Annotated in this window: 51 protein-coding genes and 2 tRNA genes; 30 read left to right on the plus strand and 23 right to left on the minus strand. The window is 44.1% G+C overall.

What is annotated here, in order from left to right:
• The first annotated feature begins 105 nt into the window (after positions 1-105).
• Positions 106-576 carry a TetR family transcriptional regulator gene (locus CAG58_RS01350; RefSeq protein WP_161425098.1) on the plus strand — a complete coding sequence of 157 codons (471 nt, stop codon included), beginning with the start codon at positions 106-108 and terminating at the stop codon, positions 574-576.
• On the opposite strand, the gene CAG58_RS01355 is transcribed toward CAG58_RS01350, so the two are convergent.
• Genes CAG58_RS01355 through CAG58_RS01365 form a run of 3 tightly spaced genes read right to left on the minus strand, consistent with a single transcriptional unit; the run spans position 573 to position 3,243 of the window.
• The gene (locus tag CAG58_RS01355; RefSeq protein WP_158137224.1) at positions 573-1,352 is read right to left on the minus strand and encodes a heme ABC transporter ATP-binding protein; all 780 of its coding nucleotides are present in this window, start codon (positions 1,350-1,352) and stop codon (positions 573-575) included. The two genes, CAG58_RS01350 and CAG58_RS01355, sit on opposite strands and share 4 nt — an antisense overlap.
• Positions 1,352-2,383, minus strand: a complete 1,032-nt coding sequence (locus CAG58_RS01360; protein ID WP_161425099.1) for an iron ABC transporter permease — start codon at positions 2,381-2,383, stop codon at positions 1,352-1,354. Before CAG58_RS01360 ends, CAG58_RS01355 begins: the two co-directional genes overlap by 1 nt.
• Before the next feature lie 5 nt (positions 2,384-2,388).
• A complete protein-coding gene (locus CAG58_RS01365) occupies positions 2,389-3,243 on the minus strand; it encodes a heme/hemin ABC transporter substrate-binding protein (RefSeq protein ID WP_237665954.1) in 855 nt (284 codons plus the stop codon).
• A gap of 196 nt (positions 3,244-3,439) precedes the next feature.
• Between CAG58_RS01365 and hutX the strand changes: the two genes are divergently transcribed.
• The gene (gene hutX / locus CAG58_RS01370) at positions 3,440-3,943 is read left to right on the plus strand and encodes a heme utilization cystosolic carrier protein HutX (RefSeq protein ID WP_161425100.1); all 504 of its coding nucleotides are present in this window, start codon (positions 3,440-3,442) and stop codon (positions 3,941-3,943) included.
• A 22-nt stretch (positions 3,944-3,965) separates the two neighbouring features.
• A complete protein-coding gene (hutZ, locus tag CAG58_RS01375; RefSeq protein WP_154170750.1) occupies positions 3,966-4,496 on the plus strand; it encodes a heme utilization protein HutZ in 531 nt (176 codons plus the stop codon).
• A gap of 70 nt (positions 4,497-4,566) precedes the next feature.
• Here hutZ and CAG58_RS01380 read toward each other — a convergent pair whose 3' ends face one another.
• The gene (locus CAG58_RS01380; RefSeq protein WP_161425101.1) at positions 4,567-5,142 is read right to left on the minus strand and encodes a mechanosensitive ion channel domain-containing protein; all 576 of its coding nucleotides are present in this window, start codon (positions 5,140-5,142) and stop codon (positions 4,567-4,569) included.
• Between the two features lie 580 nt (positions 5,143-5,722).
• Here CAG58_RS01380 and CAG58_RS01385 point away from each other — a divergent pair.
• The 7 genes from CAG58_RS01385 to CAG58_RS01415 all read left to right on the plus strand — a co-directional run bounded on the left by CAG58_RS01385 (position 5,723) and on the right by CAG58_RS01415 (position 12,258).
• Positions 5,723-6,547 carry a tetratricopeptide repeat protein gene (locus CAG58_RS01385; protein WP_202598167.1) on the plus strand — a complete coding sequence of 275 codons (825 nt, stop codon included), beginning with the start codon at positions 5,723-5,725 and terminating at the stop codon, positions 6,545-6,547.
• A 308-nt stretch (positions 6,548-6,855) separates the two neighbouring features.
• Positions 6,856-8,766 (plus strand): arginine decarboxylase, encoded by a 1,911-nt coding sequence (gene speA / locus CAG58_RS01390; RefSeq protein WP_161429603.1) that lies wholly within the window; start codon positions 6,856-6,858, stop codon positions 8,764-8,766.
• Positions 8,767-9,693 (plus strand): agmatinase, encoded by a 927-nt coding sequence (speB, locus tag CAG58_RS01395; protein WP_154170747.1) that lies wholly within the window; start codon positions 8,767-8,769, stop codon positions 9,691-9,693.
• A 233-nt stretch (positions 9,694-9,926) separates the two neighbouring features.
• Positions 9,927-11,093 carry a D-alanyl-D-alanine carboxypeptidase family protein gene (locus CAG58_RS01400; RefSeq protein WP_161429602.1) on the plus strand — a complete coding sequence of 389 codons (1,167 nt, stop codon included), beginning with the start codon at positions 9,927-9,929 and terminating at the stop codon, positions 11,091-11,093.
• A 283-nt stretch (positions 11,094-11,376) separates the two neighbouring features.
• Entirely contained in the window at positions 11,377-11,721 is a 345-nt protein-coding gene (locus CAG58_RS01405) for a helix-turn-helix domain-containing protein (protein WP_161429601.1), read from the plus strand.
• 350 nt (positions 11,722-12,071) lie between these two features.
• Positions 12,072-12,158, plus strand: a tRNA-Leu gene (locus tag CAG58_RS01410).
• Positions 12,159-12,184: 26 nt separating this feature from the next.
• A tRNA-Cys gene (locus tag CAG58_RS01415) sits at positions 12,185-12,258 on the plus strand.
• Positions 12,259-12,437: 179 nt separating this feature from the next.
• Here the strand turns inward: CAG58_RS01415 and CAG58_RS01420 are convergent.
• On the minus strand, positions 12,438-14,018 hold the full coding sequence (locus tag CAG58_RS01420) for a BCCT family transporter (RefSeq protein ID WP_161426119.1): 1,581 nt from the start codon (positions 14,016-14,018) through the stop codon (positions 12,438-12,440).
• 328 nt (positions 14,019-14,346) lie between these two features.
• Between CAG58_RS01420 and CAG58_RS01425 the strand changes: the two genes are divergently transcribed.
• Positions 14,347-14,820, plus strand: a complete 474-nt coding sequence (locus tag CAG58_RS01425) for a LabA-like NYN domain-containing protein (protein ID WP_004396689.1) — start codon at positions 14,347-14,349, stop codon at positions 14,818-14,820.
• Here CAG58_RS01425 and CAG58_RS01430 read toward each other — a convergent pair.
• The 3 genes from CAG58_RS01430 to trxC form a co-directional block, all read right to left on the minus strand.
• Positions 14,809-15,000 (minus strand): DUF2986 domain-containing protein, encoded by a 192-nt coding sequence (locus CAG58_RS01430; protein ID WP_004396688.1) that lies wholly within the window; start codon positions 14,998-15,000, stop codon positions 14,809-14,811. The genes CAG58_RS01425 and CAG58_RS01430 overlap by 12 nt on opposite strands.
• Positions 15,001-15,102: 102 nt before the next feature.
• The gene (locus CAG58_RS01435) at positions 15,103-16,257 is read right to left on the minus strand and encodes an MFS transporter (protein WP_115152604.1); all 1,155 of its coding nucleotides are present in this window, start codon (positions 16,255-16,257) and stop codon (positions 15,103-15,105) included.
• Between the two features lie 193 nt (positions 16,258-16,450).
• The gene (trxC, locus tag CAG58_RS01440) at positions 16,451-16,885 is read right to left on the minus strand and encodes a thioredoxin TrxC (RefSeq protein ID WP_154171210.1); all 435 of its coding nucleotides are present in this window, start codon (positions 16,883-16,885) and stop codon (positions 16,451-16,453) included.
• Between the two features lie 186 nt (positions 16,886-17,071).
• On the opposite strand from trxC, the gene CAG58_RS01445 reads away from it, so the two are divergent.
• Positions 17,072-18,163 (plus strand): ketoacyl-ACP synthase III, encoded by a 1,092-nt coding sequence (locus CAG58_RS01445; RefSeq protein WP_161426289.1) that lies wholly within the window; start codon positions 17,072-17,074, stop codon positions 18,161-18,163.
• Positions 18,164-18,254: 91 nt separating this feature from the next.
• Here the strand turns inward: CAG58_RS01445 and glpC are convergent, their stop codons facing one another.
• Genes glpC through glpA form a run of 3 tightly spaced genes read right to left on the minus strand, consistent with a single transcriptional unit; the run spans position 18,255 to position 22,437 of the window.
• On the minus strand, positions 18,255-19,481 hold the full coding sequence (gene glpC / locus CAG58_RS01450) for an anaerobic glycerol-3-phosphate dehydrogenase subunit GlpC (RefSeq protein ID WP_161426288.1): 1,227 nt from the start codon (positions 19,479-19,481) through the stop codon (positions 18,255-18,257).
• On the minus strand, positions 19,478-20,791 hold the full coding sequence (glpB, locus tag CAG58_RS01455; RefSeq protein WP_158137231.1) for a glycerol-3-phosphate dehydrogenase subunit GlpB: 1,314 nt from the start codon (positions 20,789-20,791) through the stop codon (positions 19,478-19,480). The genes glpC and glpB overlap by 4 nt, the downstream gene beginning before the upstream one ends.
• A complete protein-coding gene (glpA, locus tag CAG58_RS01460) occupies positions 20,788-22,437 on the minus strand; it encodes an anaerobic glycerol-3-phosphate dehydrogenase subunit A (protein WP_161426291.1) in 1,650 nt (549 codons plus the stop codon). The genes glpB and glpA overlap by 4 nt, the downstream gene beginning before the upstream one ends.
• A gap of 659 nt (positions 22,438-23,096) precedes the next feature.
• Between glpA and CAG58_RS01465 the strand changes: the two genes are divergently transcribed.
• Together CAG58_RS01465 and glpK are read left to right on the plus strand one after the other, a co-directional pair.
• Positions 23,097-23,951, plus strand: a complete 855-nt coding sequence (locus CAG58_RS01465) for an MIP/aquaporin family protein (RefSeq protein ID WP_158137232.1) — start codon at positions 23,097-23,099, stop codon at positions 23,949-23,951.
• A gap of 50 nt (positions 23,952-24,001) precedes the next feature.
• Positions 24,002-25,522, plus strand: coding sequence for a glycerol kinase GlpK (gene glpK / locus CAG58_RS01470; RefSeq protein ID WP_004396681.1), 1,521 nt, complete (start codon positions 24,002-24,004; stop codon positions 25,520-25,522).
• A 103-nt stretch (positions 25,523-25,625) separates the two neighbouring features.
• On the opposite strand, the gene CAG58_RS01475 is transcribed toward glpK, so the two are convergent.
• Both CAG58_RS01475 and CAG58_RS01480 read right to left on the minus strand, forming a co-directional pair.
• Positions 25,626-25,877, minus strand: coding sequence for a YgjV family protein (locus CAG58_RS01475; RefSeq protein WP_072670703.1), 252 nt, complete (start codon positions 25,875-25,877; stop codon positions 25,626-25,628).
• Between the two features lie 323 nt (positions 25,878-26,200).
• Positions 26,201-26,530 carry a DUF496 family protein gene (locus CAG58_RS01480; protein ID WP_004396679.1) on the minus strand — a complete coding sequence of 110 codons (330 nt, stop codon included), beginning with the start codon at positions 26,528-26,530 and terminating at the stop codon, positions 26,201-26,203.
• A gap of 390 nt (positions 26,531-26,920) precedes the next feature.
• Here CAG58_RS01480 and CAG58_RS01485 point away from each other — a divergent pair, with 390 nt between their 5' ends.
• From CAG58_RS01485 to CAG58_RS01505, 5 genes are read left to right on the plus strand one after another with little or no spacing between them, the layout of a single operon-like run.
• Positions 26,921-27,124, plus strand: coding sequence for a hypothetical protein (locus CAG58_RS01485; RefSeq protein ID WP_040905109.1), 204 nt, complete (start codon positions 26,921-26,923; stop codon positions 27,122-27,124).
• A gap of 42 nt (positions 27,125-27,166) precedes the next feature.
• On the plus strand, positions 27,167-27,799 hold the full coding sequence (locus CAG58_RS01490) for a YceH family protein (RefSeq protein ID WP_004396678.1): 633 nt from the start codon (positions 27,167-27,169) through the stop codon (positions 27,797-27,799).
• 2 nt (positions 27,800-27,801) lie between these two features.
• The gene (locus tag CAG58_RS01495; protein ID WP_158137233.1) at positions 27,802-28,083 is read left to right on the plus strand and encodes a GIY-YIG nuclease family protein; all 282 of its coding nucleotides are present in this window, start codon (positions 27,802-27,804) and stop codon (positions 28,081-28,083) included.
• A gap of 50 nt (positions 28,084-28,133) precedes the next feature.
• On the plus strand, positions 28,134-29,225 hold the full coding sequence (locus tag CAG58_RS01500) for a substrate-binding domain-containing protein (RefSeq protein ID WP_161425049.1): 1,092 nt from the start codon (positions 28,134-28,136) through the stop codon (positions 29,223-29,225).
• Positions 29,226-29,282: 57 nt separating this feature from the next.
• Entirely contained in the window at positions 29,283-31,814 is a 2,532-nt protein-coding gene (locus CAG58_RS01505; protein WP_161425050.1) for a LuxQ periplasmic sensor domain-containing protein, read from the plus strand.
• A gap of 63 nt (positions 31,815-31,877) precedes the next feature.
• Here the strand turns inward: CAG58_RS01505 and CAG58_RS01510 are convergent, their stop codons facing one another.
• On the minus strand, positions 31,878-32,402 hold the full coding sequence (locus tag CAG58_RS01510; protein ID WP_161425048.1) for a hypothetical protein: 525 nt from the start codon (positions 32,400-32,402) through the stop codon (positions 31,878-31,880).
• A 189-nt stretch (positions 32,403-32,591) separates the two neighbouring features.
• Between CAG58_RS01510 and modA the strand changes: the two genes are divergently transcribed.
• The 3 genes from modA to modC are packed head-to-tail and all read left to right on the plus strand — an operon-like array spanning position 32,592 to position 35,165.
• Complete coding sequence (gene modA, locus CAG58_RS01515) at positions 32,592-33,374, plus strand: molybdate ABC transporter substrate-binding protein (protein WP_161425047.1); 783 nt, start codon at positions 32,592-32,594, stop codon at positions 33,372-33,374.
• Positions 33,355-34,053 (plus strand): molybdate ABC transporter permease subunit, encoded by a 699-nt coding sequence (modB, locus tag CAG58_RS01520; protein WP_050782752.1) that lies wholly within the window; start codon positions 33,355-33,357, stop codon positions 34,051-34,053. The genes modA and modB overlap by 20 nt, the downstream gene beginning before the upstream one ends.
• A complete protein-coding gene (modC, locus tag CAG58_RS01525; protein ID WP_161425046.1) occupies positions 34,053-35,165 on the plus strand; it encodes a molybdenum ABC transporter ATP-binding protein ModC in 1,113 nt (370 codons plus the stop codon). Before modB ends, modC begins: the two co-directional genes overlap by 1 nt.
• A gap of 60 nt (positions 35,166-35,225) precedes the next feature.
• Here modC and CAG58_RS01530 read toward each other — a convergent pair whose 3' ends face one another.
• The 3 genes from CAG58_RS01530 to yccS form a co-directional block, all read right to left on the minus strand.
• Complete coding sequence (locus CAG58_RS01530) at positions 35,226-36,485, minus strand: hydroxymethylglutaryl-CoA reductase (RefSeq protein WP_161425045.1); 1,260 nt, start codon at positions 36,483-36,485, stop codon at positions 35,226-35,228.
• A 133-nt stretch (positions 36,486-36,618) separates the two neighbouring features.
• A complete protein-coding gene (locus CAG58_RS01535) occupies positions 36,619-36,912 on the minus strand; it encodes a hypothetical protein (RefSeq protein ID WP_004396670.1) in 294 nt (97 codons plus the stop codon).
• A 92-nt stretch (positions 36,913-37,004) separates the two neighbouring features.
• Positions 37,005-39,158, minus strand: a complete 2,154-nt coding sequence (gene yccS, locus CAG58_RS01540) for a YccS family putative transporter (protein WP_004396669.1) — start codon at positions 39,156-39,158, stop codon at positions 37,005-37,007.
• A 184-nt stretch (positions 39,159-39,342) separates the two neighbouring features.
• Between yccS and helD the strand changes: the two genes are divergently transcribed.
• Together helD and pncA are read left to right on the plus strand one after the other, a co-directional pair.
• Positions 39,343-41,406 (plus strand): DNA helicase IV, encoded by a 2,064-nt coding sequence (gene helD, locus CAG58_RS01545; protein WP_161425044.1) that lies wholly within the window; start codon positions 39,343-39,345, stop codon positions 41,404-41,406.
• 13 nt (positions 41,407-41,419) lie between these two features.
• Positions 41,420-42,037: a bifunctional nicotinamidase/pyrazinamidase gene (gene pncA, locus CAG58_RS01550; RefSeq protein WP_004396667.1), complete on the plus strand. Its 618-nt coding sequence runs from the start codon at positions 41,420-41,422 to the stop codon at positions 42,035-42,037.
• 109 nt (positions 42,038-42,146) lie between these two features.
• On the opposite strand, the gene CAG58_RS01555 is transcribed toward pncA, so the two are convergent.
• The 4 genes from CAG58_RS01555 to CAG58_RS01570 all read right to left on the minus strand — a co-directional run bounded on the left by CAG58_RS01555 (position 42,147) and on the right by CAG58_RS01570 (position 45,956).
• On the minus strand, positions 42,147-42,602 hold the full coding sequence (locus CAG58_RS01555) for a methylglyoxal synthase (RefSeq protein WP_004396666.1): 456 nt from the start codon (positions 42,600-42,602) through the stop codon (positions 42,147-42,149).
• Positions 42,603-42,812: 210 nt separating this feature from the next.
• On the minus strand, positions 42,813-43,901 hold the full coding sequence (locus tag CAG58_RS01560) for a calcium:proton antiporter (protein WP_161429600.1): 1,089 nt from the start codon (positions 43,899-43,901) through the stop codon (positions 42,813-42,815).
• Positions 43,902-44,201: 300 nt separating this feature from the next.
• Positions 44,202-44,609: a hypothetical protein gene (locus tag CAG58_RS01565; protein ID WP_158145358.1), complete on the minus strand. Its 408-nt coding sequence runs from the start codon at positions 44,607-44,609 to the stop codon at positions 44,202-44,204.
• Between the two features lie 198 nt (positions 44,610-44,807).
• A complete protein-coding gene (locus CAG58_RS01570; RefSeq protein WP_004396664.1) occupies positions 44,808-45,956 on the minus strand; it encodes an iron-containing alcohol dehydrogenase in 1,149 nt (382 codons plus the stop codon).
• A 205-nt stretch (positions 45,957-46,161) separates the two neighbouring features.
• On the opposite strand from CAG58_RS01570, the gene CAG58_RS01575 reads away from it, so the two are divergent.
• Together CAG58_RS01575 and CAG58_RS01580 are read left to right on the plus strand one after the other, a co-directional pair.
• A complete protein-coding gene (locus tag CAG58_RS01575; protein ID WP_158137242.1) occupies positions 46,162-47,070 on the plus strand; it encodes an AraC family transcriptional regulator in 909 nt (302 codons plus the stop codon).
• Positions 47,071-47,370: 300 nt separating this feature from the next.
• On the plus strand, positions 47,371-50,247 hold the full coding sequence (locus CAG58_RS01580) for a chitinase C-terminal domain-containing protein (protein WP_161425636.1): 2,877 nt from the start codon (positions 47,371-47,373) through the stop codon (positions 50,245-50,247).
• A gap of 82 nt (positions 50,248-50,329) precedes the next feature.
• On the opposite strand, the gene glgC is transcribed toward CAG58_RS01580, so the two are convergent.
• Together glgC and CAG58_RS01590 are read right to left on the minus strand one after the other, a co-directional pair.
• Positions 50,330-51,544, minus strand: a complete 1,215-nt coding sequence (gene glgC, locus CAG58_RS01585; RefSeq protein WP_161425635.1) for a glucose-1-phosphate adenylyltransferase — start codon at positions 51,542-51,544, stop codon at positions 50,330-50,332.
• A gap of 389 nt (positions 51,545-51,933) precedes the next feature.
• Positions 51,934-53,334, minus strand: coding sequence for a sensor domain-containing diguanylate cyclase (locus CAG58_RS01590; RefSeq protein ID WP_161425634.1), 1,401 nt, complete (start codon positions 53,332-53,334; stop codon positions 51,934-51,936).
• A gap of 196 nt (positions 53,335-53,530) precedes the next feature.
• On the opposite strand from CAG58_RS01590, the gene CAG58_RS01595 reads away from it, so the two are divergent.
• The 4 genes from CAG58_RS01595 to secF all read left to right on the plus strand — a co-directional run bounded on the left by CAG58_RS01595 (position 53,531) and on the right by secF (position 57,606).
• On the plus strand, positions 53,531-54,199 hold the full coding sequence (locus CAG58_RS01595; protein ID WP_161429866.1) for a hypothetical protein: 669 nt from the start codon (positions 53,531-53,533) through the stop codon (positions 54,197-54,199).
• A 126-nt stretch (positions 54,200-54,325) separates the two neighbouring features.
• Positions 54,326-54,802: a hypothetical protein gene (locus CAG58_RS01600; protein WP_161426123.1), complete on the plus strand. Its 477-nt coding sequence runs from the start codon at positions 54,326-54,328 to the stop codon at positions 54,800-54,802.
• Between the two features lie 66 nt (positions 54,803-54,868).
• The gene (gene secD, locus CAG58_RS01605) at positions 54,869-56,701 is read left to right on the plus strand and encodes a protein translocase subunit SecD (RefSeq protein WP_161426122.1); all 1,833 of its coding nucleotides are present in this window, start codon (positions 54,869-54,871) and stop codon (positions 56,699-56,701) included.
• 2 nt (positions 56,702-56,703) lie between these two features.
• Entirely contained in the window at positions 56,704-57,606 is a 903-nt protein-coding gene (secF, locus tag CAG58_RS01610; RefSeq protein ID WP_161426121.1) for a protein translocase subunit SecF, read from the plus strand.
• Positions 57,607-57,671 lie beyond the last annotated feature (65 nt).

A 57,671-nucleotide genomic window follows, 5' to 3' on the forward strand; every position in this document is an offset into this window, starting at 1 on the left:
CTTTGTAAGATGATCCCGACGGTTTGCTGACTATTTAACCTCGCAAGAACAACAGTCTTTGAACTATCTAGCCGAATAATCACCCTTTGATGAAGAGCATGAGCCATGCCAAAACGTAGTAAAGAAGATACTGAAATTACGATTCAAAGAATTATGGATGCCGTTATCGATCAACTGCTCAGGTTGGGATACGACAAAATGTCTTATACCACATTAAGTCAGCAGACTGGGGTCTCGAGAACGGGTATTAGTCATCACTTCCCTAAGAAAACTGATTTTGCGTTAGCGTTAGAAAGCAAAATTTTTCACCAATTCACGGAACATTTAGAGCTAGAACAAGGGTTGAATGAATTTGCAGAAAGCTGGTTGAAGGCGCTACGCACGACTCCGACTTTTATGGCAACACTGCGTTTATTGTTTCAACATGTGGTCATGGCTGAGCGTGCCGAGTTTTTTTCAGCGCAAATGATGAGTCGGCTTTATAAACTGGTTGACGACAAATGGGGACCACAAAGTCGCCAACAATTAGAGTGGTTGATTGGTAAATCGATCATTGCGATGAGTGAGCTTGATTAAACCGGGTAGACCATTGGGAAATCTAACGTCGGGTGAGGGGCGACCATCGAATGATGGTCATAGACCTGCTTGATCATCTCGGCGCTCAGAGCTTGCCACGGTGGAGCATCACAGACAATGTGCCCTTGATGAAGAATCACCATCCGATCGGCGTATTGCGCCGCTAAGTTCAAATCATGTAAGACAATCACGACGGCGCATTGTTCTTCACGAGCTAACTGACGAGCGATAAGCAAGGTATTATGTTGGTGCGCCAAGTCTAATGCCGAGGTGGGTTCATCAAGCATTAAGACTTTTTGCGCACCGGATTGATGCAGTTGGGTGAGCACTCTTGCTAAATGTAAACGCTGTTTTTCTCCTCCTGAGAGTTCAGGATAGAGCCTATTAGCTAACGGTAAAACATCGGTCTTTTGCATATAATAACGCGCTAATTGCCGAGTTTGTCGATGGCCAATATCAAGCGGGATTGCACCAAGTTCGACCACTTCTTGAGCCGTAAATGGAAAGTTTAATGAGCTACTTTGCGGTAAAATACCGACATGCTTTGCTAAGGTCTTTGCTGACCAGTTTTCGCGAGGTTGGCCGAAGAAACGAATGCGAGAGTGGGTGTCAATCTCGCCACTTAACGCCTTCAATAAGGTACTTTTCCCCGCACCATTAGGACCAAGTAAAGCGGTGACTTCGCCATGATGGAGTTCAATATTGATATCTTTTAATATCGATTTTGAATGAAAACAGACCGTTAAGTGATGCGCTTGAATCGCTGGAGTAAGCATTAAAACAGTTTCCCTTTTTGTTTAAACAGTAAATAGAGAAAAAAGGGAGCACCGACGAGCGCTGTGACAATCCCGATCGGTAATTCACTTGGTGCAACGGCAACTCGGGCAAACATATCGGCGCAAGTCAGCAGTAATGCACCAAGGAGAGCGGAGACGGGTAATAAATATCGATGATCAGGGCCAACGAGCATCCGCCCTAAATGGGGCACGACCAAGCCGACAAAACCAATCATCCCAGCCACGCTGACCGTGATACCAACGCCTGCGGCGCAAAGTATGATCAGCGCTCGCTTGAGTTGCTGAGTGCCAATACCTAGGTGGCGAGCTTCCGATTCACCCAGCAAAAGCGCATTCAGTGCCATCGCTCGACGATGAAAGCAATAAGCTAATATTCCCAGTGCGAATAGACACAAATAGATTTGTGTCCAATTAGCGCCAGCAAATGAACCCATCGACCATAGGGTTAGATCACGCAGCATTTGATCGTCAGCCAGAAAATTTAAATAGCCAATCCCTGCCCCAGAAAGCGCACTGATCGCTACGCCAGCCAATAGCATGATGGTCACTGAAGTTCCCAATTGACTGGTGCCTAGTCGATAAACCAGTAACGTTGTTAATACTCCGCCGATAAAAGCACACAAGGGGAGCGTGAACATGTTCATCCATGTGGCATTCAATTCAAAAGAGGCGAGTAATACAATGGCGAGCGCTGCGCCTAATGACGCACCTGCAGATACCCCAATGATCCCTGGTTCAGCGAGAGGGTTACGAAACAAGCCCTGCATAACAACCCCGCAGAGCGCTAATATTGCACCAACCAATAAACACAGGAGAGTGCGTGGGAGACGAATTTGGTGAATAACCAGATTAATATGAGTCGCAATATCATCAGAGCGAAATAGTAAGCTATATAGGCTATCTCGAAAACTGATCGACATAGGTCCAACGGTAATGGAAGCTAAACTTAATATTCCCAAACTTAGCGCTAAGGCAATAAGTAATAGATGAATAGGCACATGACGTAACACGGCTATTATCCCTTTGGATAGAGCAGCGCTTGCAAACGCAGTGCTTCTTGAATGGTTTTCAGGCCGACGCCGCCGACGAGTGCATGACCATCAATGGTAATGATGCGTTGATGGATACCCGCAGGTGTCGCTTTTAACATCGGCAGTGCTTCTAGAATCGCCTCTGCTCCGCCGAGCTGATCATAGCTACGGCCGCTGACCAAAATAACGTCTGGCTGCATGGTGATCAGCGCTTCCATCGATAAGGGTTTATAGGCTGAAATCATCTCCGCAGCAGGATTACGAGCGCCAGCTAAAGTGATCAGCGTATCAGGAATGGTATTTGAGCCCGCGACGTTGGCTGCTCGCCCTTCATGGAGCAGTAAAAATAGCACCTTGAGTGGCGATTGATCAGGCTGTCCCTCTTTAAGTTGCTCTAATGTCCCATTCACTTGATGTTTTAATGTTTTCGCTACCGATTGGCGGTCAATTAACTGGGCGATTTGGTCGATACGTTCAAGCAAACCTTGCGGATGAGGATCACTGTTGATGATATTGACTTTGATACCTGCAGAGCGTAGCTGGCGTAGGGTACTTTCTGGTCCCATTTCCTCTGAGCCAATTAATTGGGTTGGATTCAACGCTAACAAGCCTTCTGCCGAGAGCTGTCGGTGATAACCCACTTGAGGTAATTCACGCGTGCGCGGTTCATTGCTGGTTACATCAACCGCAATGAGCTGATCTTGTCCACCTAACGCAAAGATAAGTTCAGTAACACTGCTCCCTGCACTGATCACACGCTCCGCTGCCGATAAATGATGAGCGCACAAGAGGAATAAAACACTGGCAAGTCGCCGAATAAAAGGTATGGACAATTTCATAATGCTGCTCATTAACTAAATGGGCCACGTTATACCCAGCCTACGTGAAGCTGCCGCGGTATTGGCTATTTCTGGTTTCAAGAGCGCAAATTATTACTCATAATACAAACAATATCAATTATCAATTGCATTATCGTTTGTGTCTAATTATTCTTAGCCGCGTTGAGGTACTCACGTAATCGTATTGGATAACAAAATGGAACAATTATCACACCAAGTGGCGCAGTTATTAAATGATGAGCCCGCATTACTCCCAGCACAGATTGCTGAACGTTTAAGCGTGAGTGAATTTGCTGTCGTGTCTGCTTTTCCTAACGAAATGGTTACCCTGCTCTCGGGTGATCATGCGCAGATGGTATTAACGGAGATTGCTGACTGGGGGACAAACGTGACCACTATCGTGCAGTCATTTGACTCTATTTTTGAAATCAAAGCCCCGTTACCGAAGGGTAAAATGGCGCGTGGTTACTACAACTTGTTGGGGCAACCAGGCCAACTTCATGGCCACTTAAAATTAGAGTTGATTGATCACGTTGCTTTGGTCAGTAAACCTTTTATGGGGCGAGAGAGCCACTATTTTGGTTTTTTCACTCAGCAGGGGGATTCTATTTTTAAGATTTATTTAGGCCGCGATGACAAGCGAGAGCTTATCGCTCAGCAGGTCGATCGTTTTCAAACGATGCAACAACAATTTAAATAATCGCCTGGTAAGGAGAACGTCAATGGAACAGCAAGTTAAACAAGAAAGACTACAAGGCCGTTTAGAGCCAGAAATTAAAGAGTTTCGTCAACAGCGCACGACATTACAGCTCGCGACGGTTGATGCACAAGGTAAACCAAATGTAAGTTATGCTCCCTTTGTACAAAATCAAGCAGGCTACTTTATTCTGATTTCTCATATTGCGCGTCATGCGCGTAATTTAGCGGTCAACCCTCAAGTATCGATCATGATGATTGAAGATGAATCGACGGCTAAGCAGCTGTTTGCCCGCAAGCGGTTAACGTTTGATGCCCAAGCGAGCATGATTGAACGTCACTCGCCGCTATGGCAACAGGTGATTGAACAAATGCAACAGCGATTTGGTGACATTATTGATAACCTCAGTCAACTTGAAGACTTCTCACTATTTTGCTTAAAGCCAGAGCATGGATTATTTGTGAAAGGTTTTGGACAAGCGTATCAAGTGTCAGGGGATGATCTGGTTGATTTTGTTCATCTTGAAGAGGGGCATCGTCAAATCGCGAACGCGTAGTCGTTCGGAGATACACGGTTTGGACATCAAAGGCTGATTATTCAGCCTTTGATCAGGGTAGCGGTGAACATCAATCAATACTTCGATGTGATAGCTTTGGTAATTGTTTTTTTTGTGTTTTTTTGGCACTTTTTTCGGGAGCTTTGGCGAGAACCACAACTGGACGAACAATAAATAAATTATTCGGGTAGAGAACTCGATTACCGTCTAAGGTTTCGAGTACGACATTAAATAGCGTCATATCTACCAATCGTCCTTCGATAAAGTTACCCCCATCGATGATTTTTACCCAAGATCCGATTCGGCAGTGATTTTGGATAAACAGCACTAAGAAGGAGGTAATATTACTGAGTAAAGACCAGCTTGCGAATAAAGCCACCCCGATCAAAGCAAACAACGAAGAGCCGATCACCAATAGCCCACGTAATTCGATCCCCCAGATCATCATGATCCCTAAGAGAATCATCACAAAAAGCGAGGTTTTGAGTAGCCATTTAACCCGCTGTAATCGGTCACTATCTTCCCGTTGCCCAACGGTTTTATCCAATACCCGCAAACTCAAAAAAACCAGTTTAGGATAGAGCAGTAAGATGAGCACAGAGAGTGCCCATTGGTAGTTATCTTGTAATAAAGAAAGCACTTGCATAATACAGTTATCCTCTTCCTACTTGAAACGCAGCGATGCTGGCTAGGTTCGTTGCTCTCCAATCGTATGGTTTATCTATCTATCTTTATAGGGATGATGAGAGTCATGCTCGACTCTTATCTGTCGCTTACCTGCAACGGCAAGTGATGTGGGATGAATCCATTAAATGGCAGTGAAAATAACTGAAATATACGGAATTTCAATCGAATTATTTTCGTGGAGGTAGGATAGAGAAAGTATGGATAGAGTTCGAAACAATTTTTATGCTGCTTGTTAAGCGTTTTGATGATTTTTTGACTTAAATTTGTTAATATTAACGCTTAATTATAAAAAATATGCCCGTTTTTTGGTTGCTGATGCTTTGAATTGAAATGTTTTCCATTGGCATCTCCAAGTCATATAAGGTGAGTGGTGGATGAACAGGGTGTGTATTTCCATGATTCTGATGATCATGTGATAAGTCGAAATCATGCCGTTAATATCGACACCACTGCAAGCTAAATCAATCGCTAAACGAAACGTGGCAGTAAAACAGTAAGGAGCGTAGTACGTGCGACACATTTACCGAATAATCTTTGCCATGGTGATGCTGATAGGGTCAGTCGCTTGGGCACAGGAAGATCGTGAGCCGCCATATTCAGAATCGCCCCTTTTGGATAGGCCATTAGTCGAACGTTACATCCTCGATGAATTGAGAGCATTACGTCAGGATCAACAAGATTTAGAACGTCGCTTAACCATTCAAATTACCGACCGTGAATTGTCCGTCGCCGATCGGTCATTGAGTTATTCTAATGTTACCGTGACTTACTTTTTCTATGTCATTGCTGGTGTGGCTTCTTTAGTGGCTTTAATTGGTTGGCAATCGCTGCGTGAAGTGAAACATAATACTCGGGAGATGGCCGATAAAAGCATTAATAAAATCGCTCAAGAATATGAACGTAAGTTTGTCGCTTTAGAGCAAGATTTAAAGCGCAAAAGCCGGATTATTACTGACAATAACCGTGAAATTGAAGTGATTAATGAGATCCATAATTTATGGCTGAGATCGCAAAGTGTGCAGACGGCAGAACAGCGAATTGAAGTGTATGACGAAATCCTCAAAATTCGTCCTGGCGATCTCGAAGCGTTAACCTATAAAGCTGATGCCGTTATGGAAATGCAAGAATATCACTGGGCGATGAGTTTATGTAACCGAGTGTTAGAACTCGATGACGATAACGGGCCTGCGTTGTATCAGCGCGCGTGTGCTTATGCTCGTTTAGGCGCAGATGAACAAGCGTTGGAAGATATTCAACGGGCGATAGAGATAAGCCCTTCAATGCGCGATTTAATTCTTGAAGAGCCCGATTTTGAATCACTGTACAGTAACAAAAACTTCAATGCGTTAATCAACCACAATTAAGATTGTCCTTTGGTACTTAAAGCCGCGATAGCGATTTGGATAATTTTGGCGATTTAACAACCAAATGGCTCTGGCTTCTCTAATCGATGAAAGGCGTTCATTGACTGTCTATGGAGCGATGGAATACGGAGGTTTTTATGATTTTTGCTCATTGGTGCTAGCCATAACTAAAGCTTGTCTTAACGACAAATTATTATCATTAGACACACCCTCTCTTTTCACCGATAAAGCGCGTGACATTTAGGGTGTCAGGTGTGATGGCATGATGTGGCTGTCACTACATTCTCTCTGTTTTTGTGAGATATCAAGTGGAAAAATCATCCAAATTAGATCGTGTTCGTGCGGACTACAATGTTCATTATTGGAGCCAAGGTTTTTATGGCATTGATGACCATGGTGAAGTGACCGTGTCACCAAGAAAGGATAATGCTCATCCGACCGCATTGAGCTCGATAGTCAAACAACTTGAAGCTCGTAATCTTAATCTTCCGGTATTGGTTCGTTTCCCACAGATTCTGCACCAACGTGTGCACAATATTTGTGACGCTTTTAATCAAGCGATTGAAGAGTGTGATTACCCTAATAAATATTTGTTGGTCTATCCGATTAAAGTGAACCAACAAAAAGAAGTAGTGGACGAAATATTAGCCAGTCAAGCTGAACTCGAAACTAAGCAATTGGGCCTTGAAGCAGGCAGTAAACCCGAGCTGCTCGCCGTGCTAGCGATGGCGCAACAAGCCAGTTCAGTGATCGTTTGTAATGGTTATAAAGATCGCGAATACATTCGTTTAGCGTTAATCGGTGAAAAATTAGGTCACAAAGTTTTCATCGTCTTGGAGAAGCTTTCAGAACTCGATCTGATCCTAAAAGAAGCCAAGAGTCTTGGCGTGAAACCTCGTCTAGGGCTCCGTATTCGTTTAGCGTCGCAAGGGGCGGGTAAATGGCAATCCAGTGGCGGTGAAAAATCCAAATTTGGTTTAGCGGCTTCACAAGTGTTAACAGTGGTCGAGCGTCTGCGAGCTGAAAATCAACTTGAAGCTTTGCAACTGGTGCACTTCCATTTAGGTTCACAAATGGCCAACATTCGTGACGTACGTAATGGGGTCAATGAAGCTGCTCGTTTTTATTGTGAGCTCAGAGAGCTTAGTGCGCAGATCGATTATTTTGATGTCGGCGGCGGTTTAGCGATTGATTATGACGGTACGCGAAGCCAATCATCGAACTCGATGAACTATGGTTTACAAGAATACGCACGCAACATTGTCAATGTTGTTGCTGATATGTGTAATCTGTATGAGCAACCGAAACCGATTATTATTTCTGAATCCGGTCGCTCAATCACCGCTCACCACGCGGTGTTGATTACCAATGTTATTGGTACAGAAGCGTATATGCCTGAGCAGATCAGCGAGCCAGAAACGGATGCGCCGGTGCTGATGCAAAATATGTGGCGCAGTTGGGAAACCTTACGAGAAGGTACCGATGCACGTGCATTAATTGAAATTTATAATGATACGCAAAGTGATTTATCAGAAGCGCATACTCTGTTTGCTTCGGGCGTGATCAACTTACAACACCGTGCATGGATTGAGCAGCTTTCACTGCGTATTTACTATGAATTACGTTTGAAAATGAGCACTAAGAATCGTTTCCATCGCCCCATTCTTGATGAGCTGCAAGAAAGATTAGCGGACAAATTCTTTGTTAACTTCTCTTTATTTCAATCATTACCGGATGCATGGGGTATTGATCAAGTGTTCCCTGTGCTTCCTTTGTCCGATTTACAAAATGTTGAAGATCGCCGTGCCGTCATGCTAGACATCACCTGTGATTCAGACGGTGCGATTGAGCAGTACGTTGAGGGGCAAGGGATTGAAACGACTCTTCCGGTGCCGGCTTGGTCAAAGGATAAACCGTATTTAATGGGCTTTTTCTTAGTGGGTGCTTATCAGGAGATTTTGGGTGATATGCACAATCTGTTTGGTGATACCCACAGTGTGGTGGTCAATATTACTGACAGCGGAGACGCGGAAATTACCTCGATCAATGAAGGCGATACCGTAGAAGACATGATGCGCTATGTGCATATTGATGTTGATGCGATTCGTGCTAATTACCGTCAATTGGTCAGCCAACGTGTGGCGGCCGCAGAGCAAGAGATTGTTTTAGCAGAGCTAGAGCAAGGCTTGAGTGGTTATACTTATTTAGAGGATTTTTAAATGAATGATTTGTTTACGAAAACTGATTATTCACTCTACTCCAATGCGATGACCTTTGTCCGTCGTCCGTATGTGAGAAACCCGATTGATAGCGATGCCGATGTGGTCGTACTGGGTGTGCCGTTAGATATGGCGACTTCAGGTCGTTCTGGCGCTCGTATGGGGCCAGATGCGATTCGTCGTGCTTCAGTGAATCTTGCTTGGGAAGGAAAGAAATTCCCATGGGATTTCAACTTATTTGCCCAGACGAAAGTGATTGACGCTGGTGATTTAGTGTTCGATTGCGGCGATGCGGAAGATTTTACCTATCGTCTTGAAGCAGCGGCGGGTGAAATCATCAAAAATGGTAAAACCTTGTTGGCTCTCGGGGGCGATCACTTTGTGACCTTACCGATTTTGCGTGCTCATGCTAAGCAGTTCGGCGAAATGGCGTTGATTCATTTTGATGCACACACGGATACTTATGCTAATGGCAGTGCTTATGATCATGGGACGATGTTTTATCATGCGCCGAAAGAGGGATTGATTTCCCCTAAACATTCGGTGCAAATTGGTATTCGTACTGAGTATAAGCAAGAAGGACATGGCTTTAATGTTATCAACGCGATGCAAGCCAACGATATGTCGGTGGAAGAGATTGTGCAGCAAATTCGCACTATCATTGCAGACAAACCGGTATATTTAACCTTTGATATCGATTGCCTCGATCCAGCGTTTGCTCCAGGTACTGGTACACCGGTGTGCGGTGGACTTAATACCGATAAAATTTTGAAAATTATTCGCGCGTTGAAAGGTATCAACTTAGTCGGGATGGATGTGGTTGAAGTCGCTCCTGCCTACGATCAAAGTGAAATGACCGCGCTAGCTGGTGCTACCATCGCACTAGAATTGCTGTACGTTTGGTCAGCCAATCAAAATAAAGCCTAAATTGTTTGGCTGCATCTACTTTCAAACCGAGTCATCAGGCTCGGTTTTTTGTTAACTAACGCACACATTCTCAGTGATAAAGGCGAATTGTTGGCACTTTTCGCTTTTCCAGTGGTTAAGTATGGGAAGGCTTGTTACGTTCATTTACACTACTGTAAGAGTGAGTAAAGAAAAACAGGGTAATCTAGTCAGTTAGTTATACTATTTTTCTCTTTGATTTTGGGATGCGAGTTATGAAAAATATCAAGTCTATTGTCGTTTCTGCGACGTGCTTGTCTTTTATTCCCCTGGTAAGTAATGCAACACCGATTGTGGTACCCAATCCTCCGCAGCTTTCTGCGAAAGGTTATGTCTTGATGGATTACCATACGGGTACGGTTTTAGTTGAACACAATGCTCATAATAAATTGAATCCAGCGAGTTTAACGAAACTGATGACGTCATACGTTGCCGGACAAGAAATGAAGCGGGGTAACATTAGCCCTGATGATCAAGTGGTAATTAGCCAAAGAGCATGGGCGAGAAACTTTCCCGATTCCTCAAAAATGTTTATTGAGGTAGGCACGAAAGTCAATATGATGGATTTGTATCGCGGCTTGATTGTTCAATCTGGTAATGATGCGAGTGTGGCTATCGCAGAACATGTGGCTGGTTCTGAAAATGCGTTTGTTGATTTAATGAATTCTTGGGCTGCAACGCTTGGGCTAACGAATACGGCGTTTACCAATCCGCATGGATTAGACAGTTCAGGTCTATACAGTACGCCTTATGATATCGCTAAGCTGGCGCAAGCGATTATTCGTGATCTACCAGAAATTTACCCGCTCTATAGTGAAACGTCGTTTACTTATAACGGCATCACTCAATACAACCGTAACGGTTTATTACGTGATCGGAGCATCAATGTCGATGGTATGAAGACAGGGTTTACTAGCGGGGCTGGTTTTAGTCTAACCACCTCGGCGACCAATGGTAACATGCGTTTGATCTCTGTCGTTATGGGTTCCAATAGCGCTAAAGGCCGAGAAGCCGATAGTAAGCAGTTGCTAAGCTATGGCTTCCGTTTCTTTGAAACCATAGCGCCTCATCAAGCTGGAGAGCCGATTGAGCAGGCGAGAGTGTGGATGGGCAAAAAAGATCAGTTACCTGTTGGGGTCGCTGAGACAACCTATTTAACTGTGGTTAAAGGTGAGTTACCTAAGCTCAGTGGCTTGATCGAAATGAATAAGGATTTACAAGCCCCGATCCAAAAAGGTGATATTGTTGGTAAAGTGATTTATCAAGTCGATGATCGCAAGGTCGGTGAAGCTTCCTTGGTGGCTTTAGAAAGCGTTGAGCAAGGCGGTTGGTTTAAACGAACCTTAGATAGAATCAAACGTTTATTCGCAAGCTGGTTTTAAAATCCCTTTATCATGAATGACACAGCAGAGAAATTTTTTCTCTGCTGTGTCTCTTTTCTATGTATGGTGATGCAAAGGAGGTTATCGATATCTCTAGTGCTCGCTCATCCTATTTATCGCTTGATCAATGTATTTAATGAGCTAGCTATCGCCAGCGGTCGAGTTATATTAAAAATTAAGTTAAATAAATTTAAACAGACCTTAACTTCCCACTGACATCATCATGGATCCTTTTTGTCATCCTGTGCAATGATTACCTGTTGCACTCGTTAAAGGATAAATAATGGAGTTTAGCGCTGAAGACCGCCAAGCCTTATACAACGTATGGATGTCACAAAAAGCCAAAATGCATTTAACTCAGATGCAGATGGCGAAACGACTCAACTTAACCCAAGTAGAGTTTTCTCAACTTCTGCGCGGTGATAGTCCTTTGTCGATGACTTTTATTAGCCAGTTTTGTCGACATTTGCATATTGAACCCCATATGGTGATACCGAGTTTAAAAACGGCGGCTGCTTATAATCAGCAATCGATCAGTTTAACCAGTCGTGTGATCATTGATGGTGATATTCAGCATGTGTCAATAGAAGGTAATCAAGTGATTATTGAATATGTTCATTATGCTTAATGGTTGTAAAGGATAAGGTCCGGTAGTCTAAAAATTAAAAAAATTCTGATGGGCTAATACATTGAGGCTGCAATGCTGAGGGGTGAGATGATGTGGTTGGCCCCATCATCATCAAGTAATGCAGAAATCTTACTTTTATTTTAAAGCATCAATCTAGAGAATAAAGCCTACTCGGTGTTTGAACTTTGTTCGGTTCGGTTGTCTATTATACTGTCTGGTTCATTTATTGATCACTTGATTGATAAATCACATTTTTTTATTGACCTTGCTGAGGAATACGGTAAAGTACGCCTCGTTCTCAGGGCAAAGCCCGAAAGAGCAGATGGTGTTGCCATACCGCAATTTGCGTTGCCCTGGTGGTGAAATTGGTAGACACAAGGGATTTAAAATCCCTCGACTTTCGAGTCGTGCCGGTTCAAGTCCGGCCCGGGGCACCATCAGCCAAAATAGAAACTGATACAAAGGCGCGTTGGCAGAGTGGCCATGCAGCGGATTGCAAATCCGTGAACCTCGGTTCGACTCCGGGACGCGCCTCCATATTTTTAAGTAACCAGCCTAGATGCTGGTTTTTTTGTCTCCGTTGTTTCTACTTTTTCATTTATATCGCCGCGATATTAATCTCTCTATATAACTTAATGATATTGAGTGCGGATATTCCAATTAGAAAAAAGCCAGCCTATTAATCGTGGCTGGCTTTTTTATTTTGATCAGATGGATTAAGAGTAAAGCGCTTGCTCGGTTCTTAATCCTTTGATTAAGCTTACACACATCAGTAGCAATACAAAGCTAAAAGGCAGAGCTGTGGCGACGACGCCGGATTGCAGCGCTTGTAGCGCCTCTGAACCCCCAACCCAAAGTAGTACGGCAGCAATTGAACCACCGACCGTTGCCCAGAATATACGTTGTAATACCGGAGCATCCACTTTTCCTCCTGCGGTAATACTATCGATGACCAGAGAACCAGAATCGGCTGAAGTAATGAAAAAGATCAGGATCAGTACGATCGAGATCAGCGATAAGGCGTTACCGAGCGGTAATTGCTCGTAGACATGGAATAATGTTAACGAAATATCGGTTAATCCATGTGTGCCTAGCTCTCCGATTTGGTTAGAGACCTGCTCTAAAGCGATCCCACCAAACACTGACATCCAAACGATGATCAGTAAGGTTGGAATAAATACCACCACAAGAATAAATTCACGTACCGTCCTGCCTCGTGATACCCGCGCAATAAACATGCCGACAAAAGGTGACCATGATATCCACCAAGCCCAGTAGAAGACCGTCCAACCATGCATCCAGATTTCATCATCACGACCATGAGGATTACTTAGGGGAAGAATGTTTTTTACGTAAGCCATGAAGGTCGCAGGAATCGATTGTAGCGTGGTATTAAAGCTAACACTGATAATAAAAATCAATAAAGCGAGAGCAAAAGCCATATTGATATTACTCAATACTTTAACGCCGCCGTTGATACCACGTACCACTGAGATGATGGCAATCAAGGTCACAAAGACAATCACGGCAAATTGCATCCCGATCCCACCTTGGGTACCAAACACGTAGTTAATACCACTTGTGGCTTGCTGAGCGCCTAAGCCTAATGAAGTCGCTAAACCAAATAAAGTGGCTAATACGGCCATAATATCAATAATATGACCGAGCCAGCCCCATGCACGGTCACCAAAAATAGGATAAAACACGGAACGAATGGAGAGTGGGAGGCCTTTATTAAAAGAGAAAAAACCTAATGCTAAGGCGACAATCGCATAAATCGCCCATCCGTGAATCCCCCAGTGAAATAGCGTTGCACCCATCGCAAGAGATTTTGCTTCTGATGTATAAGCCTCGACATTAAAGGGCGTTCCCCACCAATTGGTATAATAAGCGGTTGGCTCAGCGACACTCCAAAATAATAAACCGATGCCCATGCCTGCAGCAAAAAGCATCGATAGCCACGATATTCTGGAATGATCAGGGGTTGCGTCTCGTCCACCAAGGCGAATTTTACCTAAAGGGGAGATCATTAATCCCATAGCAAACAGAAGGAAGAAATTGGTTATCCACATGAAATAGGCATCAAAATGTTGAATAATGCCATTTTTAAGTGTGTCGAGTGCAGATTTGGCTATCTCCGGACCGACCCAGATGATGGAGATAAGAAACAGTAGAATGAATCCGGCACTAATACCGAAGACAGGATTATGAACATCAAATCCCCATTTTTGTACATTGTCTCTACCGACATGGTAATCGGTCGTTTCAATGCTGTATTTGTTAAAAGCGTTTTGCATACGATGACTCAACAAGTGCTTCGCATTCGTCACTCGTCTACGTGTAGACAAGTGATGAATACGTCAAAAGGTAAATAAATGATTAGAGTACAAACCATTTTTCGATGCAGATAATAGCGACAATTTTGTTTTAAAGTCAAATTTATAAATTTTTATGCTGTTTAAAATACTAAAATAGTTGCTTATTTTATGTGAGTGAACATTGTTCGCTGTGGTAAAGTTTGCATCATCGGTGGACGAAGTGCGATTGTTGATAGTCCGCTCTCGTATTTCCGAAAACGCCAAGTCATTGGGGCTATGTTGAATTTGATAAAATAAGCAGGATGAGATGGAAAAAATTGCCATTTTGGTTGATGTACAAAACGTTTATTACACCTGTCGAGAGCGATACGGGCGTCACTTTAATTATAACCAGTTCTGGCAACAAGTGACTCAAGGCCGTCACGTATTTAAAGCGAACGCTTATGCGATTGCCAGTAAAGAGCCTCAACAGCGGCAATTTCATCATATTTTACGCGGTGTAGGTTTTGAAGTGATGCTAAAGCCTTTTATTCAACGTAGTGATGGCAGTGCGAAAGGAGATTGGGATGTGGGAATTGCGCTTGATGCCTATGAGCTAGCTCAGCAAGTCGATACGGTTGTTTTAGTGTCCGGTGATGGGGATTTTGAACCTTTAGTAGAACGTATTCAGCAGCGCTTTCAGGTTAAGGTTGAGGTTTATGGTGTACCAAGACTGACGGCACAAAGTTTAATTGATGTCGCCAGTCAATTTGTTCCGATAGAGCAAGCTTTATTGCTGTAATCCGTTATCCGCTTGCTGTTCAGCATCGGTAGTTACGGTTTCTAAAGCGGCTTGTTCTGCTTCTAATTTGGCGCGCTCCGCTTTAGAAATATAACGAGGTTTATTGGTGCCATGTAGCTTGGCGTTTTTCTTTTTAAGATGCTTTTGTAGTGTTTGATTAATTTTCTTTTTACGGTTCATGCTTCTGTGCTCGATGACGATCAATTTAGGGCCAAGTGGCCCTAAAGCCGCGCAGCATACTGGTTTTTAAGGGCGAACTCAATCAAGTTTATTGCGTGTTGTTTATTCTCCAGCTACCCATTGACGTTTGGTTTTCACGCTGGCCAACAGCATGTACAAACAAGTGATCAATAACGTCACAAAAAGATAACCAAGTAAGCTTTGATTGGTGTAGATAAACCAATCAGCGATAACGGGCCCTAATACAGAGCCGATACTGTAGCTAAACAGCATCACTTGAGTGGCTGAGACAATGTAATGGGCATCTAATTTATCGCAGCCTAAATTAATCGCAATCGGGTAGAGAGCAAACGTTGCCATACCGAGCACAAACAAACTGATCGCGAGAAGCGTAACGCTACTGTCTAATAATGGTAATACCGCCGCAGAAGCGCCTAATAAACAAAAGAAAGCCATTAATAAGGTTCTGCCAAGATGCTTAGATAGCCAAGGAACAATCGGTTGTACGACCATCGCGCCGAGAATAATTAATGCCATTAAGCTGCCGATTTCTGAGTGACTAATGCCACGTTGTGTCAACTCTATTGGCATCAGTCCATAAATAGCGCCCAATATCAGCCCTGAAACTAAACAGCCAATGATGGCAGCATGACTTAATTTGGTCATTTGTTTCCAAGACAGACTTTGTCCTGCTTCGGTAGACGGTTGATCAGATTGACCAAAGATTAAAATCACCGTTGCGAAGCATAATAAGGAGCCAATCGCAATAAATGGGATTAAACCATTAACGCCTAAGTATCCAATCCCTAATTGTCCCATCGCTGTACCGCCATAGAGCGATACCATGTAAATACCTAATCGTTTTGCGCGGCCACTTTCATTACCATGCAGTAACCACGACTCAACTACAACGAATACCCCCGCAACGGCAATGCCAGCAATAAAACGTGCACCAAGCCAAGTTAGACTATTGGCAAAAACGGGCAAAATCACGATAGACGTTAACAGCACTAATAGACAGCCAATGAAAGTATTGCGATGTCCGAAGCGATTGACTAACTGCTCCATAAACAGCGCGCCGAGCAATAAACCGGCATAAAACACACTGGCTAGCCAACTGGCTAAAGAGAGTTCCAACCCATAATGTGGCAGCATGAGTGGGATGACACTCATCAAATATCCTGAAGCGACGGCATACAGTGTGAGCGCAATAACCGGTACTGAAATACGATGAACGGGAGAAGTAATCATGTCCATAGTTATCGCCTCGAATTAAGAATAGGACTGGGTTTCGCGGCGAATATGGGACTTAAAAATAGAAAGGTAAAACGAAAAATAATGCTCATGACGATAAAATAAATTTATCAAGTCATAAGCTATGATTAAGCGTAGTAAAGTTGGCATAATCGGCGGTGAAATGCCAACTTTAAATGTTATTTTACGGGATAATTTATTTGGTTAATGCTTGGTTTAGCCATTGTTCAAACTGACTTTTTGGTAACGCACCATTGAGAACATCGACTCTTTTGCCTTGTTTAAAGACCATCAGGGTGGGAATGCTACGAATCTGATATTTTCCTGCCAACGCCTGTTGAGCTTCAGTGTCGATTTTTATAAATCTCACTTGCCCTTGACGTTCGGCGGCTACGTCATGAAAAATGGGGGCAAAACCGACACAAGGATTACACCAAGGAGCCCAAAAGTCGATGACGACCGGTTGTTCACTGGCTAATAGCGCTTCTAGATTATCCGCTGTACCTTCAATCGGAGCCCCATCAAGCAGTGCGGCTTGGCATTTTCCACAGCGCGGGCTTTCAGAAACTCGGGCTGTTGGGATACGATTAAGCCCATGGCAAGCTGGGCAGCGAGTGGTGAACGTTGACATGGTTTCCTCTTTTAGTTTTGTTGCTTTGCCGATCAGCGCTTAACGTGATTAGGCAAATCAGCGTATACTAGTCGTTTTGTTAGGTGAATGCGCTTAACATCGCCAATAATAAATGAATGCCTATCTCCTTGCTATTTGATCAATCTTACCAGTAGCAAGAGCATAACAACGAAAAGCAGGATTATAATGACTCAATATTATGCTGAAATTACCGGTTGGGGTAAATGTTTGCCACCGGCCACGCTCTCAAATGATGATTTAAGCACCTTTTTAGAGACTAATGATGAGTGGATCCGCACTCGCACTGGGATTGAATCTCGCCGGATTAGCCACGTGAATACCTCAGAGTTAGCTACCGTAGCGGCTCAGCACGCGATTGCTTGTGCCGGGATTGACGCTCAAGAGATTGACTTGATTATTGTTGCCACTTGTTCGCCCGATTCTCTCATTCCTAATATCGCTTCAAAAATTCAGCAGAACTTAGCAATAGATAGCGCAGCCGCTTTTGATCTGAATGCTGCCTGTACCGGTTTCATCTACAGTTTAGAAACTGCCACTCGCTTGATGCAGGCAGGTCGCTACCAACATGCTTTAGTGATTGGCGCAGAAAGACTGTCTTTTTATATTGACTGGACCAAACGCGATACCGCCGTTTTATTTGGTGATGGTGCCGGTGCGGTAGTGTTGAGTCGTACAGAGCAACCGGTTGGGTTACAAGAAGCCAAAATTGGTTGTGATGCTCAAGGGCGTGATATTTTGGCGGTGCCGAAGTTTGGTAGCTCAATGGATCGCTTTGCTGCCGACAATGGTTATTGGGCGTTTGATTTTGTTGGTAAAGAGATCTTTAAAAGAGCCGTTAAAGGCATGGGCGCGGCGGCGGCGCAAGTGTTAACCACCAGTGGTTTAGCGCAGCAAGACGTGGATGTGGTCATCCCACACCAAGCGAATATCCGTATCATTCAAACGTTATGTGATTTATCGGGTATTAGCCAAGATAAAGCGTTTATTAATATTCAGAAATACGGCAATACGTCGGCGGCAACGGTGCCGATTGCCCTGTGTGAAGCATTGGAACAAGGTAAGATTCAACCCAATAATAACGTGTTACTCGCCGCGTTTGGTGCAGGATTAACTTGGGGCGCTGGCCATATTAAATGGGGCTCACGGGTAACGCCTCTGGGCAGTAGTGATGCACAATTACCATCCTGTGAGCAAAGCGCACTGCAATTGCTAGAAAAAGCGATTGAACATTGTCAGCATCGGCCACTATCTCAATAGCCGCTGAGCAGCAACGGCAAATCTGTTCGGTGTCCGTGGATTAGCGTCATCGTTGATAGCCGGCGTCAATGGATACGCTGGCTATCGTGTTTTAGGCTAACGCCATTGCCAGCAGTGTGATCGGGTGAATGCTTTCGGCGGTGGTGTTTTCTTCGATTTGCCATTTACAGGTTTCACAGTCGGTCACCGCGAAATCTGCCTTGGCGGTGTTGATCGACTCAAATAGGTGTGAGCCGATCTTCATTGAAACATCATAGTTTTCCGCTTTAAAGCCATAAGTGCCCGCTAAACCACAACACTCACTGTCTAAAATCACCAGCTCTAAACCTGGGATCATTTTCAGAAGTTCAATCGTAAAGATAACATTACCACTGCGCTCCAAATGACAAGGAGTGTGATAAACCACTTTGAGGTCAACGGGCTTCATCTTCGGCGCATTGCCACTCATAAACTCTTTGAGTAGAAAACGCGTGACATACTCAATGCTTGCCACCACTTGGCTATTATCAACGCCTAACACATGCGGATACTCTTGTTGTAGAGTAAAAGAGCAGGTCGATGAGGTTGAGAGTACCTTAGTCTGTCTCTCCAAGACGGCCGTTTCTAAGCTTTTGACATTCAGTAGAGCATTACTGCGCGCTTTATCGTGAAAGCCATTGGCAATCAAAGGTACGCCGCAGCATTTTTCTTTATCCAACAAGCTGACGCCGATGTTCATCGCGTTCATTACCCGAACAAAGTCTTTCCCTAACTGAGGATGATTGTAATTGACATAGCAACCATGAAAGTAACTGACTTGGCGGTTATAGCTGGCTTGCTGCTGTTTTTGTTGTTTGAACCAACGGCGAAAGGTGCCATGAGAATATTTCGGTAGGGTTTTGTGATCATGCACACCGATGGTTTTGTGCATGATTTTTTTGACCAGAGGTAGCGAGGTGGCAAAATTGACGACTGGTGCAAAAGGCGTCGCGAGGGAGCCAAATAAATCGGTATGACTGAGCACATAATCACGCATTAACTTCGGATTGAATGGCTTTTTACCATACTTGCCTCGTGCCACGGCAATCAGGTCGCCAATCCGCACGCCAGAAGGGCAGGCGGTTTCACAGCGCTTACAGTTGGTGCATAGTTTTAGTAAGTCATCGTAGTATTCCGCGCTTTTGATCCGCAAACGCTCGCCATCTGGGCCGCATTGTTTTGGCCCAGGGTACAGTGGATTCGCTTTAGCAACGGGGCAGTACACGGTACACACGGTACATTTGATACATTGATCAAATGAGGTGTTTTTCGGTGCATTGGCAATAAAGGAATGATTCATACCAGAGCCTCCTGAGTTGAAGCTTGCGCTTGCCATTGAGCGATAATTTGTGACGTAGCATGATAAGCAGTTGCAATCGCGACGCCACCACCACAACCTTCAAACACCGGATCATAACCTGCGAGCATAGAGCCGCAGCAATAGAGGTTATGGATAGTCTCACCTTGACGGCTAGGGTTTAATGAGGCGGTCGTTGTGACGCCAAATGTCATAAAAGGGTGAGAGCACTTAGCAAAAAAGTCATGATTACGCCATTGTGCCCGCTCTTGAGCACTTTCAACGTCGAGTTGGAAAATAGGCTCACTGATCCCCTGATGATTAGCGGCTAAGCCCTGACTAAAATAACTTCCTGTCGCCATGAGAAAATGATCAGCATAAAGCGCCATATCGGTCAGGTTTTTGGTGTATATCGCGTTCAATCGATGGTGATTAAACTCGCCTTTGGTGACTTTATCGCCTTTTAAATGTATACCACCAAGGGATAAGAAAGCACGACTAAGCGATTCCTCAATCCGGATCCCCATCAAAGAAGGTGGCATGGTCGGAACTTCATGCAAGGACAATCCAGTAGTGGCGTGTAATTTATCGAGTAGGTGCAATCCGTCACCGTTACCCATGATCGCTGGGAGAATTACCAAATCATCACCGGTGGCTACTTGCGTTAATTGATCACAAAACGCTTGCCATGCCTTGGGCTGCTTGAGCAACCTTGCAATATCAATTGAGCGCAGTTCATGAGGATTATGGCGCAGTTCAGCAAAACCAGGAATCGAGATCGAAACAATGGTACTGGGAATGGTCGAAAATTCAGGTAAATAACGTAAGTTATCTTGTAGCATCGGCGGTTGAAAATCGCGGTAACCTTCGATGGACACCAACACAAGCCGTTTAAAATCGCACTGTTTTTTATGTTGATATACATAAGGCTGCGAAAGCCAAGTCGCTTTAAGCGTTCCCATTGAGGTGATCCGCTGATGATTACTGTGATCGGCTTGATGACTTAATGGCATCCCATGTTGCTGAAGAGTATGTTGAAACCACAGTAATCCTTGCTGGCTGATCGCTGCCCCAACCTTACTGTAAGGATGTTCCGGAGCTTGTTGAGCGAGCTGTTGGATTGCTTGAAAAGGAAACTCAACGGCGCTACCGCAGGGTAGTTTACCTAAGACATCAATCGAACCTGATGAAAAATGCAGCGCGCTTTGTCCTTGGCTGATCAGTGCGGTTTTTAAGCCTGCTTGTAAGCAGCGGATCCCTGCACTATAACCTGCAATCCCAGCGCCGATAATGATCACGTCATACTTCATCATAGCGTCTCCTCCTGGCTCGATTGAATAGAAGGATGAGGAAGATCGCTGGCACCCAATAATCCTTCATAGATCCAATAACTAAATTCTGCCTCGCGCAGTGCATCGCCCCAGAAAATCGGTTTAATGCCTTTCCAGCGCTCTTCTAAAAATTCCACCAACAGTTGGCTTGATTGTTGACCAGAGACACCGCCATAGTCTTGAAATAAACTGGCGGCTCGGTAACTGCATAATTCACCTTGGCATGGCCCCATGCCCAGGCGTGTGCGGCGGCGTAAATCGACGAGATTATTAACATCTAACTGCTTAATCGCGTATTCAATCTCACCCGCGGTGACCATTTCGCATTCACAGATGATGGCTTGGCTTTTACTGTCTGCCGATAAAAACTGCTCAGCTCGCTCACCGTGACGATAAAGCGCCGATTCATAGACGGGTTTTGCTAAGCTGGCGGTTTTTTTGACCGGCTTTTCGGTTTGATTTGAACCAGGAAGAGGGCGGGTATGGGTAGAGCATGCCACCGTGTTGCCCAATTTTTTGGCAACCATATCGGTCGCCCATTCGGCCATTAATCGATAGGTCATCAATTTGCCGCCAGTAATGGTGGTTAGCCCTTTCAGGCCATCGCGTTCTTGGTGGTCTAACAATACAATCCCGCGGCTGATATTGCGTCCACTACCATCATCATCGACCGCCACTAACGGTCTTACCCCTGCGTAGGCACGTAATACCCGAGTGTTGGCCATGATCGGAGCCAATTTCGCTCCTTCAGAGAGCAAAATATCTACTTCTTTCTCGCTGACGTGTAGATTGTCAATCTGGTCGTAGTCAATGTGTTCGGAGGTCGTGCCAATCAAAGAAATGGTATCACCGGGGACTAAAATATCGGCATCGGAAGGTTTACGACAGCGATTAATCACTAGGTTATTGATGCGATAGTCGAGAATGAGTAGCGATCCTTTGGCTGGGAACATCTTGATATTCAGATCAGCATACTCACAGATATTTTGTCCCCAAATTCCAGCCGCATTGATCACTTGCTTAGCAACAATATTAAATTGACGATGAGTACTGAGCTGCAGGCAGTGAACGCCGAGTACAGTATCACCTTGGCGAATAAGACCAGTAACTATGGTGCGGTTAAGGATCTGTGCACCATGCTCTTTGGCATCAAGTACATTAGCGGCACATAATCGAAAAGGGTCTAAGGTACCATCGGGGACTTGTACGGCGCCAATTAAAGCAGGGTTAACATTCGGTTCAAGACGCAGCGCCTCTTTAGCGCTGAGTTGTTTGGTGGCAATGCCCGCCGAGTGGCAAGCGTTAATAAAGGTTTCTTGAAACGTAATATCATCTTCGGGCAGTGTGATGAACAGGCCTTCCGTTGCTTCCACACAGTGCTTAGCAATCTGTTTTAAAATTAGGTTCTCTTGGATACACTCTTTAGCAGATTCATGGTCAGTGACAGCGTAACGAGCGCCAGAATGGAGCAGGCCATGGTTTCTTCCGGTTGTACCTGAGGCGATATCGTCTTTTTCAACCAGAATGCATCGAATACCACGCAAAGCGCAATCACGCATAATCCCGGTTCCCGTCGCTCCGCCACCGATGATCACCACATCGGTTTCGATGGTTTGCTTCGTTGTCATGCTCATGACCCCTGCCTTAATTCTATTTACAATAAACTTACCATTAGTGTGCCATTTTAAGTTGAATATGTTCGATAGATTGCTCACAAAAGTTCGAACGAAAGATTTTTGGTGAGTGGTTATCGTCAAGTTGCTTATAGATAGCAAATGGATAAACAAAATAGATGGGATTAGATGATTTTTATTTACTTATTGTTCACATGAGTTTTCGGCAGGCAAGCAAAGCAATATAACGAATGTAAACGCAAATTTTTGAATGCGAGTGAGTAAAAAGTGCCATTGTTCTTGATGTTAACTGTCGCTCTCTGCTCTACCATTCATCAGTTTTGAGCTTTTATTTTGATGTATTGCCGACGTTTATATTAATTTTTTCGGATATTTAGTTGTAAATATGTTGTTCATCGTTCTTATGATATTCATCTCACCACGTGAGCGATGGTCGCTAAGAACGACGATTTTTAACCATAATGGCGAGGTTTTCTGAGATCAAAATATGGCTCTAATTAACAAAAATTACTCTTATTGATTACAAAATTGTGTTCGAACGCTCATTTGTGAGGTTTTTTCATTTTCGAAGTGATCTTTTTGTGCGAGATTTTGCCCCGTATCACCCTGTGACGGTGTGCAATAACGGTGTAAACGGAAAAGGACACTTACTTATGGCTCGAACAAAACAACAGACTCTTTTAGGAGAGTGTATCGCAGAGTTTATCGGCACAGGATTGCTGATATTTTTTGGCGTAGGCTGTGTCGCTGCGCTAGTACTGACTGGAGCTCAATTTGGTCAGTGGGAAATTAGTATTATCTGGGGACTTGGGGTCGCCATTGCTATTTATTGTACCGCAGGTGTTTCTGGTGCACACATTAATCCAGCAGTAACCATCGCTTTAGCTGCGTTTCATGGTTTTGATAAAGCGAAAGTGTTGCCCTACATTATCGCACAACTGCTCGGTGCATTCTGTTCTGCGGCGCTCGTTTACGGCTTGTACAGCAACCTTTTTGTCGATTATGAAATCGCCCACAATTTTGTACGTAGCAGTGAAGCTGCTTTAGCCACTGCAGGGATTTTCTCTACCTATTCTCATCCCTCTCTTTCTTTTCTAGGGGCGATATCGGTTGAATTTGTAATCACGGCCGTGCTGATGTTTGTCATTCTCGCATTAGGCGATGAGAATAACGGCGCGCATCGCAACGCGATGAACCCGCTATTAATTGGTATTTTGATTGCGGTGATTGGTGGCTCGCTTGGCCCACTGACTGGTTTTGCGATGAACCCTGCTCGTGATTTTGGTCCAAAATTGTTTGCTTATTTTGCTGGTTGGGATTATGCCCTAACGGGTGCGAAAGAGATCCCATACTTTATTGTGCCGATCATTGCGCCGATTGCCGGAGCTTGTTTTGGTGCTTGGGCTTACCCTAAATTTATTGCCGCTTATCTACCAACAGAAGGGACGGGTTGCACCATACCTAATCAATGCGATGTAGTCGAAGATAACGAACAAGCACATGTTTAACGTGCATAATTTATTAACCCATTTATTAGAACGTGAATAAGGAATAGACCATGACTGAGCAAAAATATGTGGTTGCATTGGATCAAGGTACAACCAGCTCAAGGGCAGTCGTGCTTGACCATGATGCCAATATCGTCAGTGTTTCTCAGCGTGAATTTACTCAGATTTATCCACAAGCGGGCTGGGTAGAGCATGACCCAATGGAAATTTACGCAACCCAAAGCTCGACATTGATCGAGGTGCTTGGTAAATCAGGCATCCGTAGTGATGAAATTGCTGCCATTGGTATTACTAACCAGCGTGAAACGACGATTGTTTGGAACAAAGAAACGGGCAAACCAGTTTACAATGCGATTGTGTGGCAATGTCGCCGCACCGCTGAAATTTGTGAGCAACTAAAATTGCGTGAAGGGTTGGAAGCGTATGTGCGTGAGAACACCGGCTTATTGCTTGACCCTTACTTTTCAGGCACCAAGGTCAAATGGATTTTAGATAATGTCCCAGGGGCTCGTGAAGACGCACAAGCGGGTAAACTCCTGTTTGGTACCGTAGATACATGGTTAGTCTGGAAGATGACTCAAGGCCGTGTTCACGTCACAGATTACACCAATGCTTCTCGGACTATGCTATTTAATATCAACAACTTACACTGGGATGAGAAGATTCTTAAAGAGTTTGATATTCCATTAAGCATGATGCCAGAAGTGAAATCTTCTTCAGAAGTGTACGGCCAAACCAACATCGGTGGTAAAGGCGGAACCCGTATCCCTATCGCGGGGATTGCCGGCGATCAACAGGCGGCGCTTTACGGCCAAATGTGTGTCGAAGCGGGACAAGCAAAAAACACCTATGGTACGGGCTGCTTTTTGTTGATGAATACTGGCAAAGAAAAAGTGACTTCAAAAAATGGTCTTTTGACGACGTTAGCCTGTGGACCGAAAGGTGAACCAAGTTATGCGCTCGAAGGTGCGGTATTCATGGGGGGCGCATCGATTCAGTGGTTACGTGATGAATTAAAATTAATTTCCGACGCTCACGATTCAGAATACTTTGCCACTAAAGTCGATACTGCTAATGGCGTCTATGTTGTGCCGGCCTTTACTGGGCTAGGAGCGCCTTATTGGGATGCTTATGCCCGTGGCACTATTGTCGGTTTAACACGCGGTGTTAACTCGAACCATATCATTCGTGCGACATTAGAAAGTATTGCTTATCAGACCCGAGATGTTTTGGATGCGATGCAAGCAGATTCAGGGATTAAGCTAGCGGCACTGCGCGTTGATGGCGGAGCTGTCGCCAATAACTTCTTAATGCAGTTCCAATCTGATGTGTTGGATACTGAAGTTCATCGTCCAAAAGTGACCGAGGTGACGGCGTTGGGTGCGGCTTATTTAGCCGGTATCGCGGTTGGTTTCTGGGATAGTTTGGATGAGCTGAAAAATAAAGCAGAAATTGATCGCTCCTTTATGCCACATCACGATGAAGAAAAACGTCAACGTCGTTATAAAGGTTGGAAACGTGCGGTGAAGTGCGCTCAATCATGGGCGGCTGAGCATCACGAAGAGGATTAAATCGATATTGCTGATGGATAAACTAGCCTTAAACTAGTGAAGATAAACCACGCGTCCAGAGTCTGTTATTTTTCGACGCGTGGTTTTTTATTGGTTACAGAGTTTAAGCGGCGTTCTGTACGCCTTCACTCTTTTTTGCTTGTTGCATCCGAGCTAAAAAGTAGACATTAACACAAGCGATGAAGGCGTTGGTTGCGACCACTGGCCAAGCATCGATCATCAGTCCATAGCCGACAAATAAGCTACAACCAATAAAGTTAAGTACGCGAAGTTTTACGATGTCTTTCATCGTTAGGGAAATAGCCACCATGATAGAGGCTGCATAGCCCATAATATCAACCATATTCATATCCATTATTTGTGTGATCCTCTTGCAGTTGGCCCAAGCCGGGTCAGTCGCGCTACGCTGATTTTCACGATGAAAAATGAACAACGCTTTACCGATAATGGCTGGATTAATTTAACTAACTCAAACTATAGCAATGGTGAATGTGTGATAACACCCTCAAAAATAGCTTCGGAGAGGGTTAGCGATTACGCAAACGATTAATGCTAATAATAGTTTTGTTATTACATATTTTGTTGATTATTGAATTGATGGCAAAAGAAAGTCCGCTGGGTAGCGGACTTGCATCGCGGCGAATAAATCTCATGTTTATTCAGCTTGCTCATATAAAATCAATTACTTTTTTTAGCGCCACCTTGAGTCATGAGCTTATCTTGTTCTGTTAACTCACGGATTCGGCGGCTAATATCACGACGCTCTTTAGAAATTTCAGCACTTTTAATGATGTGATCATCGACGCGATCTTCGTAGTCAGACTTCATGTTTTTCACAATCTCAATGATCTCTTCTTGAGTCATATCCGGTTTGATGTAATCGACTAAGTTTTCAAGTAAATCGACACGTTTACGGTTATCGCGAACCTTTTTCTCGTTATCGAGTAGTTCACGCTTTAGTTTGTTCTTACGACGAGCCAAGCTCACAATTTCAAATACGCTATTCATAGATCCCTTTCCTATAATGAGTGCCACTATCTACCCAAGTGATATCAAGACGCTAAATTCAGCGTGGTACGAATGCGTTGCCTCTTGAGGTAACGTGGGCAGAGAAATTAAAACACATTGCAAAGGCGCATAACAGACCTAAGATCAAACCTCCCTCGGTATTGACTAAGAAATCACCAATAAATGGCCAGGGCGTAGATTTTATTGTATAGGGGCTTGTATTGTTTGCTTGAAATACGTTATACCCTTCCTACTTAAAGCGGTAACCAGCGGTATTTGCTCGGTTTCATAGATTCTCTCAGCGTATGGGGATAGAGTACGCCTATTGCTCTCGCTGGTCTCCGTTATTGAGTTACTTATCTTTGCCTTAACGTATAACAGGACAATACTTTGCCACTCAGTTTTTCAGACATTGTCATTCCTAAACCACCTGCGTCACACCATGAAAGCAAAGCACATCAACAGCTTCGCCAAGCTTATCTTCATGAAAGAGAACAGTTATTAGCCAGTGAGATTGAGTTAAACCGCTCGAAAGTGATCGTGATTGATGAGCAAGGAAGAGTCATACGATTGAGTTTGATGCTTGAACACTAATTGACTGTACAAGGTACAGATTCTAACTAGAAGGAAATTAACATGCATAGCGAACTGTCTGCTTTAGAAGCACGAGTCATTGGTTGTCTGATCGAAAAAGAGATCACGACGCCAGAATATTATCCGTTAACACTGAACAGTTTGGTGACCGCTTGTAATCAAAAAAGTAATCGCGATCCGGTGTTGAATTTGTCTGAGGCACAGGTGCAAGATACGGTTGAAGCGCTGATTGCCCGTCGCCTTGTCAGTGATGAAAGTAGTTTTAATCGCCGTACACCTAAATATCAGCATCGTTTTTGTAATACAGAGTTTGGCGATTTAAAACTCAATAGCCAAGAATTAGCGGTTATCTGTTGTTTGCTGTTGCGTGGTCCACAAACACCGGGGGAATTACGCACTCGTACCAACCGTTTGTGCCATTTTAATGATGTGAAAGAAACCGAAAGTATTTTAGAACAGTTACTAGAGCGCGGTTTAGTGGTTAAGTTAGCTCGCGAACCCGGGAAACGAGAATCGCGTTATCACCATTTATTCTGCGGTGAAGTCGATACGCACAGTGTCGCTGCGAGTACAGAGACGGAGTTACCATTATCACGTATTGATGAACTGGAGCAACAAGTGGCGATGTTACGTCATGAAGTGGCTGAATTGCGTGCGTTGATCGCCAATCATTAAGTATGTCAGCTCCCATTCAACACTCAGATTGGTGGGTCTATTTGATCCGAACATCGAAAAATGCACTATATTGTGGGATAACAACCGACATCAATCGACGTTTTATCCAGCATCAGCAGGGATGTGGCGCTAAAGCTTTGCGTGGTAAAGGCCCGCTCAGCTTAGTGTGGCAGCACCATGTTGGACCGAGTAAAAGCCAAGCTTTGCAATTAGAACATCGGATCAAATGCCTGAGCAAAGCGCAAAAAGAGCGTTTAGTTATGGGGGGATTTGATCTTTCCTGATCGCTGAGTTGCAGATAACCGAAACCGAGCCATAAGGAATAACAAGTGGGATGAAAATAAGACTGCTGATCGTGTTACTGAGTTGGTTTCCTATGGCCGTGTTCGCTAATCCCTCACAACTGCTGAGTGATTACTGGTCCTATCAAGCGTTTTTAGAGGCGCATCCCGAGCAACAGGCATTAACCGATTTATTGGCGAAAAGCGTCCAGACTCGAGCCGAACCATTACCTCTAGTTCAAACTCGCCCAGTCACGATTTCAGTTATCTATCCCGGTCAGCAAGTGTCGGACTATTGGGTTCGTAATATTAAAGCCTTTGAAGCTCGTATGCATGAACTTGGCATTACATATCAATTACACCAAGCTTTTACTCGACCTAGCTTAGACGCCCGTCAGCAAAGTATCTCCTTAATGGAAGCGATGCAAAATAAAACCGATTATCTGATTTTTACCTTAGATACCATGCGCCATCGAAAATTTATTGATCATCTACTGCATACCTCTGAGACAAAAGTCATTTTACAAAATATCACCACGCCCATTCGTGATTGGCAAGGTCGTCAGCCTTTATTGTATGTTGGGTTTGACCATGAAATTGGCGCTCAGCATTTGGCTGAGTTTTACCAACGCAAGCTGCCACAAGGCGCAGATTATGGGGTATTATATTTTTCAGAAGGGTACATCAGTGAAGCGCGTGGAGACAGTTTTATCCATAATGTCAAACACCGTTTTCATTTAGCCTCGTCTTACTACACCACCGCCACGATGGAGAGCGGCTATCAAGCGACGCTCGATATCGTTAGTAATAATCCTCAAATTACCTTTCTCTATGCTTGTTCGACCGATATTGCGCTTGGAGCAGCACAAGCCTTGCGAGAACTTGAACGTGAAGATATCTATCTCAATGGCTGGGGGGGAGGTTCGGCAGAGCTTGAGGCATTGCAAGATGGCCGATTAGCGGTCACCGTCATGCGTATGAATGACGATACGGGCATTGCGATGGCAGAAGCCATTAAGCGAGATATGGCTGGTTTGCCAGTGCCACTGGTTTACTCTGGTGAATTTGAACTGGTGACTCAAAATACCGCCGCTGAACACATTGAACGACTCAAACAACGTGCATTTCGATATTCTGATCGCTAATCATGACGGGAGGTAATTGCAGTGCCAAGACCCATCGTGGCTGATAAAAAAAGGCATATGGCCACCTTGATTAGCCGAGCCATCGTGATGGCATTGAGCGTGTTAACGCTCGGTATTTTATTTCATACTTATCAAGTCAGTAGCCGATTAATTACTCAAGAAGTGATCCGGACCACCAATCAAACGGCGAATTTGATCCAGAACATATTTAATTCTCGTCTGACCATTTTAAAAATTCATCAAGACAGCAGTGCGAAAAATGCCACTTTAGTTCATGCCTTACATGGTCACTTAACCAATGAACTTGAACAGTATTTTCTCAGTGTTGATCGCAGTGATATCAGCCATATGGCGGATTTTCGGTTTATCGCTAATGTTACTCAGCCGATCTGGGATGATGGTAATGCCCAGTTTTATGGTTTAACTGACAACACGTTTATCCATATCATTGAACAAGTCGCGTTTAGCCATGATTGGCATTTGATCACGACGCGATCTTTAATTGGCGATGTGTATCTTTTAGTTCGCCGTACGCCGATTATTGATACCGTGAGTGGTGAATCCCTAGGTTTTTTATACATCAGTGTGGTGCTGAATAATAATGTTACCTTAGTGGAGAACTTACGTGATCGCAGTCATTCACAGCAAGTGGTACTCGCGGTGGGAGGTGATGTTTTAGCCTCGACATTGATAGGGACAGAAGCTTATCAAGTGGATGAGGTGGTCAAAGAAGGCGAAGAAGGTTACGACATCCATGGCAAGTATGTGGTTAGTCGCACGCCATTAACTTTAGCCGGAGCACCAACCGTTCTCACGGTATACGCTGTGCAGAGTAACCAAAATGCGCTCGCTCTGCGTAATAATTACTTATTTTGGATGTTTGCTGTCGTTGCGGCGATCGCTGTCGTTTTCATCATTGTTCGTTGGTGGCTACAACGTAAAATTGAAAACGAAATGACGCGTTTAATGTCTTATACCCATCAAATTGTTGAACTGCGTGAAGGTGCTTATTTCACTGGTTCCCAAATTATTGAGTTTGATCACTTTGGACGCACGTTAGAAAGCACCTTTCATCAACTGGCCGAGCAAGAAAAACAGTTCGAGGATCTCTTTAATTTTTCGTTATCACCGACGCTATTGTGGACGGCTCAGGGAGGTTTGATTCGTATGAATCCTTCGGCTGAGGCTTATTTCTTGAGTCATTATTCTCAACAGCATTCCCTTTTTGCTCGGGTAAAACCTCAGTTGATTATCGCGGTTCAGCAAGCGGCACAAGGTAATATTGTCAAAGCGCTTAAAACAGAGCTCGATGGTAAAACCATTTTATGGGAATTATCACCGATCATATTAGATGAGCGGATTGTTTCGATCATTACTCAAGGACAAGATATCACGTCGATGGTTGAAGCGGAGCAGCAAAGTCGGCTTGCTCGTGAACAAGCGGAAGAGTCCGCTCGATTACGGGCTGATTTTCTCGCCAAAATGAGCCATGAATTACGGACGCCGTTAAACGGTATTTTAGGCGCTTCTCAATTATTAAAACAAAATTCGCTCACTCAGGAGCAGCAAGAGTTAGTCAATGTATTGTGCAGCAGCGGTGAGCATCTGCTTGCTGTTTTGAATGATATCCTTGATTTTTCAAAAATTGAGCAGGGAAAATTTCTGATCCAAAATAGTGATTTCCCAGTCGTAGCTATGGTTTCAGCGATTCGGCGTATCTATAACCCTTTATGCAAAGAGAAGGGACTTGAGTTGATGATTGAGTGCGCGATTGAACCGGAAATTCGCTTACACAGCGATCAAATACGCTTAAATCAGATTTTATTCAATTTACTCAGTAATGCTGTTAAGTTTACTCATCAGGGGTCGATTTGCATTAAATTAGCGCTTATTCAACAAGGCGGCATCGATAAGTTAATGATTAGCATAGAAGATACGGGGATCGGGATTGCGGCGACGGATTTACAGCGTATTTTTGACCCTTTTGTACAAGCAGAATCGACCACGACTCGGGAATACGGAGGTAGTGGTTTAGGCTTATCGATAGTCAGCAGTTTAGTTGAATTATTGCATGGTGAGATCACGGTAAAATCAGAGGTTGGTTATGGTACGCGCTTTGATTTGCTGTTTCCTATTCGTATTGTCGTGAATGAGGAATTGAGCGACGCCGAACAGACTAATACGGATCGCTATCAATTATTTACTCAGCCTATACGCGCATTATTGGTAGAGGATAACCGTACGAATGCTTTTATTTTACAAGCATTTTGTCAGAAATATTCAATACAGGTCGATTGGGTGAGTGATGGTTTACAAGCCATCGAGCGGGTAAAGGAACAAGATTACGATCTGATTTTTATGGACAATCAGTTACCGTATTTGGGGGGCATTGATACCGCACGAATCATTCGGCATGAGATGAAACTGTCGTTACCGATCTATGCCTGTACGGCCGATGGCTTGCTAGAGACACAACAAGCCTTCATTGAGGCCGGAGCGGAATACGTATTAGTGAAGCCGCTCAAAGAAGAGATGTTTTATCAAGCGCTGTGCTTTTTTAAACAACAACGTGCTAATTCAGAGCGCTGATAGTTTTGGAACGATCAGCGCTCAAGTCGATCTTATGCAGGGGAGATTTGTTGTGCTAACCCATTAAAAATGGAAGCGAACCCCCATACCAATTTGCGGTCCCCAAATACCAGCATTGCGGACTTCAGCCGTTAATGCCATTTGTTGGGTTGAGTGGAAGCGGATGCCCGCGATAAATATCGAGTTATCTTCATTACGGCCAATACGCAGATGCCCTTCTAAGGTTTCGGTTAACCAAACACGAGTACCGACGTTGAGCTCGATCATCATATCGTTTTTATTGCCTTCTTCACGACTGCCTCGTGTGCTGTGGACGAGCATTTGTCCATAGATATCGGCAAAAGGATTAATTGGACCATTGAACCCCATTCCGACGGCGGCATCCCAATCGCCCTCAAAACGCGAATCGACTCGGCCAATGAGGTGCGAATTTTCGGTAAAATAGGTATTAAACTCTCCCCCGAATGACTCGGGGTTTAATGCCGTTCTGATTTCAAAAAAGTTGTAGTTAAAATTGTTGGCGAAAGCGGCATGAGAGGTCAGCGTTGCTAAAAATAAAAGAAGGCTGGTAGAGAGTCTTGTGAGCATGAAATATTCATCCTAAGAAGAAGAAAGCGTAAAGATACAATAATCGTATGCGAATTACAGGCCATTTCAGTAAATTAATCAATCTTCTATTCAGACTTTGCTGGTAAAATAGGCGCAAAATGAGCGGTTAACCAAAGTTCGAACTTTGCTTAACCCGTTTTGGTCGCCATTTAGGGAAGCGATATCACTATGTTCAAAGGTTTAAAATGTGCGTTTTCATTATTGCTACTGTCATTCAGTCCATCATTGTTTGCTCAAGAGACGCTTCATTTGTATGCCGCTTCATCGATGACCAACGCCGTCAACGAATTGATTAAGCACTATCAGGCGAGCCATACCACAAGGGTCGTGCCGGTCTTTGGTGGATCTTCTTCTTTGGCCCGACAAATTGAGCGCGGTGCGCCTGCGGATCTGTTTTTGGCAGCGAGCGATGACTGGGCACGGTATCTGATCGATAAGCAAGATATCGGTCCTGAGCATGTAACTTTAATTGCAGGTAACCGTGTGGTGTTGATCCAGCCTGCTACGGCTTCCTCTGCACCATTTGATGTCGCTGACTCGCAGCAATGGCTACAGCGATTAGCTAAAAGTCGTTTGGCGGTTGGTAATACGGATGCCGTACCTGTTGGGATTTATGCTCAGCAAGTGCTGAGTTCGCTTGGGGTTTGGGATGACGTTCGACCTCATTTGGCTCCGACCAATAATGCCCGTTCAGCACTGGCTCTCGTGGAGCGTGGTGAGGTCGCATTAGGTATGGTTTATCAAACGGATGCTCAATCGACGGATAAAGTCACGACCTTAACCGTGTTTGATGACAGCTTACACGATATGATTCATTATCCTTTGCTAAGACTGAGTGATAAATCCAGTAATCAAACTTTTATTGATTACGTCACGTCACCGGTTGGAAAATCGATATTGGCTCGTTACGGTTTTACGACAGACATGGAGCATGAACAGTTTGCTCAGTGATTATGAATGGCTTGCTCTGCAACTCAGTCTGAAAGTCGCTACTTATACCATTATTTGGTTGTTACCGATTGGTATTATCCTTGCTTGGGTATTGGCGAGAAAAACTTTCATTGGTAAAGGTCTCCTCGACAGTCTTATTCACCTCCCGTTGGTACTACCCCCGATTGTGGTTGGCTATCTATTGTTAATTACTATGGGCAAACAAGGCGTCATTGGTCGCTGGTTAGAGACATGGCTCGGTGTGTCTTTTAGCTTTAGCTGGCGTGGAGCTGTACTCGCTTGTTTTGTGATTTCTTTACCTTTAATGGTCAGAGCGATTCGTTTGAGTATTGAAATGGTTGATCCTCGGCTTGAGCAAGCCGCGCGCACATTAGGGGCGTCGCCGCTGAAAGTTTTTTTTACTATCACCTTACCGCTGACTTTACCTGGGATTATTACCGGTACTATGCTCTCTTTTGCGCGCAGTCTCGGTGAGTTTGGTGCGACGATCAGTTTTGTCTCGAACATTCCGGGAGAAACACAAACCCTACCGTTAGCGATGTTCAATTTTCTTGAGACTCCTGGCTCAGAAATGGAAGCGGCGCGTTTGTGTATTATTTCGATTGTGATTGCCTTAGTGTCGCTGTTTTTTTCTGAATGGTTGAATCGGCGTATGCGTCGTCGATTGGGGATGAAGTAATGACTGACATCCATCTAAAAGTGAAAAAGCAGCTTGGTTGTATGCAGGTTGATGTCGATTTGCGCTTACCCAGCCGTGGTGTCAGTGCCATCTTTGGTCGTTCAGGTGCTGGAAAAACGACGTTAATTAACTTGTTTAGTGGGTTAGAACAACCAGATTCCGGTTATATAAAAACAGCGAATCGAGTGTTATTTGATTCTGAGCAAGGGATTAATATTCCTATTGAGGGGCGTCGAATTGGCTATGTTTTTCAAGAGGCGAGACTTTTTCCTCATTATCGGGTGCGTGGTAACCTGACTTATGGTGTATCGGTGGCTGACGATGACTATTTTACGTCGATAGTGAGTTTGTTAGGTTTAAATGCGTTATTGGAACGTTATCCGCATGATTTATCGGGGGGTGAAAAACAGAGAGTCGCGATGGGGCGGGCTTTATTATCCAAACCAGACTTATTGTTGATGGATGAGCCTCTGGCTTCGTTAGATTTACCTCGCAAGAGAGAAGTCATGCCTTTTTTAGAGCGCCTTGGTCAGCAGATCAACATTCCCATCTTGTATGTGACTCACAGCATGAGTGAGATTTTGCGTTTAGCGGATCACCTAGTGTTATTAGATCAAGGACGAGAGCTGATATCGGGACCGATTGAGCAGGTATGGTCCTCCTCGTTGATGCGTCCATGGCAATCGTTTAGTGAACAAAGTACTTTGTTATTGGGCAAGGTTACTCATCATCGTCTCGATTATGGGCTGAGCTATGTCTCTTTGAGTCAGGATGTTGGTTTATGGGTACAGCAAATTGAAGATGCGGTAGAGGGGCAGAGAGTTCGTTTGCAAATCCGTGCTACTGATGTATCAGTGACGCGACAGTTTCCTCAAGCGACCTCAATTCGCAATATTTTACCAGTCAGAATCACACGTATCGAGCATCTCCAGCAAGGAGAAGGACGCAAAAGTGTTGCTTTGCAATTAACGATCGGCGATGACTGTTGGCTATGGTCAACCATCACCGAATGGGCGTTACAAGAGCTAGGTTTATACGTTGGTATGCAGGTTTATGCCCAGATTAAAGGGGTGAGTGTTACCCAGCGAGATATTGTGGTAACTCATCCCTAGGTGACGCTGAGTTCAAGCTGCGTTAGGAAAGGGAAGGGTAACCTTCCCTTTATGGATGGATCAGCGCGCAAGTTTATGGTGGGCTCTTGAAAAATGCCCTGCGCTGAAAGCCCCAGCAATCGATAGCTCTCCTGCTAAACATAAACCTGCCACCACTTCGGCTAAGGCTCGTGCGTTGCCGCTTCCCGTTAGCCCAAGTAGTGCTAAGCACGCTTTTTGGCTAGGCAGTGAGGTGCCACCACCGACGGTGCCGACCATCAAGTTCGGTAACGTAACACAAGCGTACAGTCCGCCTCGTGAGTTGAGCTCCATCCGCGTTATTCCCACGGCAGATTCCGCCACACAAGCCGGGTCTTGACCACAAGCAATAGAGAAAGCGGTGAGAGCATTTGCATAATGTGCATTGATGCCAACGCTACCGCTCAGTACTCCTCCAATCGTAGTCATTTCGGCAAATTTCACCATCGTTTCAGGAGTGGTATGCAGGTATTTTTTGATCAGTTCCGCGGAGAGATGCACTTCCGCGGTGACTTTTTTACCGCGTACATGACGTAAAACATGGCTATTGGCTTTTTTATCACCCGATAAATTGCCATCCAAAAAAGCATGTCGCGGCTTAATAGGAGAATGATGGACGATAAATTCAAAGACTGCGTTAGTGGCGATGGTCACCATATTTTGCCCGCAGGCATCGCCGGTTAGGTAATCAAACACCAGATAAACGTGGTTACCTTCCATGGTCACGTTAATATCATGCAGTTGACCGTGGGCGGTCGTTGCCTGAGCAAGCTGTTTAAAATGCTCATACTGTGTGGTTACCCAAGCGATAAATTGCCCGGCTTGCGCAAGATGATCAAAAGCAAAGACTGGAGTACGCGTGACGCCTTCATTTAATAGCATCACGCTGGCTCCGCCAGCGGCGGTGATCAATTTACATCCTCGATGATAAGAAGCAACTAACGCAGCTTCAGTCGTCGCTAAAGGGATCAAAAAGTCGTCGTTCGCATGCAGTCCATTGACTCGTAGCGGACCGGCCATGCCTACAGGGACTTTTACGGTGCCGATAAAATATTCAATATTTTTACTGTAATGAGTGAGATCACGCTGAGTCTGGTCGTCCCATAATTGTGCCTGTGCTTCAGGTTGGTTAAGGGCTTGCCAACGTTTTTCTACATGGTGTGGGGTCATTTTTGAGCTTGCGATCAGCGTCTTGCTCGCTGGCTCAAAATGCGGTGCTAAGGCATCTTGTAATGAATCAGCAGATGAAAGCGCAGAGAAAGCGTGACTTTCTCCGCACGATGGCAGAGTAAATTTGGGCATAGAGATCACAATTAAAATTTTTCGAGCATTGTACTGAGCGAATCAGCAAACTCAATAACTAGTCATCGGTGCTGACAATTTATGGTAGTCAATGGCATCAGTTGATGATGACTGATTATCGCTGAGCGAGGGATTATACACGAACATCCAGTAAGCTACCGATCATCTCTTGTTCACGTTGAATGACGCTTGCTCCAACACGATTGTATTGTTGAGCTTGGTTGAGATTCATTAATGCGTTAACCGTATCAGGCTTTTTGCTTGGGGGAGTGGGTTTCTCTTCAAGAGAATTGCGCTGCAAAGCAGGGTCTTGCGATGCGCGAGAAGTGTGGATTTGAGCCTGTTGAATTTCATGCGCCGCTTCGCCAGCCATTTTTGATGACTGCTGAAGAATAGGATAACCAGAAGAGACGGCAGAGACAGACATAATACTTCCTCGCTGTTTTTTTAAGCATACTCTGGTCCGCCTTGGAGTGCAACTTTATCCCATCGCGGGTGAGTCGTGGTTGCTATTCACTATCAATGCACTCGGACGGCAAATTTACTCGCCAGAGAATGCAGTTCTGGAAACATTCGATAAATAAGATATAGCTGCTGTAGCACCATACGTGCAGAGCTATCATCCTCTTCTCGCCATTCAGAAAGCCGTTTCTCCAAGCCAATATTGTCGATATCGCTGGTATCACACTGTTCACAATGGGTAAATAATTGCTGATACAACACTTCAAGATGTTGATGAATAACTCGATGGGCATCGAGCACTAATTGATGGATGCTTTCATCATCGATTCGAGTGCGGTGTGCGCCGAGCGCTGATATATAACTCAGTAATGCATGATTGAGGGTTAAAAAACGAAAGCTTTCATCGGTTGCCGATCGATACTTTCCCGGTTCTGCGAGCATATTACTGACCGCGGCAGCAAGCGCAGCATCGTGATTATGGGCATCACGCCGTGCAATCCGATAACTCAGACTGTCCTTTTTACCGATACGATATTGACCAATGATTTGCGCTAAATATTGTTTATTGGCTTGTACGGCTTCGGCCATGACCTTATGTAGCCGTTTTGACTGCCAGTCTGGAAAAATAAACACCACCGCGGCAACAGCAAGAGCACAGCCAATCAGGGTGTCAGCTAAACGTGGTAGTACCACTGCGTAACCGGCACCGAGCTGGTTGAAACAAAACAGCACTAATAAGGTAATAAATCCGGTCGCGTAACCGTAGTTATTGAGACGAAAAGCGAAAAACATCACGCCGGAAATCACAATAAATGCTAACTGGCTCTCTTGTGAGGGAAAAAGTGTTAGGAGAGGAACGCCAATCAATAACCCCGCGAGGGTGCCAATAATACGGGAAACCAGCTTTTGCCGTGTTGCCGCGTAGTTAGGCTGACAAACAAACAAGGTGGTTAATAATATCCAGTATCCACGGTCTAAATCCAATCCTTGTAAAATCCCATAGCCAGCGGTGAGAGCGATAGACATACGAACGGCATGACGAAACAGTAATGAGTCGCGATGAAAGTTGGCTTGAATTCGTTGCCACATGGCCTTTATAGAGTGTGCTTCCGTATCATGTAAGACATCATCTTCGGTCTTTTGCACATCGGGATTACTGACGTTACTGAGCTGTTTTTCAACCGTAGCAAGATTATTAAACAAATAGCTGAGCTGAGCTAATAATTGCTTCCACTCTAACTGTTGTTGCTCTTGTAAGTATGTCAAAGAGAGCTGTAATTCGTCTAAGGCGATGATCGAATCACTACGGTGCTGATAGCGTTGGCCGAGCTGAATAGAGAGAGCGATATCGTGGCAGGCTTGCGCTTGAGCTTGCAACAGATGCTTAAAACGAAACAGCACATCACTACGTGCAAAAGACTCTGCGAGCTCTTGGTAGCGATAATGGGTCGAACTGGCTCTCTCGTGGATATCTTGCGCCACAAAGTACAGACCAAGGAAACGGTCACTGGCACCATCCACATGCCCTCGTTTTGAGCGGGCAAGCAAGGTCGCTTTGCATTGGTTCAGCGCGTTAACGGTTGCTCCATTTAAATTGGCTTCATTAATTCGATGTGGCTGGGGGGCTAAATTGGAGACAGGATAAAATAACTCGGCTTTAGCCTCAAAATAGTGGCCGAGTTGAACAAATACGTTGGCTAAACTTTGTTGGACAGGTTGCATTGGCCAAAATGCGTGCCACAGCATTGACAGAAGGTAATACCATGCGCTGCCCGTCAGTAATAGTAACGGTTGGAACCAAAGGTTCGTACTTTGGTCGGCACCGAGCATGGCGTAAATGGCGATCAATAAAGAGCCGAAGGCAATACTGGCGTAACGAGTACCGATGGCACCCAGCATGATAAAAGTGAAGGTTGAAATAAAGAGTCCAATCGCAAATAGCCACGGTGTATCAAATAAAATTTCGATAGAGAAGGCGGCTATCGCAAAACAAATAAAGGTCAGGACGATCGATTTTAAGCGGCCAGTAAATTTATCGTCTTGCTCTGCTAAGGCGGCGGCAATGACCCCAAGGATCAGGGGGGTTATCCAAGTGTTAACTTGATAGTGCCAAGCGGGAATGACAACACCTAAGAGCGTGATCAGGATCAGTAGGCAGTAATTAATGGTTTTGTTTGCCCAATAAAGGCGAAGTAAATGAAGTCGCTGCACAGTGAGATTCGATGTCAAACCTTAAAACACACAGTTTAGCAGAACTTTACGCTAACATTCTGATCAAGAATAATAAAAGTATCATTCTGTCTTAGTGAGTTGTTGATTATTGACATTAATTTTTCATTGCTATTGATGATTGAGTTATGATGTAGGTCGATAAAATCGAGAGGAATCGCCGAAAATGCAGCTAAGTGCAACCCAAACTGCACAATTTTTTATTGCTAATGAATATCACCATGTTGGCTTAGAAAATCAGCGTTTGGTGCTTTCTTCGTTGCACAGTGAAGAGCGGATTCCTTTTACCGTCTGGAACGGACAAGTGAAGGTGCGACGCGGGATTTTGTGGGCGGAGTTACGATTTTTTGCTCATCCAGAGCAAGATACGCAACGCGTTTGGGTTGTACAAGGTTTGCCTTGGCCACAAGCTCGACAGTTTGCGCATCATATTGTCAACGTCTATCAACAATGGCTTGATCAGCAATGTCAGCAATTGAGATTACATTTACCTCAATGGCAGCAAAAACTGCACCATTTACAACATTTGCCAGCTTTTTTACCGCATTCGCCGCTAGAGGAATGGATCAATCACGTTTTTGCTGATCTAACCGCGATGAACATGAGTTTAGAAGAAGCCATCAAACATTTACCTCATGCGATGGAGCCATTAGTACCTTGGTTACTGACTCCCGATCAAGCCTTACAAGCCCGCAATCAAGCTTGGTTAGACATTGAGCGTCAAAATTGGACGGTTCTTTTTTCACAACTTGAATCCTCTCCGCTTAATGTATCTCAGCAGCAAGCGGTGTTGATCAATGATGATCATAACTTGGTGCTTGCTGGTGCGGGTTCAGGTAAAACCAGTGTGCTCACGGCTCGAGTGGCTTATTTGTTACAGAGCCACTTAGCGCAAGCGGATGAACTATTGTTGGTGGCTTTTGGCAAAGACGCCGCGAATGAAATGGATCAGCGTTTAAAAAGTAAGATTGGTCTTGCCGCCGATAAGATTCGTGTTAACACCTTTCATCAACTAGGGTTGTCGATCATTAACCAAGTGGAAAATCAATCCGTCGTGATTTCGCCGTTGGCATTGGATGATAAGCTGAAAAAAGCATGGTGTACGGACTGGTTAAAGCGCCACTGGATGACACCTACCAACTTTAAGCGTTGGCAGAAACATTTGGCGCAGTGGCCGATTGCTTATCTAGTCGGTGATGATGAGCTAGGCAACCACGTTGAAAACCCTAAATTGATCGCATGGTTGGAAAAGCAACTCGATCAACTCGCCCAATTGGGCACGACGAAAAAAGCGATTCAGCAACACATCATTGATCATGTTGATTATCCTCGCTTGAACAGTGAACTTGCTTTATGTTGGCCTTGCTACCAAGCATGGCAGCAAATGCTGAAAGATGAGCAGCAGATCGATTTTAATATCATGATCAGCCAAGCAACGGATTATGTACGCAAAGGCAAATTTTCTGTACCTTGGAAATTCATCATGATTGATGAATACCAAGATATTTCACCTGCTCGTTTGGCGTTGATACAAGCGTTGTGTGAACAGGGGCCTAATCATCCTAATTTATTTGCGGTCGGGGATGATTGGCAGTCGATTTATCAATTTGCGGGGTCGGATGTTCACTTAACCACGGAATTTGCAGCGCGTTTTCCGCAATCGACCATTCATCATCTTGATACGACTTATCGTTTTAACGATCAAATCGGTTTGGTTGCCAATCAGTTTGTGCAGAAAAATCCTCATCAGTTACCCAAGACGCTAAATAGTTTTAAGTCGCAGAAGCAGCGAGCGGTTGTCCTGTGTGCCAGTAATCAAATTGAAAAAATACTCGATAAACTTAATCGTCAGGCTAAAGTGCCGAAACAGGTGTTGTTATTAGGTCGTAACCATTATCATCAACCAGAGCATCTGGCAGAATGGCAACGGCGATATGCCTCACTGCAAATTGAGTTTATGACCTGTCATGCGAGTAAAGGCAAAGAGGCCGATTTTGTTATTATCTTAGCGGTTAATGAAGGGCAGTTTCCCGCGCGAGTGAAAGCCCGTCATTTAGATAGCGCCTTGACCCAATCTAAAGTGGATTTTCCATTTGCAGAAGAGCGCCGTCTATTTTATGTCGCCATGACCCGAGCCAAAGAGAAAGTCTGGATAACTTACAGCGGTAATGGCTCTTGTTTTATCCAAGAGTTGCTCACCGAGGGATATCCAGTCAGTAAATCGATATGAATAAAGGAATAGTATGTATAAGGCTTTGATTTTAGTAGATGTGCAAAATGATTTTGCGTCCGATGGTGCTTTGCCTGTCCCTGAAGGGCAGAGTGTCGTCCCAGTGATTAACTTATTAATGCCTCATTTTGATCATGTGATTGCCACTAAAGATTGGCATCCTGCAGGGCATGCGAGCTTTGCTTCTACTCAAGGTAAAACACCCGGAGAAGTTATCATGCTCTCTGGCATTGAACAGATATTATGGCCGGATCATTGTGTACAAAATACCGCCGGATCGGAGTTTATCGCAGGCCTTAATCTCGATGCTATCGAACATATTATCTACAAAGGGACTCATCTTGATATCGATAGCTACAGTGGTTTTTTTGATAACCAACGTCGCCATGCAACAGGATTAGCCGAGTATTTACAGCAACATGCGATCAGCGATGTGTACATTGCCGGACTGGCTACAGATTACTGCGTGAAATTTACTGCGTTGGATGCTGTGTCATTAGGATTTAAAACTTGGGTCATTAAAGATGCTTGTCGAGGCGTTAATCTATCACAAGGTGATATTGATAACGCTTGGCAAGCGATGGAAGAGGCCGGTTGCAGAGTGATTTTATCGCAGCAGGCGATGGTCTGAGTCGGTATTGAGGCGTGATAACACGCCTCTTCTCTTACGGCCATCATTCATCGATCACACGAAAGTATTTAAAGATCCATCGTCGCTTATCGATATGGAGTGAAGTGCATTACGTTCTATCAGCAAGATAGGCCTGATAATCAGGGATTTCAATCTCGACTTCTTGCTCCATGAGTATGGAATTAAAAAGAAATTTTGCTGTGGCGCGGTTAGTGGCTACAGGAATATTCCACACACTCGCAATGCGCAATAAAGCTTTAACGTCTGGATCATGCGGTACAGAGTTAAGCGGATCCCAAAAGAAAATCAAGGCATCAATTTTCCCCTCGGCAATTTTAGCGCCTAATTGCTGATCGCCGCCCATTGGCCCGCTAATCATGCTGGTAATCGCTAATCCGGTTTCTTTATTGAGCATATGCCCAGTCGTGCCCGTTGCGTACAGTTCATGTTTTTCAAGCTTAGACTGGTTTTCAACCACCCAACGTAGTAGCTCACCTTTGTAGTTATCATGAGCGACTAAAGCGACGTGCTTTTTCGCCGCCATGATCCGCGTTGTTTTTTTCATTATGCTTCTTTCCTAATCGGTAGAGGGTCAGAGTTAAATAACCAAAACTATACGCTTATTCAATGACTTTACGATAAAAACTCGAACTGACGCTTACTATGTGTACTCTTTAACCGGTTTTATTCAGCCTGGTGGTAGAGGAAAGTGAACCGTTTTGATCTCAACTCCTCCAGCAATACGGCCGTAGGCCGATGATGGAGGAGGAAAGCGTTAGTCGAAAATCAGTACAATATAGATAAAGAACAAAAATAAGTGAGTGACTCCATTAAGGATATTTGTTTTTCCATGTCTGAAGCTAATACTTGCGACCATTAAACTTGCGATCAACAGAATCATTTGTGCAGGCTCTAAACCTAATATAATCGGTTCCCCAATCATATTAGAGATAACAATGACCGCTGGTACGGTAAGTGATATCGTTGCTAATATCGATCCAAAGAATAAATTCATGGCTCTTTGTAACTGATTATTCAAAGAAGCTTTGATCGCCCCCACACCTTCAGGAGCGAGTACTAACAATGCCACGACTAGCCCACCTAATGCAGCCGGTGCTCCTAAGTGTCCAATACTTGCATCAATAGGTATAGCAATACTCTTGGCAAGAAAAATAACCACAATCAAATAGCCAAATAATAATAAAAAGTGATAAGTATTGCTGCCTAGAATACTATGATGTTCATCGGTATGATCGTTATCTTCATCGATAAAGAAGTAACTATGGCTTTTTGTTTGAACATACAAAAATATGCCATAAAGAATAATAGAGATAACCACCAAAGCCGAAGCAAGGATGAAGGACATTTCACCAAACTCATTCTTACTGGTAAAATTGGGTAGTATTAAACATAAAATAGTTAAGGGAACAATAGCCACTAAATAAGAATTAATGCCTTGAATATTATATTTTTGTATATGATATTTATGGCCCCCAATCAGTAATGCTATACCGACTAAGCCGTTTAGTATCGACATGATGACAGCAAACATGGTGTCTCTAGCTAATACGGGATTCGAGTCTCCAGTAAGCATCACCGATGAAATCATGATCACTTCTAAGGAAATCACCGATAACGTTAATATCAAAGTGCCTAACGGGTCGCCAAGATTAATTGCTAATGCATCAGAGTGTTTTACAACACCAAAGATAGACGACATAACAATAATAAATAGAAAACCAGCGGCAGACCAATACAAAACGCTAGTGCTAGAACCTAATAAAATATCATTACCGATCGTTTTGAAAAACAGGACGGTCAATAATCCTATAAATAATACCCATTCATTACGGATGAATTTCATTGTACACTCCTCATGTAGGGTTATAAGTTGAGATAATATTATTGATAACAGGTATATGAGGTGCAGACCAAGCAGTAAAACTACTCATAATAAAAATGAGTATTAATAAAGAAAGAATAAGTTTATGTTTAAGTTTCATCGTGTATAACTCGTTATTAGTTAAAAATATTTAAGTGGTTAGAAAGATAAACCATTATCTTACTGATAGTTAGTTGCTTAGGTATAGAAATACATACCGTCTATCAAAGAAGATCAGTTTTTAGCAATATGGTATTTATGAAAGACTAAACCAGTCTTAAATTAGTAATGACGAGAATGGGTAAACTTGTATTGTAAGTTGTTATTGTTACAGCCATAAATACAGGTTGATGAACGGTGTGTATAATAAGACCAATCAATATTGTGGTTGAACAATGGGCGATAGCCAATCGATAGAATAGCAATAGGCAATAAGACAATTTCAGCGAGTAAGTAGTAGATAGGGATCAGCCCCAATGAGGCGTATTCATCTTCGCTATTTAATCGGTAATGGTTTAAATGGGGGATAGCGTGATGAGGTTGCACGGCTTCTTTATTGTCGTTGACGTTACTCGACGTCTGAGTTGCAGCGCTTGTATCATCTTGAACAACAGTAGGATGAGCGTTACTCAATGAAAGTGTCGGATGATTTTGTGAGTACACTGCCGCCTGAGCAAAAAACAAGCTCATCAACAATACTAATATCAGTATGTTAAGGCGATGAATGGTCACGATGGTCTACTATTCAGATGAAAAGCTGTGCAAATAGTAGAAGAGATTCAATTTACCGTCAATAAAAAATGATGGCGGTCACAAATTTAAAAATCTTATTATTTAGGCTTAAAAATAAGGTGGGAAAGAGCAGCACCGCAGTGCTGCTCAAATTGATTAAATAAAGGCTTGCGTAAGAATATCGCGCGATTGCTCAAGAGTGATCGCTTGATGTTCACCCAAAGCCACCATTCCATGCGCTTCCAGTTGTTCAATCACCTTATCGACAGCTTGCTCTGCGGTCATATCGGGCGCAGAGAATTGAGTATCGACATTCAACTGATGATAAAACGCTTCAATCGCATCAATAGTCCGTAAGGCTAAATCTTCACTCGGCGCTAAGTTAAATACGCGTTGCCCCATTTGTTCCAACTTCGCTTTCTTAGCCGCTAATTGGTTGCGCAATAGTGCTGGTTGGACAATGGCCAGTGAGCGAGCATGATCAACCTGCCATAATGCAGTCAGTTCATGGCCAATCATGTGTGTTGCCCAATCTTGGGGAACACCACTGCCAATTAATCCATTCAGTGCTTGGTTTGCCGTCCACATCAAATTCGCACGCCAAGCGTCGTTATCTCTTTGCGCAAAATCTTTGCCCAACACCAAGAGATTTTTCAATAGGGCTTCAGCGTAGCCATCTTGGACCATCGCTTGGGTTGGATAGGTGAGATACTGTTCGCAAATATGTACCCAAGCATCGACTAAACCATTGACGAGTTGACGCTCCGGTAGTGTTTTCATGACGTCGGGGTCCATCACGGCAAATTTAGGTTGCACGTATGGTGATAAGAACGAGAGTTTATCTTGAGTTGCTGCTTTGGTGATCACCGCACCAGAGTTTGATTCAGAGCCAGTGGCTGGCAAGGTGAGAATCGCACCAATTGGTGTTGCATCGGTGACATGATGTTTACCTAACATGATATCCCAACCATCGCCTGAGTATTTAGCGGCGGCTGCGACGTATTTTGAACCGTCAATCACTGAACCCCCACCAACGGCAAGAATAAAATCAATCGCTTGCTGTTTAACGATAGCAACGGCTTTATCAAGGGTTTCTTTGGTTGGGTTTGGCTCGACACCGGAAAATTCCAGCCAAGTATGTTCTTGTAGGGCATCGACCACTTGCTGATAAACGCCATTGTGTTTAATTGAGCCACCACCGTAGATGACCAGAACCTTATGCTGACGTGGAATCGCTTGGGTAATTGCCGCGATCTGCTGCTGACCGAAATAAATCTGAGTCGGATTGACATAGGTAAATTGCATTACTCGTACCTCTTATTAGGAATATGACCACCGTTTGGCCTTTATTAAAGACGCAGTATTCGCTGCTATGGGCTTCGTTTTTGGCGGAGTCAAGAGTTGGGTTGATACATTGCAAGATGCATAATAGTAGAATAATTGTGGTGGCAATAGAGTGATTCCTGTAAATTTATTGCCTATTTCTACAATAAATAATGGTGTGAACAGAATGGTCAATCAAACGGAAGAAAAGCCAGATCTGGCGCAATTGATGCAAAACTATGTTGATAAATATGCGCTACATCACCTTGAGGGCTGCACTGATACTGCGATCCCTGGAGTGTGGTTTTATCGCAGCAGTCAAGGTAACTCGCGTCAGCCGTTTATCTATCAGTCTGGGATTGTGATTTTGGGTCAAGGGCAGAAACGCATTCATTTAGGCGCTAACGCCGTTGATTACGGACCGAATGATTATCTGGTGGTTGGTGTGCCGATGCCACTTGAATGTGAAGCGGTAGCTAAACAGAATCAACCATTATTAGGGTTAACCATTGATATTGATCATTCACTATTGCTCAAGCAGGTTGCCGCCTTAGAGGAAAACGGTTTTAAACCGCCAGTTGATGCGAATAATCCTTGTGGCCTGAAATCGGTACAGATGAATCATACCATGCTTAATAGCTGTAAAAGGCTGATGAATGCTTTAATTGATGGATTAGAGGCTGAGTTATTAGGCGGATCTTTGCTTGAAGAGATGGCTTTTCGAGCTCTGACCAGCTCAGAGGGACACGTGCTGTTTGAACTGGCTCATCACGAAGGACACTATGCCCGAATAGCGAAAGCGCTGAGTAAAGTGCATCGTGATTATGCCACATCTTTAACAGTTAATACGTTAGCCGAAGAAGCGAACATGAGTGTCTCGGCTTTTCATCAAGCCTTTCGTGGCGTCACCATGGAATCACCCTTGCAGTATCTTAAAAAAGTCCGTTTAAATAAAGCCAAAGAGTTAATTCAAATCGAGGGTAAGCGGGTTAATGATGCTGCGCGGCTGGTTGGCTATAGCAGTCCTTCACAATTTAGCCGAGAGTATAAACGCCATTTTAATCACACTCCTCGAGGTGCTCTAGCGAAAGTTTAATCATCGCCATTGTGAGCTTATTGTTTATCGATTTGCTACGCAGTATTGAATCGTCGTCATTGCCTATCATGCACCAACCTTGAAAGATAGCCTTTCTTCAATAAGTTAGCTCTTGATGCAAAATAAGTATGTAAACCTTGCTGGCTTTAAGCGGTCATTTGCGAGTGATTCTTAACTTTGACACTTTATTAGGTGCTAAATAAGTGGGCTGTTCTACAGTTATTTCACGAAAGATTTAAAGCATGCAGAGTAAGGACTGTCTGCTTTAATATTTGGAAACAATAACTTAAGGAAAAAGACATGCACTTAAAGCAAGTAAAAGTACCCAAAGGGGTATTTACACTCAGCACACTTTCTGTCTCCTGTTTACTGGCGTTAAACAGCTATGCCGCCGTGAACTGTGATGGATTGGAAGATTGGCAGTCTGGTGCGGTATACACTAGTGGTGCTCAAGTTCAACATGATCATGTGGCCTATCAAGCGAAATATTGGACACAAAATAATAACCCAGCCCAATTCTCCGGTGATTATGCGCCGTGGCAATTACTTGGTAGCTGTAATACTGGCAACGCAGGTGAAGATAGTGATACGGGTGGCGATGATAATCAGCCGCCAACGGTTGAAATAACGCTGTCAACTAACACGGCTGAGTTGGGTGATACGGTAAGAGTTTCTGCGGACGCCGACGATAGCGATGGTCAAGTGGCTAAGGTAGAATTTTTTATCTCCGGCCAACGCGTTGCAACGGTATCACAAGCGCCATATATTTTTGATTACGAAGTCATCCGTTCTGGAAATTTAGCCATCCAAGCTAAAGTGACGGATGATAAAGGTGCGCTATCCAGCTCTTCGATATTAACATTAACCGTCGCCCATGCGCCTATTGCCAATACGTGTCGTCCTGATGGTTTGTATCAAACTGAAGGCGTTAATGTTCCTTATTGTACTGTCTACGACGAGCAAGGACGTGAAATCATGGCAGGTGGTCAACCAAGACGTGTGATTGGTTATTTCACCAGTTGGCGAGCGGGGGATGATCCTCAAACCTCCTATTTAGTGAAAGATATTCCGTGGCAAAACCTGACCCACATTAATTACGCGTTTGTCGGTATTGGCTCTGATGGCAAGGTCAACATCGGTAATGTTGATGACCCCAACAACCCTGCGGTTGGAAAAGAATGGGATGGGGTTGATATTGATCCGACACTGGGCTTTAAAGGTCACTTTGGCGCGTTAGCAACCTATAAAGAACGTTATGATGTCAAAACCTTGATCTCGATTGGCGGATGGGCGGAAACGGGTGGTCATTTTGCCGATAATGGTGAGCGAATCGCCGATGGTGGTTTCTACACTATGACGACCAATGCTGATGGTTCTATTAATCATCAGGCGATTTCTACTTTTGTTGATTCCGCAATAGAGATGATGCGTCAATACCGTTTTGATGGTTTAGACATTGATTATGAATACCCAACCTCGATGTCTGGTGCCGGTAATCCCGATGATAAAGCCTTCGCTGAATCACGTCGTCCTTATCTCATGCGCTCTTACCATGAATTAATGCGGGTGCTGCGTGAGCGATTAGATATCGCTAGTGAGCAAGATGGTATTCACTATATGTTGACTATCGCCGCCCCTTCATCTGCCTACTTACTACGTGGTATGGAAACCATGGAAGTGGCGAAGTATCTCGATTATGTCAACATCATGACTTATGACTTACATGGTGCTTGGAATGATCATGTTGGACATAATGCGGCTCTTTACGACACGGGTAAAGACTCTGAACTTGCTCAATGGGGCGTTTATACGACAGCACAATATGGTGGCATCGGCTATCTGAACACCGATTGGGCTTTCCATTATTTCCGTGGCTCAATGCCAGCGGGACGGATTAATATTGGTGTGCCTTACTATACGCGAGGATGGCAAGGGGTGACGGGAGGTGAAAATGGCCTTTGGGGACGAGCACCTTTACCGAATCAAAATGAGTGTCCAGCGGGTACTGGAGAAGGAGAAAAGAATAACTGTGGCTACGGCGCTCTCGGCTTGGATAACATGTGGCATGATTTGGATGCCAATGGTAATGAAATGGGCGCAGGTTCTAACCCAATGTGGCATGCCAAAAACCTCGAAAAAGGCATTTGGGGATCCTATTTGGCCGCTTATGGATTGCATCCTGAAAGTACACCGTGGGTAGGCCAATACCAGCGTCATTTTGATAGTGTTGCGATTGCCCCTTGGTTATGGAACGCGGAAAAACGAGTCTTCCTTTCTACCGAAGATAAACAATCGATTGATATTAAAGCGGACTACGTTATTGATAAAGAAATCGGCGGTATTATGTTCTGGGAATTAGCCGGAGACTATAACTGCTACGTACTCGATGCCAATGGTCAGCGTGGACAAATTGATTGGACAGAGCAAGCTTGTGCTAGCGGTAATGGTGAGTACCACATGGGTAATACCATGACCAAAGCCATGTATGAAAAGTTCAAATCCGCTTCCCCTTATGGTAATCGATTGGCAACTGGCGCAATCCCTGACCAAGTGGTGGATATTCGAGTCACCATCGATGGCTTCAAAGTCGGCGATCAAAACTATCCGATTAACCCTCGTTTGACCTTTACTAACCATACTGGGGTTGACCTTCCTGGAGGAACGCAGTTCCAGTTTGATATCCCTGTTTCTACACCGGATAACGCGAAAGATCAATCTGGTGCTGGCTTAGCCGTTATTGCTTCAGGCCATACGCGAAGTAATAATATTGGAGGGTTCGATGGGACGATGCATCGTGTCGCCTTCTCATTACCAGCATGGAAAGTATTACCGGCGGGAGAGAGCTATGAACTGGATATGGTGTATTACTTACCGATTTCTGGGCCAGCGAACTACAGCGTTAACATTAATGGCAGAGAGTACGCTTTTAAAGCTGAGCAACCAGACTTACCGTTGGCCGACCTTTCTGATGGTAATGGCGGTGGTAATGGTGAAGATCCGGGCAATGGTGGTGGCACCCCTGGAGACGTTGTGCAATGGCAACCCGGTGTTAGCCAAGTCGCTAATGGCACGACAGTGACGTATAACGGAAAGTGTTTTATTGCTAAAAATAACCCAGGACCTTGGGAATCACCGACTCAAACTAATTGGTTTTGGGATGAAGTGGCTTGCCCATAAGGATTAGCATGACTCCTTAACGGTAACAAGACCGCCGATACATGGCGGTCTTTTCTATGCTTAACGATTCACAGTCGAGGCTTTAAAACTGGTAACTTTCCGGCACGACAACGATGCCTTTTTCCGATAACGTAAAGCGTTGTAAATCAGCCGCGCGATCGACACCAATTTTGGTATAAGGCGGAATTTTGACGTGTTTATCGATAATACATCCGACTAACTGGCAGCCTTCGCCGACTTCCACATCATCAAAGAGAATACTATCGACAATCGTTGCCCCATCATTGATTCTGACGCTGGATGAGACAATAGAGTGTTGTACCGAACCGCCGGAATTGATGACGCCATTGGCAATGATCGAGTTAATAAAAATGCCTTCATTACCCGTGGCTGACGAGACGGTACGCGCAGGAGGCAGTTGAGGCTCATAAGTGCGGATCGCCCAGTTTTTCTGATAAAGATTCATTGGCGGGACAGGCTCAAGCAGATCCATATTGGCTTCATAAAACGAATCAATGGTACCGACATCCCGCCAGTAACAGTCTTTGGCAACTCGCCCTTTTTCATTGGCAAATTGATAAGCAAACACGCGACCCGAGGGAATCAGTTTGGGGATAATATCTTTACCAAAATCGTGGCTTGAGTGCTCAAGCTCTGCGTCTTCAAACAGTGCTTGTCTTAGTGTTTCCATAGTAAAAATATAGATGCCCATTGATGCCAAACTGCGATCGGGATTATTGGGCAGAGTAGGTGGGTCGTTTGGTTTTTCTACAAAAGAACAAATTCGTTGCGCTTCATCAATCGCCATAACACCAAATGCGGAGGCATCTTGGCGAGAGACTTCCATGCAGGCAATCGTCAATTCTGCTTGATTTTCAATATGTTCTTCCAGCATCGCGGCGTAGTCCATACGATAAATATGATCACCAGAGAGCACGACAACATACTTTGCATCACTGCGCGATAACAACCACATATTATGGAACAGTGCATCGGCCGTGCCTTCGTACCATTTGCCACCTTTACGCATCTGAGGAGGGACGACGGTAATAAATTCCCCCAATTCTGGATTGAAAATCGACCAACCATCGCGTAAATGTTTTTGTAAGGAGTGGGATTTATATTGCGTGAGTACCAAAATACGCCGTAGACCCGAATGTAAGCAATTGGTGAGAGTAAAATCAATAATGCGATATTTACCTCCAAACGGAACGGCGGGTTTTGCTCTGTCATCGGTCAGGGGAGATAAGCGTGAACCCATTCCTCCAGCTAAAACGACGGTTAAGGTATCTTGCATCTTTTGTCTCCCTATTATTGTGCAATCGACGATTGTATACAGAATAGTACAAATATTGGGCCAAAATAGTGAAACGCTAGTCATATTCTCTTGGCCGCTTGACGTGACGGCATTCTTGTTCACATCAAGTAACGTTACTATGCATTCACTATCGTTGGCTCTATTCAGGCTAGGCTATAGTTGTGCAACGATCATGCAAATGGCTCGTAGACAAACAGTCACTAATTGGTTGATTTCCGTCCTCGTCGTATGGCTTTCGAGCCGGTTCACAGAGTAAAAAACGTCATTATTAACGCCCCAGCACGACAAGAAGTCGGTTCATGCTGCTTGTTTTTGCACCAGTATCGTGCATGTGCACTAAATGGGTGAGAGGCTGAGTGATCATATACTTAGTTTGCCATTTCTTGACTGAGTAATATGGAAACTTGATTGCGCCCCGTGGCTTTCGATTCATACAGGGCTTTATCTGCTCGTTGATAAGTCTCTTGCTCCGACCCCATGATGTCACTGATCCCAGCGCTAATCGAAACATTTTGGGCGTGAAGTTGATACACTTTGATCCGTAATCGCTCAATCACCGCTTGCGCTTCCTCGATAGGGGTATGGGGTAAAATTATCGCAAATTCCTCGCCACCAATACGTGCTAAAAAATCCGATTCACGCAGACCATCACGTAGCGTTTCAGCGACAGATTGAATAACATAATCGCCATGACTATGGCCAAACTGATCATTAATTCGTTTAAAGTGATCAATATCTAAAATGGCGAGACAAGAGTGCTCGTGCTCTGGATAACGTTTAACACGATGACATTCAAGGCGAATTTGTTGGTCAAATTTACGACGATTCCAAATCCCCGTTAAAGCATCTTTCTCACTTTGTTCACGCAGTTTATTTTCTAACGCTTTGTGTTGAGTGATATCGACAAATGAAGCAACGTAGTATTGAATGACCTCTTGATCATCCAAAATGGTTTGAATTCGGAGGATTTCTGTTAGCTGTGAACCATCTTTGCGCTTATTGATCACTTCACCTTCCCAAAAGCCGTCTTCTTGTAGCGATTTCCACATATCAACATAAAATTGTTGATTGTGTTTGCCTGAAGCAAATATCGACGGCTGCTTGCCTTGCACTTCTTCTAAACGGTAGCCACTTAAACGGGTAAACTCTTGATTGACTTTAATGATCCGGTTTTGTCTGTCAGTAATCACAATCGCAGACATACCGTTCATCGCCGCTAAAGCTAATTTACTTTCAAGGCTATTTTTCTGGTGAGTGATATTCCAAACCACACCGCTTCCAGCCACCAGACTAAGCAGCAAGAAGACGCTGATGGCTTGCACGAGTAGATCGTGACGTTTCGCGGTGCGTTGTTGCTCGACGGTTTGTGGATCATGGCTGTTAAAAATCAATAAGCTTGTCTCTGTTATCTCCGTCTCTGGCAGTGATAGTTGCATAAAATGATAGTGACGGCCTTGATAAAGCAATAAGCCCTGAGCTTGCTGTTGAATCGATTGCCAGAGGGCTGGCGATTGTTGCGGTAAATCGGCAATAGGATCATTGGCGTCGTGTGTGGATGCCGATGATAAATGAAGAACGGCGTCGCCATGATGATTTAAAACCGTAAATTGCGAGGTATCGACCGCGATGGTTGATTCTGCGTTAGGGAGTTGTGCAGTGTGATGATCGAGCTTTGCAAGCTCGTGAGCGAAATAGAGAAAAGGTACACACCCGAGTGTGCACAATACAATCAAAAATTGAGTGAGATATTTAGCCTGTGACGATGACATGATTAACTTATAATGATTATTAAGCCATGATTATAGACCTTTAAAGCGAGAGATTACTTCCAATATGTTGAGTTCGTGCGCTCGCTCAACATTGGTGCATATGCGGTAATCAGGAAAAATGAAAATTTACAATGTAAACTGAGTATTGGCTAACAAGAAAACCTTTAGTAAAAGAGAGAATGAGGAGTTAACGATTATGAAGAAAGTACTTATGCTGCTGCTTCTCATTTTTGGTTTAGCGTGTGCGGGTGCTGGCTATTACCTATTTTATTACAAGCCAGAGCAAGAACGATTAGAGGCTTTAAATCAACGTTTGACGCCTGAAATACCAATATCTGAAGATCATGAGCCAAGTGATCCTGCTTTTGTTATGCCAGAGATCATGGACTATTACGTCAATGAACCTACGCTTGGTGTGCGCGAGCAACCTGATAGAGATGGATTTGTCCATCGGTTACTTTATCGTGGTGAACCGGTATTTTTGTATGAAAAACAAGAGGGCTGGGGAAGATTAACGCCTTTTTACGTCTATGAAGAAGGGGGCCCTGAAGTGGCGGAATGGATTCCGTTGGATGGATTGGTGGTCGAACCGCCCGTGATCACCCCAGAGGAGCGGCGTGAAACCGTACTGAGTTATATTATGAATTCAGATGATTTAGAGGTATTTAAAACCCTATTTATTCAAACCACGGATCAGCTACTGACTGATAAAACCTGTGTTCCGGGTGATTTTAAAGAGTTAGGAGGTTGGGTTCGCTCCGTTCGTTATCAGTCTGAGGACGTTTATTTTGTCTATTGTGGTGGTTTAAACCAAGCGAATAAAATTTATCTTAATGCACAAACTGGGGCGATTTTTTATCAATAATGATTAAGATATTAGGCATGGCTTACGATTAGCGATAAACGCATTAGTTATCTTTGACAAAAATTTTACTTGAGTCACACTTCGCTCAGTTCTACACTGAGCTGTCTTATTAAGAATGAATTGATCATGCTTGAACGTATAACGTATTTTTTCTGGCTAGCTTTTCTTGCGTTGTTATTACCTTCGCAGGCATTGGCGTGCTCGGAAAATTACCCTACCTCAAGTATTACTCTCAACCATTCTGTTTGGGATGCAGCTTCACATAGCGTACAAAATCCATTTGAGTTTGATTCTCAAGAGAGTCCGATCGATGTCGACTCGGTGCCAACCAGCGACACGTTGGCGAAAAATATGGTTCAAGCGATTCTTAATCCGCCTCGCTTGCAGCTCACCGAGATCAACTTACCTCTCGATAATGGTTTTGATTTTCCTCATCTTGAAGGAAATGACAGCCTGCCTCGTTCTATCGATGTAGACAGCTATGCCGCTCAAACTTGGATTTCCATTCCCTATCAGCATTTTCATGCCTCACATCGTCTTTCCGGTTGGAAAGAGACCAACGCCATGTATGTGGCGTTAAATAGCCATTTCCTTTCTGCTTAATCTCACTTTTACGTGACAATGTCACAATTTTAGTTTTTTAACTCGGCCATGCCCGAGGAGAGAGTTATGCAGAGAAAAACCGCTAAAACGCCAGCGCGTATTATGAATCGCTATGCGACATGGAAATACGTGGTATTGGTTATAACCGTTGTCTTACTTGGTTTAAGTGCTATTCCTACTTGGTATGGTGAACAACCATCAATTCAAATTGAGTCTAATCAAAAAGACAGCCCTTTAAATAATGTGGTAACCGTTAATCAACTGCTGCAAAAGCAGGGAATTAATGCACAAGAAATCCGTCAGGAAAATAACCACACCACGTTGGTTTTTAAAACCGAAACAGAGCAAACTCAAGCGCGTAAACTTTTAGATAATCTCGTGCAAGAAGGAGAAAGTTTAACTTTTTCTTACGTTTCAGTCGCTCCACCTTGGTTCACACAAATGGGATTTACTCCAATTAAGTTCGGTTTGGATTTACGCGGTGGCGTACAGTTTTTGCTTAATGTCGATGTCGATAAGGCGTTTCAAGAGCAACGAGATGGCATTACTGATGAAATAAAAGAGATGCTCGTTAATCAACACATTCGCGGTGTGAGAATTGAGCATGAAGGTAATGATGGCTTTTTAGTCACCGTCAACTCACGAGTTTCACTCAATAAAATCAGTCAGTTTGTCAAAGAAAATTATCAAGGCTGGGAGGTGAAGTCGTCTTCTGATCAACTGACAGTGCAACCCAGTAAGCAAAATAAGTTGGATTTTCAATCAGCGACCATCCAGCAAAACTTGAAAATCATGCGAGATCGTATTGAAGAACTTGGCATTACCGAAGCTTTAGTTCAGCGTCAGGGTGAACATAGTATTCGTATTGAGCTACCTGGGGTGCAAGACCCTGCGCAAGCGAAAAACGTCATTGGTGCAACGGCAAGCTTAGCGTTTTATGAAGTCAATACCAGCGGTATAGCTGGTCGTGATGATTTACAACTGAAAGACAATAATGGTCAGTTAGTGATCTTGCATAAACGTCCAGTTTTAACGGGTGATCATATTGTTAATGCTCGCGCGGGTATGGACAAAATGGGCCTTTCTGAAGTCAATATCTCGCTTGACCACGCAGGTGGCAAAGTAATGAGTGACTTCTCGGCCAAGCACATTGGCAAACCCATGGCGACCGTGTATCGAGAGTACAAAACCAATGCTAATGGAGAGACGGAACGCAGCGAACGCGTGATCAGTGTGGCGACGATTCAATCGCAATTGGGGAGCCAGTTTAGAATTACCGGCGCAGGTTCGAATCAAGATGCTCAACAACTGGCATTGTTGTTAAGAGCCGGATCACTCACTGCTCCAGTGACTATCGTCGAAGAAAGAACCATCGGTGCATCGCTCGGTGCTGAAAATATTGAAAATGGTTTTGCGGCCTTGGCGTTAGGGATGGCATTAACGTTAACCTTTATGGCGTTATGGTATCGCCGTTTAGGTTGGGTAGCGAACGCTGCTTTGTTGATCAACATGGTGTGTTTGTTTGGTTTAATTGCGTTATTGCCGGGAGCGGTATTAACCTTACCGGGGATTGCTGGTTTGGTGTTGACGGTCGGTATGGCGGTGGATACCAACGTGCTTATCTTTGAGCGAATTCGCGATAAGTTAAATGAAGGGCGTAGTTTTGCTCAAGCGATTGATAAAGGTTTTAGCAGTGCGTTTAGCACCATTTTGGATGCCAATGTGACTACGATGATTACTGCGATTGTTTTGTATTCGATTGGTAATGGACCGATTCAAGGTTTTGCATTAACGCTGGGATTAGGCTTGATCACCAGTATGTTTACCGGTGTATTTGCATCACGGGCATTAATTAATTTGATTTGGGGACGTGATAGTCGCCGAGATGTGAGGATATAACGATGGTGACTTATCTAAAACAACATATTCGACGTATTCGACACATTACCAATATCGTTTCGATTGCTTTAACCCTGTTGGCATTAGCGGCTTTTGCGATTCGTGGTCTTAATATGGGACTGGATTTCACTGGCGGAATGGTAACCGAAGTCAGAGTGGATAAATCATTAACCCATGATCAAGTCTTAAATACTCTCAAGCCGGAGATGGGCGATTCTACCAGTGTGATTCAGTCTGGTGAGGAAGGGCGCTGGGTCATTCGTTACCCGTTAGTAGAAGAGCAGCAAAGTGCTCCAGAAATAGAGACGTTACTGAACACCATTTCATCTCAGATTGAAGTGGTGAGTAATAGCATGGTCGGCTCACAAGTTGGTGAAGAATTGATCGATCAAGGTGGCTTAGCATTATTGATTTGTATCTTATGTATATTAGGCTACCTTTCGTTTCGTTTTGAGTGGCGGTTGGCGAGTGGTGCCTTACTGGCGCTATTGCATGATGTGATCTTAGTGCTCGGCTTTTTTGCGGTGACGCAAATGGAGTTTAATTTAACTGTTTTTGCCGCCACCTTAGCAATCTTAGGATACTCACTGAATGACTCGATCATTATTTCCGATCGTATTCGTGAATTGCTGGTTGCTAAACCCAAAGCACCGCTGGCAGAGATCAATGATCAAGCGGTGATCGCAACCTTTTCTCGGACGATGGTGACTTCAGGTACCTCATTAATGACAGTGTCTGCTCTTTGGTTAATGGGCGGCGAGCCATTACAAGGCTTTGCTATTGCCATGTTTATCGGGATTATTTCTGGCACGTGGTCATCCATTTCCATCGGTACCGTACTCCCTGAATGGCTACATTTAGAGTCCAAGCATTATCTGCCAGTTGAAGTTGACATGGCGCCTTAATGATGGTGATATCAGTTAAATCATCATGAGAAATAGATAAAAAAATGGCGAGCATAAAAGCTCGC

Origin of the sequence: Vibrio sp. V31_P5A7T61, assembly GCF_009904895.1 — a bacterium.
GTDB classification, from domain to species: Bacteria; Pseudomonadota; Gammaproteobacteria; order Enterobacterales; family Vibrionaceae; genus Vibrio; species Vibrio metschnikovii.

What these genes read in the sequence shown, in the direction of transcription:
- CAG58_RS01575 (WP_158137242.1), top strand. Translation starts at nt 46,162, where the DNA reads ATGGTCAATCAAACGGAAGAAAAGCCAGATCTGGCGCAATTGATGCAA.
- hutZ (WP_154170750.1), top strand. Translation starts at nt 3,966, where the DNA reads ATGGAACAGCAAGTTAAACAAGAAAGACTACAAGGCCGTTTAGAGCCA.
- secF (WP_161426121.1), top strand. Translation starts at nt 56,704, where the DNA reads ATGGTGACTTATCTAAAACAACATATTCGACGTATTCGACACATTACC.
- CAG58_RS01445 (WP_161426289.1), top strand. Translation starts at nt 17,072, where the DNA reads ATGACTCAATATTATGCTGAAATTACCGGTTGGGGTAAATGTTTGCCA.
- glpB (WP_158137231.1), bottom strand. Translation starts at nt 20,791, where the DNA reads ATGATGAAGTATGACGTGATCATTATCGGCGCTGGGATTGCAGGTTAT.
- secD (WP_161426122.1), top strand. Translation starts at nt 54,869, where the DNA reads ATGCAGAGAAAAACCGCTAAAACGCCAGCGCGTATTATGAATCGCTAT.
- CAG58_RS01430 (WP_004396688.1), bottom strand. Translation starts at nt 15,000, where the DNA reads ATGAACCGTAAAAAGAAAATTAATCAAACACTACAAAAGCATCTTAAA.
- CAG58_RS01535 (WP_004396670.1), bottom strand. Translation starts at nt 36,912, where the DNA reads ATGTCTGTCTCTGCCGTCTCTTCTGGTTATCCTATTCTTCAGCAGTCA.
- modA (WP_161425047.1), top strand. Translation starts at nt 32,592, where the DNA reads ATGTTCAAAGGTTTAAAATGTGCGTTTTCATTATTGCTACTGTCATTC.
- CAG58_RS01565 (WP_158145358.1), bottom strand. Translation starts at nt 44,609, where the DNA reads ATGAGCTTGTTTTTTGCTCAGGCGGCAGTGTACTCACAAAATCATCCG.
- speB (WP_154170747.1), top strand. Translation starts at nt 8,767, where the DNA reads ATGAATGATTTGTTTACGAAAACTGATTATTCACTCTACTCCAATGCG.
- CAG58_RS01510 (WP_161425048.1), bottom strand. Translation starts at nt 32,402, where the DNA reads ATGCTCACAAGACTCTCTACCAGCCTTCTTTTATTTTTAGCAACGCTG.
- CAG58_RS01350 (WP_161425098.1), top strand. Translation starts at nt 106, where the DNA reads ATGCCAAAACGTAGTAAAGAAGATACTGAAATTACGATTCAAAGAATT.
- CAG58_RS01590 (WP_161425634.1), bottom strand. Translation starts at nt 53,334, where the DNA reads ATGTCATCGTCACAGGCTAAATATCTCACTCAATTTTTGATTGTATTG.
- CAG58_RS01425 (WP_004396689.1), top strand. Translation starts at nt 14,347, where the DNA reads ATGGAAAAAATTGCCATTTTGGTTGATGTACAAAACGTTTATTACACC.
- trxC (WP_154171210.1), bottom strand. Translation starts at nt 16,885, where the DNA reads ATGTCAACGTTCACCACTCGCTGCCCAGCTTGCCATGGGCTTAATCGT.
- CAG58_RS01580 (WP_161425636.1), top strand. Translation starts at nt 47,371, where the DNA reads ATGCACTTAAAGCAAGTAAAAGTACCCAAAGGGGTATTTACACTCAGC.
- helD (WP_161425044.1), top strand. Translation starts at nt 39,343, where the DNA reads ATGCAGCTAAGTGCAACCCAAACTGCACAATTTTTTATTGCTAATGAA.
- CAG58_RS01570 (WP_004396664.1), bottom strand. Translation starts at nt 45,956, where the DNA reads ATGCAATTTACCTATGTCAATCCGACTCAGATTTATTTCGGTCAGCAG.
- glpC (WP_161426288.1), bottom strand. Translation starts at nt 19,481, where the DNA reads ATGAATCATTCCTTTATTGCCAATGCACCGAAAAACACCTCATTTGAT.
- CAG58_RS01505 (WP_161425050.1), top strand. Translation starts at nt 29,283, where the DNA reads ATGGCCACCTTGATTAGCCGAGCCATCGTGATGGCATTGAGCGTGTTA.
- pncA (WP_004396667.1), top strand. Translation starts at nt 41,420, where the DNA reads ATGTATAAGGCTTTGATTTTAGTAGATGTGCAAAATGATTTTGCGTCC.
- glpK (WP_004396681.1), top strand. Translation starts at nt 24,002, where the DNA reads ATGACTGAGCAAAAATATGTGGTTGCATTGGATCAAGGTACAACCAGC.
- CAG58_RS01480 (WP_004396679.1), bottom strand. Translation starts at nt 26,530, where the DNA reads ATGAATAGCGTATTTGAAATTGTGAGCTTGGCTCGTCGTAAGAACAAA.
- CAG58_RS01495 (WP_158137233.1), top strand. Translation starts at nt 27,802, where the DNA reads ATGTCAGCTCCCATTCAACACTCAGATTGGTGGGTCTATTTGATCCGA.
- CAG58_RS01400 (WP_161429602.1), top strand. Translation starts at nt 9,927, where the DNA reads ATGAAAAATATCAAGTCTATTGTCGTTTCTGCGACGTGCTTGTCTTTT.
- CAG58_RS01465 (WP_158137232.1), top strand. Translation starts at nt 23,097, where the DNA reads ATGGCTCGAACAAAACAACAGACTCTTTTAGGAGAGTGTATCGCAGAG.
- CAG58_RS01420 (WP_161426119.1), bottom strand. Translation starts at nt 14,018, where the DNA reads ATGCAAAACGCTTTTAACAAATACAGCATTGAAACGACCGATTACCAT.
- CAG58_RS01355 (WP_158137224.1), bottom strand. Translation starts at nt 1,352, where the DNA reads ATGCTTACTCCAGCGATTCAAGCGCATCACTTAACGGTCTGTTTTCAT.
- glpA (WP_161426291.1), bottom strand. Translation starts at nt 22,437, where the DNA reads ATGACAACGAAGCAAACCATCGAAACCGATGTGGTGATCATCGGTGGC.
- glgC (WP_161425635.1), bottom strand. Translation starts at nt 51,544, where the DNA reads ATGCAAGATACCTTAACCGTCGTTTTAGCTGGAGGAATGGGTTCACGC.
- CAG58_RS01380 (WP_161425101.1), bottom strand. Translation starts at nt 5,142, where the DNA reads ATGCAAGTGCTTTCTTTATTACAAGATAACTACCAATGGGCACTCTCT.
- CAG58_RS01530 (WP_161425045.1), bottom strand. Translation starts at nt 36,485, where the DNA reads ATGCCCAAATTTACTCTGCCATCGTGCGGAGAAAGTCACGCTTTCTCT.
- CAG58_RS01600 (WP_161426123.1), top strand. Translation starts at nt 54,326, where the DNA reads ATGCTTGAACGTATAACGTATTTTTTCTGGCTAGCTTTTCTTGCGTTG.
- CAG58_RS01385 (WP_202598167.1), top strand. Translation starts at nt 5,723, where the DNA reads ATGGTGATGCTGATAGGGTCAGTCGCTTGGGCACAGGAAGATCGTGAG.
- CAG58_RS01500 (WP_161425049.1), top strand. Translation starts at nt 28,134, where the DNA reads ATGAAAATAAGACTGCTGATCGTGTTACTGAGTTGGTTTCCTATGGCC.
- CAG58_RS01490 (WP_004396678.1), top strand. Translation starts at nt 27,167, where the DNA reads ATGCATAGCGAACTGTCTGCTTTAGAAGCACGAGTCATTGGTTGTCTG.
- modC (WP_161425046.1), top strand. Translation starts at nt 34,053, where the DNA reads ATGACTGACATCCATCTAAAAGTGAAAAAGCAGCTTGGTTGTATGCAG.
- CAG58_RS01475 (WP_072670703.1), bottom strand. Translation starts at nt 25,877, where the DNA reads ATGGATATGAATATGGTTGATATTATGGGCTATGCAGCCTCTATCATG.
- modB (WP_050782752.1), top strand. Translation starts at nt 33,355, where the DNA reads ATGAACAGTTTGCTCAGTGATTATGAATGGCTTGCTCTGCAACTCAGT.
- CAG58_RS01555 (WP_004396666.1), bottom strand. Translation starts at nt 42,602, where the DNA reads ATGAAAAAAACAACGCGGATCATGGCGGCGAAAAAGCACGTCGCTTTA.
- CAG58_RS01365 (WP_237665954.1), bottom strand. Translation starts at nt 3,243, where the DNA reads ATGAAATTGTCCATACCTTTTATTCGGCGACTTGCCAGTGTTTTATTC.
- CAG58_RS01405 (WP_161429601.1), top strand. Translation starts at nt 11,377, where the DNA reads ATGGAGTTTAGCGCTGAAGACCGCCAAGCCTTATACAACGTATGGATG.
- CAG58_RS01560 (WP_161429600.1), bottom strand. Translation starts at nt 43,901, where the DNA reads ATGAAATTCATCCGTAATGAATGGGTATTATTTATAGGATTATTGACC.
- hutX (WP_161425100.1), top strand. Translation starts at nt 3,440, where the DNA reads ATGGAACAATTATCACACCAAGTGGCGCAGTTATTAAATGATGAGCCC.
- CAG58_RS01595 (WP_161429866.1), top strand. Translation starts at nt 53,531, where the DNA reads ATGAAGAAAGTACTTATGCTGCTGCTTCTCATTTTTGGTTTAGCGTGT.
- CAG58_RS01435 (WP_115152604.1), bottom strand. Translation starts at nt 16,257, where the DNA reads ATGGACATGATTACTTCTCCCGTTCATCGTATTTCAGTACCGGTTATT.